The sequence below is a fragment of the Geodermatophilus aquaeductus genome (genome assembly GCF_900182545.1).
GTDB classification, from domain to species: domain Bacteria; phylum Actinomycetota; class Actinomycetes; order Mycobacteriales; family Geodermatophilaceae; genus Geodermatophilus; species Geodermatophilus aquaeductus.
In genome coordinates this window covers 112,951-169,630 of sequence record NZ_FXTJ01000003.1, presented here as the reverse complement: position 1 = coordinate 169,630, position 56,680 = coordinate 112,951, and the positions used below count along the sequence as shown (strand labels likewise).

Annotated in this window: 57 protein-coding genes and 4 tRNA genes (2 of these 61 running past the window's edge); 43 read left to right on the top strand and 18 right to left on the bottom strand. The window is 74.7% G+C overall.

The annotated features are described in order from the left end of the window. The 4 genes in view from FN207_RS09715 to FN207_RS09700 are tightly spaced (at most 3 nt apart) and all read right to left on the bottom strand, a layout consistent with a single transcriptional unit that may run on beyond the window. A protein-coding gene (locus FN207_RS09715; RefSeq protein ID WP_199505191.1) for an ABC transporter ATP-binding protein crosses the window boundary here: on the bottom strand, positions 1–762 show its 5' portion. 96 nt of this gene lie to the left of the window's left edge; the window shows 762 of its 858 coding nt (coding positions 1–762); its start codon is at positions 760–762; its stop codon lies beyond the left edge, outside the window. Then, positions 759–1,793 (bottom strand): ABC transporter ATP-binding protein, encoded by a 1,035-nt coding sequence (locus FN207_RS09710; RefSeq protein ID WP_142458310.1) that lies wholly within the window; start codon positions 1,791–1,793, stop codon positions 759–761. The genes FN207_RS09715 and FN207_RS09710 overlap by 4 nt, the downstream gene beginning before the upstream one ends. Next, a complete protein-coding gene (locus FN207_RS09705; RefSeq protein WP_142458309.1) occupies positions 1,783–2,781 on the bottom strand; it encodes a branched-chain amino acid ABC transporter permease in 999 nt (332 codons plus the stop codon). Before FN207_RS09705 ends, FN207_RS09710 begins: the two co-directional genes overlap by 11 nt. 3 nt (positions 2,782–2,784) lie before the next feature. Beyond that, entirely contained in the window at positions 2,785–4,041 is a 1,257-nt protein-coding gene (locus FN207_RS09700) for a branched-chain amino acid ABC transporter permease (protein ID WP_142458308.1), read from the bottom strand. Positions 4,042–4,367: 326 nt separating this feature from the next. On the opposite strand from FN207_RS09700, the gene FN207_RS09695 reads away from it, so the two are divergent. Next, positions 4,368–4,997, top strand: a complete 630-nt coding sequence (locus tag FN207_RS09695; protein ID WP_185938271.1) for a GNAT family N-acetyltransferase — start codon at positions 4,368–4,370, stop codon at positions 4,995–4,997. A 64-nt stretch (positions 4,998–5,061) separates the two neighbouring features. Here the strand turns inward: FN207_RS09695 and FN207_RS09690 are convergent, their stop codons facing one another. Beyond that, the gene (locus tag FN207_RS09690) at positions 5,062–5,466 is read right to left on the bottom strand and encodes a PaaI family thioesterase (RefSeq protein ID WP_142458306.1); all 405 of its coding nucleotides are present in this window, start codon (positions 5,464–5,466) and stop codon (positions 5,062–5,064) included. A gap of 81 nt (positions 5,467–5,547) precedes the next feature. Between FN207_RS09690 and polA the strand changes: the two genes are divergently transcribed. Beyond that, a complete protein-coding gene (gene polA, locus FN207_RS09685; RefSeq protein ID WP_142458305.1) occupies positions 5,548–8,286 on the top strand; it encodes a DNA polymerase I in 2,739 nt (912 codons plus the stop codon). Positions 8,287–8,459: 173 nt separating this feature from the next. Here the strand turns inward: polA and FN207_RS09680 are convergent, their stop codons facing one another. Beyond that, positions 8,460–9,299 carry a class I SAM-dependent methyltransferase gene (locus FN207_RS09680; RefSeq protein WP_142458304.1) on the bottom strand — a complete coding sequence of 280 codons (840 nt, stop codon included), beginning with the start codon at positions 9,297–9,299 and terminating at the stop codon, positions 8,460–8,462. A gap of 214 nt (positions 9,300–9,513) precedes the next feature. On the opposite strand from FN207_RS09680, the gene rpsA reads away from it, so the two are divergent. After that, positions 9,514–10,977 (top strand): 30S ribosomal protein S1, encoded by a 1,464-nt coding sequence (gene rpsA / locus FN207_RS09675; protein WP_142458303.1) that lies wholly within the window; start codon positions 9,514–9,516, stop codon positions 10,975–10,977. Between the two features lie 178 nt (positions 10,978–11,155). On the opposite strand, the gene FN207_RS09670 is transcribed toward rpsA, so the two are convergent. Beyond that, positions 11,156–11,443, bottom strand: coding sequence for a hypothetical protein (locus tag FN207_RS09670; protein WP_142458302.1), 288 nt, complete (start codon positions 11,441–11,443; stop codon positions 11,156–11,158). 158 nt (positions 11,444–11,601) lie between these two features. Here FN207_RS09670 and coaE point away from each other — a divergent pair, with 158 nt between their 5' ends. Then, positions 11,602–12,207: a dephospho-CoA kinase gene (coaE, locus tag FN207_RS09665; protein WP_142458301.1), complete on the top strand. Its 606-nt coding sequence runs from the start codon at positions 11,602–11,604 to the stop codon at positions 12,205–12,207. Positions 12,208–12,278: 71 nt separating this feature from the next. On the opposite strand, the gene FN207_RS09660 is transcribed toward coaE, so the two are convergent. The 4 genes from FN207_RS09660 to FN207_RS09645 form a co-directional block, all read right to left on the bottom strand. Next, positions 12,279–12,353 (bottom strand) — tRNA-Val (locus FN207_RS09660). A gap of 49 nt (positions 12,354–12,402) precedes the next feature. Next, positions 12,403–12,473, bottom strand: a tRNA-Cys gene (locus FN207_RS09655). 43 nt (positions 12,474–12,516) lie between these two features. Then, a tRNA-Gly gene (locus FN207_RS09650) sits at positions 12,517–12,589 on the bottom strand. A 93-nt stretch (positions 12,590–12,682) separates the two neighbouring features. Continuing rightward, positions 12,683–13,132, bottom strand: a complete 450-nt coding sequence (locus FN207_RS09645) for an SsgA family sporulation/cell division regulator (RefSeq protein ID WP_142458300.1) — start codon at positions 13,130–13,132, stop codon at positions 12,683–12,685. A gap of 193 nt (positions 13,133–13,325) precedes the next feature. Between FN207_RS09645 and FN207_RS09640 the strand changes: the two genes are divergently transcribed. The 4 genes from FN207_RS09640 to FN207_RS09625 all read left to right on the top strand — a co-directional run bounded on the left by FN207_RS09640 (position 13,326) and on the right by FN207_RS09625 (position 15,473). Next, the gene (locus tag FN207_RS09640; RefSeq protein WP_246065939.1) at positions 13,326–13,976 is read left to right on the top strand and encodes a sigma-70 family RNA polymerase sigma factor; all 651 of its coding nucleotides are present in this window, start codon (positions 13,326–13,328) and stop codon (positions 13,974–13,976) included. Further along, positions 13,973–14,887 carry an anti-sigma factor domain-containing protein gene (locus tag FN207_RS09635; RefSeq protein WP_142458298.1) on the top strand — a complete coding sequence of 305 codons (915 nt, stop codon included), beginning with the start codon at positions 13,973–13,975 and terminating at the stop codon, positions 14,885–14,887. The genes FN207_RS09640 and FN207_RS09635 overlap by 4 nt, the downstream gene beginning before the upstream one ends. A 14-nt stretch (positions 14,888–14,901) precedes the next feature. Further along, on the top strand, positions 14,902–15,375 hold the full coding sequence (locus tag FN207_RS09630; RefSeq protein WP_246065938.1) for a TIGR02611 family protein: 474 nt from the start codon (positions 14,902–14,904) through the stop codon (positions 15,373–15,375). A 26-nt stretch (positions 15,376–15,401) separates the two neighbouring features. Continuing rightward, positions 15,402–15,473 (top strand) — tRNA-Val (locus FN207_RS09625). A 62-nt stretch (positions 15,474–15,535) separates the two neighbouring features. On the opposite strand, the gene FN207_RS09620 is transcribed toward FN207_RS09625, so the two are convergent. After that, entirely contained in the window at positions 15,536–16,084 is a 549-nt protein-coding gene (locus tag FN207_RS09620) for a dihydrofolate reductase family protein (protein WP_142458297.1), read from the bottom strand. A gap of 124 nt (positions 16,085–16,208) precedes the next feature. On the opposite strand from FN207_RS09620, the gene FN207_RS09615 reads away from it, so the two are divergent. The 21 genes from FN207_RS09615 to FN207_RS09520 all read left to right on the top strand — a co-directional run bounded on the left by FN207_RS09615 (position 16,209) and on the right by FN207_RS09520 (position 36,450). Continuing rightward, complete coding sequence (locus FN207_RS09615) at positions 16,209–16,649, top strand: hypothetical protein (RefSeq protein WP_142458296.1); 441 nt, start codon at positions 16,209–16,211, stop codon at positions 16,647–16,649. Positions 16,650–16,700: 51 nt separating this feature from the next. Next, complete coding sequence (locus FN207_RS09610) at positions 16,701–17,081, top strand: HNH endonuclease (protein WP_185938270.1); 381 nt, start codon at positions 16,701–16,703, stop codon at positions 17,079–17,081. A gap of 20 nt (positions 17,082–17,101) precedes the next feature. Next, positions 17,102–17,638, top strand: coding sequence for an MOSC N-terminal beta barrel domain-containing protein (locus FN207_RS09605; protein ID WP_142458295.1), 537 nt, complete (start codon positions 17,102–17,104; stop codon positions 17,636–17,638). A 99-nt stretch (positions 17,639–17,737) separates the two neighbouring features. Continuing rightward, the gene (gene thrS, locus FN207_RS09600) at positions 17,738–19,795 is read left to right on the top strand and encodes a threonine--tRNA ligase (RefSeq protein ID WP_142458294.1); all 2,058 of its coding nucleotides are present in this window, start codon (positions 17,738–17,740) and stop codon (positions 19,793–19,795) included. Continuing rightward, positions 19,792–20,373 carry an HIT family protein gene (locus FN207_RS09595; protein WP_185938269.1) on the top strand — a complete coding sequence of 194 codons (582 nt, stop codon included), beginning with the start codon at positions 19,792–19,794 and terminating at the stop codon, positions 20,371–20,373. Before thrS ends, FN207_RS09595 begins: the two co-directional genes overlap by 4 nt. A gap of 2 nt (positions 20,374–20,375) precedes the next feature. Next, entirely contained in the window at positions 20,376–21,008 is a 633-nt protein-coding gene (pgsA, locus tag FN207_RS09590; protein WP_142458293.1) for a phosphatidylinositol phosphate synthase, read from the top strand. Then, entirely contained in the window at positions 21,005–21,940 is a 936-nt protein-coding gene (locus tag FN207_RS09585; protein ID WP_142458292.1) for a phosphatidylinositol mannoside acyltransferase, read from the top strand. Before pgsA ends, FN207_RS09585 begins: the two co-directional genes overlap by 4 nt. Further along, the gene (locus FN207_RS09580; protein WP_142458291.1) at positions 21,940–23,160 is read left to right on the top strand and encodes a glycosyltransferase family 4 protein; all 1,221 of its coding nucleotides are present in this window, start codon (positions 21,940–21,942) and stop codon (positions 23,158–23,160) included. Before FN207_RS09585 ends, FN207_RS09580 begins: the two co-directional genes overlap by 1 nt. Positions 23,161–23,171: 11 nt before the next feature. Then, positions 23,172–23,714: a type 2 periplasmic-binding domain-containing protein gene (locus tag FN207_RS09575; RefSeq protein ID WP_142458290.1), complete on the top strand. Its 543-nt coding sequence runs from the start codon at positions 23,172–23,174 to the stop codon at positions 23,712–23,714. A 72-nt stretch (positions 23,715–23,786) separates the two neighbouring features. After that, the gene (pdxS, locus tag FN207_RS09570) at positions 23,787–24,695 is read left to right on the top strand and encodes a pyridoxal 5'-phosphate synthase lyase subunit PdxS (RefSeq protein ID WP_142458289.1); all 909 of its coding nucleotides are present in this window, start codon (positions 23,787–23,789) and stop codon (positions 24,693–24,695) included. 4 nt (positions 24,696–24,699) lie between these two features. Then, positions 24,700–25,821 (top strand): heparan-alpha-glucosaminide N-acetyltransferase domain-containing protein, encoded by a 1,122-nt coding sequence (locus tag FN207_RS09565; RefSeq protein WP_221888127.1) that lies wholly within the window; start codon positions 24,700–24,702, stop codon positions 25,819–25,821. A gap of 26 nt (positions 25,822–25,847) precedes the next feature. Beyond that, entirely contained in the window at positions 25,848–26,534 is a 687-nt protein-coding gene (gene pdxT / locus FN207_RS09560; RefSeq protein WP_142458288.1) for a pyridoxal 5'-phosphate synthase glutaminase subunit PdxT, read from the top strand. Further along, positions 26,531–27,283, top strand: coding sequence for a YebC/PmpR family DNA-binding transcriptional regulator (locus tag FN207_RS09555; protein ID WP_142458287.1), 753 nt, complete (start codon positions 26,531–26,533; stop codon positions 27,281–27,283). Before pdxT ends, FN207_RS09555 begins: the two co-directional genes overlap by 4 nt. A gap of 118 nt (positions 27,284–27,401) precedes the next feature. Continuing rightward, positions 27,402–27,968 (top strand): crossover junction endodeoxyribonuclease RuvC, encoded by a 567-nt coding sequence (gene ruvC / locus FN207_RS09550; RefSeq protein ID WP_142458286.1) that lies wholly within the window; start codon positions 27,402–27,404, stop codon positions 27,966–27,968. Continuing rightward, positions 27,965–28,603, top strand: coding sequence for a Holliday junction branch migration protein RuvA (gene ruvA, locus FN207_RS09545; RefSeq protein WP_142458285.1), 639 nt, complete (start codon positions 27,965–27,967; stop codon positions 28,601–28,603). The genes ruvC and ruvA overlap by 4 nt, the downstream gene beginning before the upstream one ends. After that, complete coding sequence (gene ruvB / locus FN207_RS09540) at positions 28,600–29,724, top strand: Holliday junction branch migration DNA helicase RuvB (protein WP_142458284.1); 1,125 nt, start codon at positions 28,600–28,602, stop codon at positions 29,722–29,724. Before ruvA ends, ruvB begins: the two co-directional genes overlap by 4 nt. Positions 29,725–29,897: 173 nt before the next feature. Further along, positions 29,898–30,263 carry a preprotein translocase subunit YajC gene (locus FN207_RS09535; protein WP_142458283.1) on the top strand — a complete coding sequence of 122 codons (366 nt, stop codon included), beginning with the start codon at positions 29,898–29,900 and terminating at the stop codon, positions 30,261–30,263. 10 nt (positions 30,264–30,273) lie between these two features. Next, the gene (gene secD / locus FN207_RS09530; RefSeq protein ID WP_142458282.1) at positions 30,274–31,956 is read left to right on the top strand and encodes a protein translocase subunit SecD; all 1,683 of its coding nucleotides are present in this window, start codon (positions 30,274–30,276) and stop codon (positions 31,954–31,956) included. Further along, entirely contained in the window at positions 31,953–33,323 is a 1,371-nt protein-coding gene (gene secF / locus FN207_RS09525; protein WP_221888126.1) for a protein translocase subunit SecF, read from the top strand. The genes secD and secF overlap by 4 nt, the downstream gene beginning before the upstream one ends. Beyond that, positions 33,320–33,916, top strand: a complete 597-nt coding sequence (locus FN207_RS26670) for an adenine phosphoribosyltransferase (RefSeq protein WP_281282135.1) — start codon at positions 33,320–33,322, stop codon at positions 33,914–33,916. The genes secF and FN207_RS26670 overlap by 4 nt, the downstream gene beginning before the upstream one ends. Positions 33,917–34,008: 92 nt before the next feature. Beyond that, positions 34,009–36,450, top strand: coding sequence for a RelA/SpoT family protein (locus FN207_RS09520; RefSeq protein ID WP_142458281.1), 2,442 nt, complete (start codon positions 34,009–34,011; stop codon positions 36,448–36,450). A gap of 81 nt (positions 36,451–36,531) precedes the next feature. Here FN207_RS09520 and FN207_RS09515 read toward each other — a convergent pair whose 3' ends face one another. The 3 genes from FN207_RS09515 to FN207_RS27290 are packed head-to-tail and all read right to left on the bottom strand — an operon-like array spanning position 36,532 to position 38,731. Further along, positions 36,532–37,170: a class I SAM-dependent methyltransferase gene (locus FN207_RS09515; protein ID WP_142458280.1), complete on the bottom strand. Its 639-nt coding sequence runs from the start codon at positions 37,168–37,170 to the stop codon at positions 36,532–36,534. Next, positions 37,167–37,883, bottom strand: coding sequence for a peptidylprolyl isomerase (locus tag FN207_RS09510; protein ID WP_142458279.1), 717 nt, complete (start codon positions 37,881–37,883; stop codon positions 37,167–37,169). The genes FN207_RS09515 and FN207_RS09510 overlap by 4 nt, the downstream gene beginning before the upstream one ends. Then, complete coding sequence (locus FN207_RS27290) at positions 37,880–38,731, bottom strand: peptidylprolyl isomerase (protein WP_185938268.1); 852 nt, start codon at positions 38,729–38,731, stop codon at positions 37,880–37,882. The genes FN207_RS09510 and FN207_RS27290 overlap by 4 nt, the downstream gene beginning before the upstream one ends. A 169-nt stretch (positions 38,732–38,900) precedes the next feature. Between FN207_RS27290 and FN207_RS09500 the strand changes: the two genes are divergently transcribed. Genes FN207_RS09500 through aspS form a run of 4 tightly spaced genes read left to right on the top strand, consistent with a single transcriptional unit; the run spans position 38,901 to position 43,645 of the window. Further along, on the top strand, positions 38,901–39,587 hold the full coding sequence (locus FN207_RS09500) for an MBL fold metallo-hydrolase (protein WP_142458277.1): 687 nt from the start codon (positions 38,901–38,903) through the stop codon (positions 39,585–39,587). Continuing rightward, positions 39,584–40,861, top strand: a complete 1,278-nt coding sequence (gene hisS, locus FN207_RS09495) for a histidine--tRNA ligase (protein ID WP_142458276.1) — start codon at positions 39,584–39,586, stop codon at positions 40,859–40,861. The genes FN207_RS09500 and hisS overlap by 4 nt, the downstream gene beginning before the upstream one ends. Next, entirely contained in the window at positions 40,861–41,841 is a 981-nt protein-coding gene (locus FN207_RS09490) for an aldo/keto reductase (RefSeq protein WP_142458275.1), read from the top strand. The genes hisS and FN207_RS09490 overlap by 1 nt, the downstream gene beginning before the upstream one ends. Positions 41,842–41,869: 28 nt before the next feature. Beyond that, entirely contained in the window at positions 41,870–43,645 is a 1,776-nt protein-coding gene (gene aspS / locus FN207_RS09485; RefSeq protein WP_142458274.1) for an aspartate--tRNA ligase, read from the top strand. On the opposite strand, the gene FN207_RS09480 is transcribed toward aspS, so the two are convergent. Further along, the gene (locus tag FN207_RS09480; protein ID WP_221888125.1) at positions 43,642–44,142 is read right to left on the bottom strand and encodes an ASCH domain-containing protein; all 501 of its coding nucleotides are present in this window, start codon (positions 44,140–44,142) and stop codon (positions 43,642–43,644) included. The two genes, aspS and FN207_RS09480, sit on opposite strands and share 4 nt — an antisense overlap. A gap of 82 nt (positions 44,143–44,224) precedes the next feature. On the opposite strand from FN207_RS09480, the gene FN207_RS09475 reads away from it, so the two are divergent. Beyond that, complete coding sequence (locus FN207_RS09475) at positions 44,225–45,316, top strand: pyridoxal-phosphate-dependent aminotransferase family protein (RefSeq protein ID WP_142458272.1); 1,092 nt, start codon at positions 44,225–44,227, stop codon at positions 45,314–45,316. An 82-nt stretch (positions 45,317–45,398) separates the two neighbouring features. On the opposite strand, the gene FN207_RS09470 is transcribed toward FN207_RS09475, so the two are convergent. Then, positions 45,399–46,283, bottom strand: a complete 885-nt coding sequence (locus FN207_RS09470) for a hypothetical protein (RefSeq protein WP_142458271.1) — start codon at positions 46,281–46,283, stop codon at positions 45,399–45,401. 181 nt (positions 46,284–46,464) lie between these two features. Further along, positions 46,465–47,322: an aldo/keto reductase gene (locus FN207_RS09465; RefSeq protein WP_142458270.1), complete on the bottom strand. Its 858-nt coding sequence runs from the start codon at positions 47,320–47,322 to the stop codon at positions 46,465–46,467. A gap of 36 nt (positions 47,323–47,358) precedes the next feature. Here FN207_RS09465 and FN207_RS09460 point away from each other — a divergent pair, with 36 nt between their 5' ends. The 9 genes from FN207_RS09460 to aroC all read left to right on the top strand — a co-directional run. After that, positions 47,359–48,693, top strand: coding sequence for a replication-associated recombination protein A (locus FN207_RS09460; RefSeq protein WP_142458269.1), 1,335 nt, complete (start codon positions 47,359–47,361; stop codon positions 48,691–48,693). 90 nt (positions 48,694–48,783) lie between these two features. Continuing rightward, the gene (locus FN207_RS09455) at positions 48,784–49,209 is read left to right on the top strand and encodes a DUF948 domain-containing protein (protein ID WP_110908478.1); all 426 of its coding nucleotides are present in this window, start codon (positions 48,784–48,786) and stop codon (positions 49,207–49,209) included. Beyond that, positions 49,209–49,517: a hypothetical protein gene (locus tag FN207_RS09450; protein WP_142458268.1), complete on the top strand. Its 309-nt coding sequence runs from the start codon at positions 49,209–49,211 to the stop codon at positions 49,515–49,517. The genes FN207_RS09455 and FN207_RS09450 overlap by 1 nt, the downstream gene beginning before the upstream one ends. 49 nt (positions 49,518–49,566) lie before the next feature. Further along, positions 49,567–52,257, top strand: a complete 2,691-nt coding sequence (gene alaS / locus FN207_RS09445; RefSeq protein ID WP_142458267.1) for an alanine--tRNA ligase — start codon at positions 49,567–49,569, stop codon at positions 52,255–52,257. Between the two features lie 5 nt (positions 52,258–52,262). Further along, positions 52,263–52,925 carry a Holliday junction resolvase RuvX gene (ruvX, locus tag FN207_RS09440; protein ID WP_185938267.1) on the top strand — a complete coding sequence of 221 codons (663 nt, stop codon included), beginning with the start codon at positions 52,263–52,265 and terminating at the stop codon, positions 52,923–52,925. Beyond that, the gene (gene mltG, locus FN207_RS09435; protein WP_142458266.1) at positions 52,922–54,682 is read left to right on the top strand and encodes an endolytic transglycosylase MltG; all 1,761 of its coding nucleotides are present in this window, start codon (positions 52,922–52,924) and stop codon (positions 54,680–54,682) included. The genes ruvX and mltG overlap by 4 nt, the downstream gene beginning before the upstream one ends. Next, positions 54,675–55,502 carry a shikimate dehydrogenase gene (locus tag FN207_RS09430; protein WP_246065937.1) on the top strand — a complete coding sequence of 276 codons (828 nt, stop codon included), beginning with the start codon at positions 54,675–54,677 and terminating at the stop codon, positions 55,500–55,502. Before mltG ends, FN207_RS09430 begins: the two co-directional genes overlap by 8 nt. Positions 55,503–55,540: 38 nt before the next feature. Then, positions 55,541–56,161 carry a prepilin peptidase gene (locus FN207_RS09425; RefSeq protein WP_246065936.1) on the top strand — a complete coding sequence of 207 codons (621 nt, stop codon included), beginning with the start codon at positions 55,541–55,543 and terminating at the stop codon, positions 56,159–56,161. Positions 56,162–56,180: 19 nt separating this feature from the next. Further along, positions 56,181–56,680, top strand: the 5' end (the start) of a protein-coding gene (gene aroC, locus FN207_RS09420) for a chorismate synthase (protein WP_142458264.1). 679 nt of this gene lie beyond the right edge of the window; 500 of the gene's 1,179 nt are visible here — the first part of the coding sequence; the start codon lies at positions 56,181–56,183; its stop codon lies off the right edge, out of view.

Sequence of the window (56,680 nt, the reverse complement as noted above, 5' to 3'; positions counted from 1 at the left end):
GTCGAGCACGTACCCGCGGTCGCAGATCTGCAGGCAGCGACGGGCGTTCTGCTCGACCATGATGATCGAGACGCCGGTGGCGTTGATCCGCCGGCAGCGGATGAACACCTCGTCCTGGTAGGCCGGCGACAGGCCGGCCGAGGGCTCGTCGAGCAGCAGCACCGACGGGTCCATCATCAGCGCCCGGCCCATGGCGACCATCTGCCGCTCGCCGCCGGACAGCGAGCCGGCCTTGCCCTTGCGCCGCTCGCCGAGCAGCGGGAACAGGTCGACGACGTAGTCGAAGCGCTCCTTGAAGGTCTTCGACCGCAGGTAGACGCCCATCTGCATGTTCTCCTCGATGGTGAGCGAGGGGAACACGTTGTTGTTCTGCGGGACGTACCCGACGCCCAGGGAGACCAGCCGGTGCGCGGGCGCGGACGTGATGTCCTCACCGCGCAGCCGCACCCCGCCCGAGCGCACCGGGATGAGGCCGAACAGCGCCTTGAGCAGCGTCGACTTGCCGGCCCCGTTCGGGCCGATGATGCCGACGAGCTCGCCCTCCTGCAGGTAGAAGTCGCAGCCCCGCAGGATGTTGACGCCCGGGACGTAGCCGGCGACCAGGTCGTCGGCGCGCACGAGCGCGCCCTCGGCCAGGCGCAGGTGCTCCTCGCGGGTGGCGGCCTTCTCCGCCGGCGAGAGCTCCGCGGTGCCGGAGGAGGCCTCGGCGGCGCGGGTGAGGTCCTCGCCGGACTCGTCGACCTCGAACAGCGGCTCGCTCATCGCTCGGTCCTCCCGGTCGTGCTGTCGGTCCCCAGCACCTCGCCGCCGCCGTGCTCCTCCTGCGCGATGGCCGCCCCCGCCTGGGCGAGGACCTGGTCCTCCTCCTCGACGGTCAGCGGCGCGTCGTGGTGCGCGCCGAGGTAGGCGTCGACGACGGCCTGGTTCTGGCTGATGGACTCCGGCGGGCCCTCCGCGATGACGCGGCCGGCCGCCATGACGACCACCCAGTCGCTGATGTCGCGGACGACGTCCATGTCGTGCTCGACGAAGATCACCGTCATGCCCTCCTCGCGGAGGTCCTTGACGTGCCCGAGCAGGCTCTGCGTCAGGGCGGGGTTCACCCCGGCCATCGGCTCGTCGAGCATGACCACCTGCGGGTCGCTCATCAGCGCGCGCGCCATCTCCAGCAGCTTGCGCTGACCACCGGAGAGGGTGCCGGCGAACTCGTCCTTCTTGGCGTCGAGCTTGAACCGCCGCAGCAGGTCCATCGCCTTCTCGGTGTTCGCCTTCTCCTGCGCGCGCCAGGTACCGGGCACCAGCGCCCGCAGGAAGCTCTCACCGCGCTGGCCCTGCGCACCGAGCAGCATGTTCTGCAGGACGGTGAGCCGCGACAGCGCCTTGGTCAACTGGAAGGTCCGGACGACGCCGAGGCGGGCCACCTGGTGCGGCGCGAGCTTGCCCAGTGGCTTGCCGTTGTAGCTCCAGGTGCCGGTGTTGGGCTGGTCGAACCCGGTGAGCAGGTTGAACAGCGTCGTCTTGCCGGCGCCGTTGGGCCCGATCAGACCGGTGATCCCGCCGCGCTGGACCTCGAGGTGGTCGACCGACACCGCGGTGAGGCCGCCGAAGGTGCGGGTGACGTTCTCCACGACGATCGCCGGGTCCGGCTTGGCGACGCCGATCTCCCACGGGACGTCCCGCAGCGCGGCCTGCGCCAGCCGCTGCGGGACGCCGCCGCCGGGTCGGGTGCCCGTACCGGTGTTCTTGTCCAGGGACGCCGCGTGGGCGCCCGGGGGCAGGTTGTCAGCGGGCATCGAGCATCACCTCTCGTCGGTCGCCGAAGATGCCCTGCGGGCGGAAGACGAGCAGCAGCATCAGGCCGAGCCCCACCAGGACGAACCGGATCTGCGCGACGTCCGTGGACGACAGCAGCTCGCCCGGGATGATCCCGTTCTCGATCAGTGCGCGCAGGGCGGTGTCGGCGAACTGCACCACGAACAGCAGGATGATCGCGCCGACGACGGGCCCGAGCACGCGCGCGGCGCCGCCCAGGATCAGCGCGGTGTAGGCCAGGAACGTGTTCGCGTTCTGGAACTGGTCGGGGTTCGCCGCGCCGGTGGCCACGACGTAGACCATCCCACCGAGAGCGCCGATCATGCCGCCGAGGACCAGCGACTGCATCTTGTACAGGTAGACGTTCTTGCCGAGGGCGCGCACGGCGTCCTCGTCCTCCCGGATGGCCTTGAGGACACGACCCCAGGGGCTGCGCATGAGCAGCCACACCAGCAGGCACATCAGGGCGACGAGCACCCAGCCGACCAGCGCGACCCACAGCTCCCCGCCGCTCCACCGGGTCCCGAGCACCGAGTAACGCCGGCTGGTGTCCCACGGGGCCAGGGCGATGAAGTCGCCGTTGAAGGCGGCCAGCCCGCGGGTGCCGCCGGTGACCGGGCTGGCCGACACCGACCGGAAGAGCAGTCGTAGCCCCTCTGCCGCCGCGATCGTGGCGATCGCCAGGTAGTCCGCCCGCAGCCGCAGGGTCGGCAGACCGAGCAGCAGGGCGAGGACGACGGACGCGGCGAGGCCGACCAGGACGCCGACCCAGAAGTTCCAGCCCCACTGGGTCACCGAGATGGCGATGCCGAAGCCGCCGAGCATCGCGAAGGCGATCTGCCCGAAGTTCAGCAGGCCGGTGTAGCCGAAGTGCACGTTGAGGCCGATGGCCAGCAGTGCGAAGAACACCGCCTGGAAGCCGAGCGCCGACTTGCCGGCGACGGCGAACGCGTTGAGGAGGTCGCCCATGGCTCAGCCGATCCGTGCGCGGCTGCCCAGGATCCCCTGGGGCCGGATGACGAGGATGACGATGAGGAGCAGCAGCCCGCCGACGTACTTGATGTCGTTCGGGATCACCAGCGTCGACATCTGGACGAAGACGCCGACGATGATGCTGCCCACGAGGGCGCCGTAGGCGGTGCCCAGGCCGCCGAGGGTGACGCCGGCGAACATGAGCAGCAGCAGCTGGAAGCCCATGTCCCAGCGGACCTGGTCGGACAGGCCGAGCAGGACGCCGCCGAGCGCGGCGAGCCCGCCGCCCATCATCCAGACGACGAGGATGACGCGGTTGACGTTGATGCCCGAGGAGGCGGCGAGGTCGCGGTTGTCCGACACCGCCCGCATCGCCTTGCCGATCTTGGTGCGCTGCAGCATGAGGGCGACCAGGACGAGGACGACGACCGAGATGACGATCGAGACCAGCGACTGGTTGGTCAGCCGGAACAGGCCGTAGTCGACCGCGCGCGAGGTGCCCAGGCCCGAGTAGGGGTTGGAGAACCCGCCGTAGACGATCTGGATCAGGTAGCGCAGCAGCAGCGACAGGCCGATCGACACGACCAGGGCCGCGACCAGGCCCGTGCCCCGGCGGCGCAGCGGCCGCCAGAGGCCCAGTTCGTTGAGCGCGCCGAAGGCCGCGCCGCCGATCATGGCGATGATCCCGGCCGGGATGATCGGCACGCCGAGCCCGGTGTTGACCCACCAGGCGAACAACGCGCCGATGGTGACCAGCTCGCCGTGGGCGAAGTTGGTCAGGCCGGTGGTGCCGAAGATCAGCGACAGTCCGACCGCGCAGATGGCGATGAGGAGGCCGAAGCGGAGGCCGTCGACGAACAGCTGGATCGCCTCGACGTTCCCGCTGCCGGCCCCCTGGGTGCCGTCGTTGAGCCCGAACTGCACCGGCTGGCGGCGGCCCGGGTCGACGGTGACAGTGCGGCTGTCCTCGCCGGTGATGACGACGCCCTCGGGGAGCGAGTCGGCGTCGATGGTGACGGTGTACTGGCCGGCGCCGGGGACCTCGATGGCGAACTTGCCGTCCTCGTCGGTCTCGACGGTGTCGACCTCGTCGCCGGCGGCGGTGGTCACCGTGACCTCGATGCCCTCGATCGGGCCGCTGCGGCCGGTCTGCAGCGTGCCGACGATCGTCTCGCCCACGGCGTTCGCGGTGGCGCCGGGGACGAGGACGGCGAGTCCGGTGGCGGCGACGAGGACGAGGACGAGCCGCAGCAGCACCCCGCGGACGACGGTCCCGGGGCCCGGGCGGATCGCGCTCCGGAGCGGCTCGGGTCGCCCCGCAGTGGCTGACGGGTGCCTCACACAACCTCCCTGGTCGTGGCAGTGCTCTGACGCAGTGCGTGACGGCACTGCGGGGGGCAGGAGGCGTGACGGTAACCCAGGCGTGTTGCGTCCCCGTTCCCTCGTCGCCGCACTGTGACCGAAGCGCGACACGCCGACCCACCCGTCGTCGTGATCACTCCCGTCCCAGGACCGGCGCGTCGGCGTGGTGGCCGGGGCCGCGGGGTGCACGCTCGGCGGCACCGTCCCAGGGGAGGGCTCCCGTGTCAGGAACCGGCCAGCGGTCCCGCGTCGTCACGCGCACGGCGCGACCCGACGACCTGCCCGCCGTCCTCGCGCTGGTGCGCCAGCACCGCGCCGAGGCGCACGCGGAGGGCGTCCTCACCGGTCAGACGCCCGGCGCGGCCGCGGCGGCGGGCTTCCGCCGGCTGCTGGCCGACAGCGCACACCGGGTCGTGCTCGCCGTCCTGCCCGGCGCCAACGCGGCGACGGCGGCCAGCGCGGGAGAGGTCGTCGTCGGCCTGGCCGTCCTGGGCCTGGACCCGCTCTCGGCGGTGCTCGGCGTCCCGCAGGTCACCGTGGACAACCTGGTCGTGCACCGCGAGCACCGCCGTCGCGGGACCGGCGCTGCGCTGCTGGCGGCCTCGGCCGCCTACGCCGCGGAGGTCGGCGCCGACCACGTCGTCGCGGCGGTCGGCGGGCACGAGGCCGAGCGGCAGCGGTTCTTCGCGCGGATGGGCTTCGCGCCGCTGACGACCCGCCGGATCGTGCCGCGCGAGACGCTTGCCCGCTCGCTGGCCGCCTGGCAGCGCGGCGGGGTGCCGGTGCCCCGCCGGCCGCTGCCGCGCCGGCGCCCGGTGCCGCCGGTCCTGCCCGCGGTGGGCATCCGGTAGTCCGGCCTCGCTGCAGGGCCCCACCGCGAGCGTGCGAGCGGTGGGGGGCAGCGGGGTCCCTACTTTAAGCCGGGAGGATCGCGCAGGTCAGGCGCGCGGTGGCGGTCGTCCGCCCGCGGTCGTCGCTGACCTCGATGAGGAACGTCGACAGGGTGCGGCCGGTGCGCGCCGGCGTGCAGACGGCGGTGACCGTGCCGGAGGTGGCCGCGCGCAGGTAGCTGGCGTTGAGCTCCACGCCCACGGCCTTCCTGCCCGGGCCGGCGTTGAGCATCGCCGCCCACGAGCCGATCGTCTCCACCAGCGAACAGGTCGCCCCGCCGTGCAGGAGGCCGAAGGGCTGCTGGTTGCCCTCCACCGGCATGGTCGCCACGAGCCGCTTCGGGTCGTAGTCGACGATCGTGATGCCCAGCTTGTCGTCGAGCGGGCTCGCCGCGCTCGGGGGCAGCCAGTCCGGGGGAGCGGAGGTCACGCCCGGCACGGTAACCAGCGCCGCGGCGCCGTCGCCTGCCGGACCTCGGACGGTCGTCCCCCGGACCTAGGATCGGCGGCGATGTCCGCTCCGGTCACCACCACCGCGCCCACCGCCCCCTCGAGCCCGGGGACGCGGCCACGGCTGCTGCTGCTCGACGGGCACTCCCTGGCCTACCGCGCCTTCTTCGCCCTGCCGGTGGAGAACTTCTCCACGACGACGGGTCAGCCGACCAACGCCGTCTACGGCTTCACGTCGATGCTGATCAACGTGCTGCGCGACGAGCAGCCCAGCCACCTCGCCGTCGCCTTCGACGTCGGCCGGCAGACCTTCCGCAGCGAGATCTACGCCGAGTACAAGGCCAACCGCAGCGAGAGCCCCACCGACTTCCGCGGCCAGGTCAGCCTCATCCAGGAGGTGCTCGCCGCGCTGCACATCCCGGTGATCACCGCGCCGGGCTACGAGGCCGACGACGTCATCGCCACGCTGACCGTGCAGGCCGTCGAGCAGGGCATGGACGTGCTCATCTGCACCGGCGACCGCGACGCCCTGCAGCTGGTCAACGAGCACGTGACCGTGCTCTACCCGCGCAAGGGCGTCTCCGACCTGACCCGGTTCACGCCGGAGGAGGTCGAGGCCAAGTACGGCCTGACGCCCCGGCAGTACCCCGACTTCGCCGCGCTGCGGGGCGACCCCAGCGACAACCTCCCCAGCATCCCGAGCGTGGGGGAGAAGACCGCGGCCAAGTGGGTCCGCGAGTACGGCTCCCTCGACGAGCTGGTCGACCGGGTGGACACCGTCAAGGGCAAGGTCGGGGAGAAGCTGCGCGAGCACCTGTCCTCGGTGCTGCAGAACCGGCGGCTCACCGAGCTCGACCGCTCCGTCGCCCTCGAGCTCGGCCCGCAGGACCTCGCCGTCCGCGCCTGGGACCGCAACGAGGTGCACACCCTCTTCGACAACCTGCAGTTCCGCGTCCTGCGCGACCGGCTGTTCGCCACGCTCACCAGCGCCGAGCCCGAGGTCGAGGGCGGCTTCGACGTCACCGCCGACGACGTCCCCGCCGGCGGGCTGTCCGCGTGGCTCGACGCGCACGCCCGCACCGGCCGCACCGGCCTGGTCTTCCGCGGCACGTGGGGCCGGGGGAGCGGGGAGCTGACCGGGCTGGCGCTGGCCGCCGCCGACGACCACTCCGTCTTCGTCGACCTCGGCCCCGACCTCGACGTCGCCGACGAGCAGGCGCTGGCCGACTGGCTCGCCGACCCGGCCACCGAGAAGGTCGCCCACGACGTCAAGGGCCCGCTGCTCGCGGTGTGGGCGCGCGGCTGGGACCTGCAGGGACTGGTCAGCGACACCGCGCTGGCGGCCTACCTCGCGACGCCGGGGCAGCGCTCCTTCGACCTCGGCGACCTGTCGGTGCGCTACCTCAAGCGCGAGCTCAAGGACGCCGCCGAGCCCGAGGGCCAGATGACCCTCGACGGGCTGGGGCCGAGCGAGGCCGACCTCGCCGCCGAGGCCGCGCACGCCGACGTGCTCAAGGCCGTCGCGGTCAACGACCTCTCCGACGCCCTCGAGCAGGTGCTCGGGCAGCGCGGCGGTGACCACCTGCTCGGCGAGATCGAGCTGCCGCTGACGCGCGTGCTCGCCGGCATGGAGCGCACCGGCATCGCCGTCGACACCGACCTGCTGCACGAGCTGCAGCGCGAGTTCGCCGAGGGCGTGGCCGCCGCGGCCGCCGAGGCCTACGCCGTCATCGGCAAGGAGATCAACCTCGGCTCGCCCAAGCAGCTGCAGGCGGTGCTGTTCGACGAGCTCGGCCTGCCCAAGACCAAGAAGATCAAGAGCGGGTACACCACCGACGCCGACGCGCTGACCGGCCTGCTGGCCACGACCGGGCACCCGTTCCTCGAGCACCTGCTGCGCCATCGCGACGTCACCCGGCTGCGCACCGTCATCGACGGACTGATCCCGATGGTCGACGACGCCGGCCGCATCCACACGACGTTCCAGCAGACGATCGCCGCCACCGGCCGGCTGTCCTCGATCGACCCGAACCTGCAGAACATCCCGATCCGCTCCGCCGAGGGCCGCCGCATCCGGCAGGCGTTCGTCGTCGGGCCCGGGTTCGAGTCGCTGATGACGGCGGACTACAGCCAGATCGAGATGCGGATCATGGCGCACCTGTCCGAGGACGCCGGCCTGATCGAGGCGTTCACCTCCGGCGAGGACCTGCACTCCTTCGTCGCCTCACGGGCCTACGACATCCCCATCGAGCAGGTCGACCCGGAGATGCGCCGCCGGATCAAGGCGATGAGCTACGGCCTGGCCTACGGCCTGTCCGCCTACGGCCTGGCCGCGCAGCTGCGCATCTCCACCGAGGAGGCGCGCGAGCAGATGCACGCCTACTTCGAGCGCTTCGGCGGGATCCGCGAGTACCTCGACGGCGTCGTCGACGACGCGCGGCAGACCGGCTACACCGAGACGACGCTGGGCCGCCGCCGCTACCTGCCCGACCTGACCAGCGACAACGGGCAGCGGCGTCAGATGGCCGAGCGGATGGCGCTCAACGCCCCGATCCAGGGCTCGGCGGCCGACGTCATCAAGGTCGCCATGCTCGGCGTCGAGCGGGCGATCACGGCCGAGGGGCTGGCCTCGCGGATGCTGCTGCAGGTGCACGACGAGCTCGTGTTCGAGGTGGCGCCGGGGGAGCGGGAGGCGCTGGAGACCCTCGTCCGCCGCGAGATGTCCGGCGCCGCCCAGCTGTCGGTGCCGCTCGAGGTGTCGGTCGGTCTCGGCGCCAGCTGGGACGCCGCGGCGCACTAGGCAGACCCTCACCCTCGACCGGAGGGTCAGGGTCCTCGCGGGATGCGGACCCGACTGCGGCGAAGTTGTTGTCCGATCAGGTCGCCGGACGGCAACTTCCCTGCAGTCGTCAGGTCCGGTCGGCCCTGCTCCACGTCCGGAGCGCACGAACCACGGGCCGGGACGCCGCAGCCTCAGGGTCGGTGGGCGACCAGCACCATCGTCCCCGGCACCAGTGCGCCGCGGGCCGGGGACCACTGGCCCCACTCCTGGGTGCGGCCGGGCGTCCACTCCGGCTCCACCAGGTCGTCGAGGACCAGGCCCGCGCCGACCACGGCCCGCACCCAGTCGCCGACCGTGCGGTGGTGCTCGACGTAGACGGTCCGGCCCTCGCCGTCGGTCTCCACGTACGGCCGCCGGTCGAAGTAGGACGAGACCACCCGCAGGTCCGCGGGGTCGGGGGAGTCCGGCAGCGGCCAGCGGAACGGGTGGTTGACCGACGCGGCGAACCGCCCGCCCGGGCGCAGCACCCGCGCCACCTCGCGCAGTGCGCCCTCGATGTCGGCCACGAACGGCAGCCCGCCGAACGCCGAGCAGACGACGTCGACGGAGGCGTCGGCCAGGGGCAGCGCGCCGACGTCGCCCTGGAGCAGCGGCACCGCGACGCCGGTGGACCGGTTGAGCTCCGCGGCACGGGCGAGCATCCCGCCGGAGAGGTCCAGCGCCACGACGTCGGCCCCGGCCCGGCGCAGCCACCGCGCGCACGGCGCCGACCCGCAGCCGACCTCGAGCACCCGGCGGCCGGCGACGTCGCCCAGCAGGCGGGCGTCGGCCTCGCGCAGACCCTCCGGGCACCACAGGAAGTCGACGTCGCCCAGGTCCTCGCCGTGCTCGGCGAGGTAGGCCGGTGCGGCGGCGTCCCACCAGCCGCGGTTGGCGCGCGCGGACTCCGCCGTGCCGGCCGGCCGGCGCTCGACGCCGCCGGCGGCGGGGTAGCCGTCGGGGCCGAGGGGGAGCTCGGGCGGCGGGGTCATGACACGCCCAGCGTGACACGCCGGGGGTGCCCGTCAGAGGTCACCCACCCAGGTGGACCCGGGTGCGCGCGCGTCCGTACCATGGGAATGCGCCAGAGGTCTGTCAGTGCTGTACCCGCAAGGGATCGGCGCGCGCCGGCTCTCCCCGCTCCCGCGGTCACCCGGCCGCGGTACCCCCGTCCCTACGCACCCCCCGTCCGGAGCACTCGACCACATGACCTCCACCCAGGTCCGTCCTGACAGCACCCCCGTGATCGCGGTGAACGACATCGGCACCGCCGAGGACTTCCTCGCCGCGATCGACCAGACGATCAAGTACTTCAACGACGGCGACATCGTCGAAGGCGTCATCGTCAAGGTCGACCGGGACGAGGTGCTGCTGGACATCGGCTACAAGACCGAGGGCGTCATCCCCTCGCGTGAGCTGTCCATCAAGCACGACGTCGACCCCAACGAGGTCGTCAAGGTCGGCGACGAGGTGGAAGCCCTCGTCCTCCAGAAGGAGGACAAGGAGGGCCGGCTGATCCTGTCCAAGAAGCGCGCCCAGTACGAGCGCGCCTGGGGCACGATCGAGGCCAAGAAGGAAGCCGACGAGGTCGTCACCGGCACCGTCATCGAGGTCGTCAAGGGCGGTCTCATCCTCGACATCGGCCTGCGCGGGTTCCTCCCCGCCTCGCTGGTCGAGATGCGCCGCGTCCGCGACCTGCAGCCCTACGTGGGCCGCGAGCTCGAGGCGAAGATCATCGAGCTCGACAAGAACCGCAACAACGTCGTCCTCTCCCGCCGGCAGTGGCTGGAGCAGACGCAGTCCGAGGTCCGCAGCGAGTTCCTCAACAAGCTCGCCCGCGGTCAGGTGCGCACCGGCGTCGTCTCCTCGATCGTCAACTTCGGCGCGTTCGTCGACCTGGGTGGCGTGGACGGCCTCGTGCACGTCTCCGAGCTGTCCTGGAAGCACATCGACCACCCCTCCGAGGTCGTCGAGGTGGGCCAGGAGGTCACCGTCGAGGTCCTCGACGTCGACCTCGACCGCGAGCGGGTCTCCCTGTCGCTGAAGGCGACGCAGGAGGACCCGTGGCGTCAGTTCGCCCGCACCCACCAGATCGGCCAGGTCGTGCCGGGCAAGGTCACCAAGCTGGTGCCCTTCGGTGCGTTCGTCCGGGTCGACGAGGGCATCGAGGGCCTGGTCCACATCTCCGAGCTGGCCGAGCGCCACGTGGAGATCCCGGAGCAGGTCGTGCAGGTCGGCGACGAGATCCTCGTCAAGGTCATCGACATCGACCTCGACCGCCGTCGCATCTCGCTGTCGCTCAAGCAGGCCAACGAGGGCGTCATCGGCGACGAGGAGCAGTTCGACCCCGCCGCCTACGGCATGGCCGCGTCCTACGACGAGCAGGGCAACTACATCTACCCCGAGGGCTTCGACCCGGACACCGGCGAGTGGCTCGAGGGTTACGAGGAGGCCCGCGAGACCTGGGAGCGGCAGTACGCCGAGGCCCAGGCCCGCTTCGAGGCGCACCGCAAGCAGATCGCCGCGGCCCGCGAGGCCGACGCCGAGGCTGCTGCCGGGGGCAACTACACCTCTGGTGTCGAGGCCGGCCCCGAGGCCGCCACGGGCGGCACGCTGGCCAGCGACGAGGCGCTCGCCGCGCTGCGCGCGAAGCTCGCCGGCGGGGAGTGACCCGCTGACCGTCGGCTGACGGTCTGATCGACGACAGAGGCCCAGGACCCGCGAGGTCCTGGGCCTCTGTCGTGCGCGCACCGCACCGGCGGGCGCAGGGGAGGGGTGCCCGCCCGCCGTCCCCGTCCGGGCGGGCACCCGGTCTGTGACGGCCCTCCGCGCGGGAGGGCCGCCGGGCTCAGAGGCTGAGGATGATCGCGAACGCCGAGCGCGGGCGGCCACCGGCGGCGGCCAGCGCCTGCCAGGTGTGGCGGCCGGCCGGGGCGGCGTCGAGCAGCCAGCGCAGGAAGGCGCTGCGGCGCGAGGGCGTCGCGGACTGCAGGGGCGTGGACGACTGCAGGGCGAGGCGCTCGCGGACGGCAGGCAGGTCGGCCACCCGGATGCCGCCGGCACGCTCCACCCGGTGCCGCCCCGGGGTGCGGGGGCCGGCGGGGGCCGTCACGACGGCGGTACGGGACTGCGACATCGTCAGTGCCTGCCTCTCTGGCTGCGTCCCCCTCCATGGGGAACCGACGAGGCGGACGTTAAGAGGAGGGGCGCGTGTGACTGGAGCGGCGCGCCGTGCTGGACGGGCAGGTGTTACCCGTCCGTGACCGCGGTCCGCGTGCTCGTTACCGTCCGTACGTGCTGCGCATCGGGTTGACCGGCGGGATCGGGTCGGGGAAGAGCACGGTGGCGGCGCTGCTGGCCGCCCGGGGAGCGCTGGTCGTCGACGCCGACCGGATCGCCCGGGAGGTCGTCGAGCCCGGCACGCCGGGGCTGGCCGCCGTCGTGGCGGCGTTCGGGCCCGGCGTGCTGACCGCCGAGGGGGCGCTGGACCGTCCGGCGCTGGCCTCGATCGTCTTCGCCGACCCCGAGGCGCGGGCCCGGCTGGACGGCATCGTCCACCCGCTGGTGCGGGCCCGGGCGCAGGAGCTCATCGGCGCCGCCCCGGCCGACGCCGTCGTCGTGCAGGACGTGCCGCTGCTGGTGGAGACCGGCCAGGCCGGCGCGCACGACCTCGTGCTCGTCGTCGAGGCCGACCTGGAGACGCGGGTGGCGCGCCTGGGGCTGCGCGGGCTGTCCGAGGAGGACGCCCGGGCCCGCATCGCCGCCCAGGCCACCGACGAGCAGCGGCGGGCCGTGGCCGACGTCGTCCTGGACAACAGCGGCGCCCCCGAGGACCTGGCCGGTCAGGTGGAGCGCTTCTGGGCCGAGCACGTGGCGCCGGCGGGAGGCGGGCGGGGCTGACCCCGCGGCAGGGGACGCGGCCCCGGAGATGACGAGAGCCCCGGACCGCTGGGGTCCGGGGCTCTGCGTGCTGGTGGGCGATACTGGGTTCGAACCAGTGACCTCTACCGTGTCAAGGTAGCGCTCTACCACTGAGCCAATCGCCCGAGTCCGGTCATCCGACCGGCCCGCTCCACCGCGCTTCGCGAGGAGGCGAGGTGGAGACGGGATTTGAACCCGTGTAGACGGCTTTGCAGGCCGTTGCCTCGCCTCTCGGCCACTCCACCGCACACACGGGCGCCGGTCTCGCGACCAGCGCCCGAGGTCCCGAGCGGACGACGGGATTCGAACCCGCGACCCTCACCTTGGCAAGGTGATGCTCTACCAACTGAGCCACGTCCGCGTTGCTGTCCTGCTGTCTTGCCGTGTCGCTGTCGTGCAGGGAGAACGATACCCGACCTCTGCAGGGGGTTTCACGGGGGGTCCCCCCGCGGGGTCAGCGCGCCCCGGGGTCGGCGCCGCCGCCGGAGAGCAGCGCGGCCAGCTCGTCGTCGACGTCGAGGGCTGCCGTCTCCTGCCCGGAGGGCACGAGCTCCTCGGTGCGCTGCAGGAAGGCGGCCACCGTGGCGCGGGACAGCTCGAAGAGCGCCTCGCCCGAGGGAGCGCGCAGGTGCAGGTAGAGGACGTCGCCACTGGTGCGCGCCGGCCAGATCCGCACGTCGCCGTCGCCGGCCGGCCGCTCGAGCCCGGCGGCCAGCAGCTCACGCCCCAGCAGCCAGGTGATGCCGTCGTCGACCGGCTCGCCGGCGTCGCCGAAGCCGATCCGCACCGCGAACGGGTCGGACACCGCGTAGGAGAGGGCGGCGGGCACCTCGGTCCAGGAGGTGGGCCCGACCAGGTACAGCGTCGTGGGGACGGTGTACCCGGGGGAGGAGCGGTGTGCCATGTCGCCTCGTTCCATGTTCCGTAGAACGACCGGATCGGCCGGATGTTGCGCCGACCGGTCTCCGGGCGTGTCGCCCGTGCGGGGGTGAGGTCGCCGGTGGCCGTCTGCTCGACCGGTCCGGGTGCCTCGACGGGGTGCACTACCCGGCGTGGTGAACCGTGACGCCTCCCTGTGGCGAACGGTACGTGTGACGATGGGAGCCGTGACGCGGCCGGCACGACGTCCGGAGGGCGACTCCGGTGACGCGGACCTGATCGCCCGCGTCCGCGCCGGCGAGCGGGGCGCCGTCGACGACCTCTACGACCGCTTCCGTCGGCCCGCTTTCTCGCTGGCCCGCCGGATCCTCTCCGACGACACCCTCGCCGAGGACGTCGTCCAGGACGTCTTCCTCACCGTCTGGCGCGACCCGTACGCCTACGACGGCGCCCGCGGCAGCTTCGCGTCCTGGCTGATGGCGATGGTGCACCACAAGGCCGTCGACGCCGTCCGCCGCGAGGAGTCCCACCGCCGCCGTCAGGGCCGCGCCGAGGACGACCTCGTGCTCAGCGCGCCCACGAGCGCCCGCGACGTCGAGGACGACGCCTGGACCCGGCTGGTGGCCGAGCGGGTGCGCACCGCCCTCGGCACGCTGCCCGACGCCCAGCGCGAGGCGCTGACCCTCGCCTACTACGGCGGCTACACCCAGCGCGAGGTCGCCGCCCTGACCCGCGCGCCGCTCGGCACGGTCAAGACCCGCATGCTCGCCGGGATGCGCCGGCTCAAGGAGGAGCTCGGCGGCGTCGCCGGGGGCACCGCCGGCGGCGCGCTCAGCGGCCCCGCCGCGGTCGACGGAGGAGCCCGGTGAACCCCCGCCACGACGACCACGAGCCCTACGACGAGCTCGCCGTCGGCTGGGCGCTGCACGCGCTCGAGCCGGAGGACGAGGCGCTCTTCGGCGCCCACCTGCCTGGCTGCCCCCGCTGCACCCGGACCGTCGCCGAGACCTCCGAGGTGATGGCGGCGCTGGCCGGCGACCTGCCGCAGGCCGAGCCGAGCGAGGGGCTGCGCGACCGGCTGCGCGCCGCCGTCGAGCAGACCGAGCAGCTGCCGCCCCCGCCCGGCGCCGAGCCCGCCGCCGAGCCCGCCGCCGACCTCCCCGCCGCGCGGCCGTCCGGCGCCACTGCAGCGTCCGGCGGGCGCCGGCGCACCGACGTGCCCGCGGCCACCGGCTTCCCCCGGTACGAGCCGCCGGTCCCGGTCCCGGTGCCCGACCCGGCCGCGCGGACCGCGTGGCGCCGGGTGCTGCCCAACGCCCTCGTCGCCGCCGCCGTGGCCGCGATCCTGGCGCTGGGGACGTGGAACGTCGTGCTCAGCTCCGCCCGCGACGACGCGCAGGCGGTCGCCACCGAGCGGGCGGAGGTCCTCGACGCGCTGCTGCAGCCGGGCCGGGCGGCCATCGCGCCCGTCTACCGCGACGGCGACGGCGAGCACGTGGCCACCGTCGTCGCCCGCGAGGGGCAGCTGCAGGTCGTCGCGGACGGCCTGCGGGTCAACGACAGCAGCGACAGCGTGTACGTGGTGTGGGGGATGGCCGAGGACACGCCGGTGGCGCTCGGCACCTTCGACGTCGTCTCCCCACAGACCGACCTCCGGACCGTAGGCTCCGCCTCGACCGGGCTGGACGGCTACGCGGCCTACGCGATCAGCATCGAGCCCGGTCGGCAGATGCCGTCGGGACCGACGGACGTGGTGGCGAGCGGGCAGGTGACCAGCTGAGCGGACAGGACACGGTGGCCCCGCCGCCTCGGGAGCGGAGGGCACGACCGACCGCGGAGGAGCGGCGGGAGCAGTACGCGAGCGACGGGCACCACAGCCTGCGCGAGCGGATCGCCGACACCGGCTGGCGGCGGCGCCTGGGCGCCCGCCGCTCGCTCGACCACGCCTACCGCGTCGTCGTGGGCATCGTCGGCGGGCTGATCGTCGCCGTCGGCCTGGTCACCATCCCGCTGCCCGGCCCCGGCTGGCTCACCGTCATCGCCGGCCTGTTCGTCCTCGCCTCGGAGTTCACCTGGGCCGAGCGGCTGCTGGAGTACACCAAGCGCAACGTCAAGGCCTGGACCGACTGGCTCGGCCGCCAGCCGGTCTGGATGCGGCTGGGCATCGGCGCGCTGACGGCGGCCTTCGTCTACGGCGTCCTGGTGGTCGTGCTGCACGTGATGGGCGTGCCCGACTGGGTGCCGGGGTGGGTGCCGCTCTGGCGGTGACCGTCTGGCATCATGGACGGCGCAGCGGGCGATTGGCTCAGTGGTAGAGCGCTTCGTTCACACCGAAGAGGTCACTGGTTCGAACCCAGTATCGCCCACCCGCACGAGAGGCCCGGGTCCCCGCGAGGGGCCCGGGCCTCTGTCGTGCCGGGGGTGGTCGTCAGGCCGCGGGGCCGTAGGTCAGGTGTGCCACCCCGTTGCTCAGCGCCTCGACGCCGGCCAGGGACAGCTTGGTCTGCGGCCGGCCCTCGGGGAACAGCCGGATCCCCGAGCCGACGGCGACCGGGTAGACGTAGAGGTGCAGCTCGTCGACCAGGCCGTCGTCGACCAGCGCGCGCACCAGGGTGGCGCTGCCGCTGACGTAGAGGTCGTGGTCGGCCTTGAGCTCGCGGATGCGGCCGGCGTCGTAGCCGCCGAGGGTCGTGGAGTTGCGCCACACGCCCTCGGCGTCGGCCAGCGTCGAGGAGACGACGTACTTGGTCGTGTCGTTGAAGAACGGCGCGCCCGGGTCCTCCTCCGCGGTCCGTGCCGACCACGCCGGGGCGAACATCTCGAAGGTGGTGCGCCCGAGCAGGATGCCCGTGGCCGGCGCGGTCAGGGCGCCGATGGAGGCGGCCAGGTCGTCGGGGAAGCCGTAGTCCATCGTCCACATCGGCGCGTCGACGACCCCGTCGACGGTGGTGAACTCGTGCACCCGGATGACGCCCATGTCTGTGCTCCTCGCGAGGTCGGTCGGCCGCTGTCGGGCCGGGTCGGTGGGTCTCGGAGGGTCAGACACTGGCCGATCCGGTCACTCATCGGTGGCGGACCCGCCGTGCTGCGACGATGCGCCGGTGACCTCCACGCCCGGGCCCGACGCCTACACACTGCGCGCCGTCGTGGAGCTCGAGGTGGCGTTGGAGGCCGGGACGGCGGTCGACGCCGCGCACGCCGTCGTCGGAGACCTCGCGCTGCAGGCCTTCGGCCCGGCCGTGTTCGGCTGGATCGGCGAGGCGCTGGCCGCCGAGGGCCGCGAGCCGGACCGGTGGGACGTCCTCTTGGCCGACGACGGCCTCGCCGACCGGGTGCTGGCGCACCTGCGGGACCGGATGGGCGACGACGACGCGGTGCCGGACCCGCCGTCGCAGGACCTCGTCTGGTCGGCGTACCCGCCGGGGGTCGACCCCGGCCGCGCGCGGTTCCGCAGGGCCGTGCGCCGTCGCCGGCAGAGCGCGCTGATGGCGGCGGTCGTGCCGCGGCGGCACCGCGTGGCCGGGCGGCACCGCCGCGACTGAGTGGCCGATCCCTCAGGCGCGCGGGCGCGGTGCGGGCGCACCATGGAGGGGATGGCACTGGACAGGGCCGCCCGCCTCGAGGCGGCCGTGGAACGGGACGGCTCCACCTGCATCTGGTGCGGCCGCGCCCTCACCGGGCAGGTGCCCGCCACCACCGAGCACGTCGTGCCACGGGTCAAGGGCGGCCCGTCGTGGCTGGAGAACGAGGTGGCCGCCTGCGGGCGCTGCAACGGCGAGCGGGGGCACACCGCGCCGGTCGAGTGGCTGGAGGAGTGTCTGCGCCGCGGCTGGCCGGCCGACGAGGCGCGGCTGGCCCGGGTCCTCGCCGACCTGGCCGCCGCGATCGCCGTCCGCGGTGGGCAGCGCAGGGCCCGGCCCTACCTGGAGTCCCAGCTCCGCCGGCTGCGTCGACGCGGGGCGCTCGCCGCCTGACCCGGCCGTAGCGTGACGGGGTGGCCACCGTCGTCGGCATCTCGGTCTACCCCGTGCGCGGCTGCGCCGGGACGGCGTTGCAGCGGGCCGACGTCGGCCCGTCCGGGCTGAGCGGTGACCGGGCGTGGGCGGTCGTCGCCGACGCCACCGGGGAGGTGGTCCGCGGGAAGCACGCGCCCGCCCTGGCCGGCGTCGCGGTGACCGGCGACCCGGCCGCCGACGCCGCCGCGGTGGCCCAGGCGCTGGGGGAGCCGGTGCGGCTGGAGCCGCTGGCCGCGCGTCCCGACGGCGGCGCGGCGGTGCACCTGGTCTCCCGCCAGGCGCTGGACCGGGCGGCCGCGGGGGTCGTCCCGTCCGGGTGCGGCGCCGAGGACCCCCGCGCCAACCTCGTCCTCGACCTGCCCGCCGACGACGAGCGCTCCTGGGTGGGCCGGCGGCTGCGGCTGGGCACGGCGGTGCTGCAGGTCACCCGGCTGCCGAAGCACTGCCTCGGCGTCTACGCCGAGGTCGCCGAGCCCGGCACGGTCGCCGTCGGCGACGAGGTCGTCCCGGCGTAGTCGGGTGCCCGGCCCGGGGCGGGGCGCTCGTTAGGCTGGCCGGTGCGCGTCCGCCCCGGCGGACGCCCTGCCGAGCACCTCGCACCCCCAGGAGACCCCGTGTCCGCCGCGCCCCGTCCTGCCGCAACCACCCTCGTCCGGGTGCCGGCCGGGACGACGGCCGAGCAGGCGCTCAAGGACGCCGGGGTGCCGCTCAAGGGCCCCGACGGCGCGGTCGTCGTCCGGGACGCGGCCACCGGCGACCTGCGCGACCTGGCCTGGGTGCCCGGCGACGACGCCGAGGTCGAGCCGGTGCCGGCCGCCAGCCCCGAGGGTCGCGCGGTCATCCGCCACTCGGCCGCGCACGTGCTCGCCCAGGCCGTGCAGGACCTCTTCCCCGGCACCCGCCTGGGCATCGGCCCGCCGGTGGAGAACGGCTTCTACTACGACTTCGACCCCGAGAAGCCGTTCACCCCGGAGGACCTGCAGGCGCTGGAGAAGCGCATGCAGCAGATCGTCAAGGCCGGCCAGCGCTTCTCCCGCCGGGAGATCAGCGACGACGACGCCCGCGCCGAGCTGGCCCACGAGCCCTACAAGCTCGAGCTGATCGGCCTCAAGGGCGGCGCCGGGGACACCGAGGGCGCCGACGTCGAGGTCGGCGGCGCGCAGCTGACCATGTACGACAACCTCGACGCCCGCACCGGTGACCGCGTGTGGACCGACCTGTGCCGCGGCCCGCACCTGCCGCGCACCTCGACCATCCCGGCGTTCAGCCTCACCCGCTCGGCGGCCGCGTACTGGCGGGGCAGCGAGAAGAACCCGCAGCTGCAGCGCGTCTACGGCACCGCGTGGGAGAGCCGCGAGGCGCACAAGGCGTACCTGGAGCAGGTGGCCGAGGCCGAGCGCCGCGACCACCGCCGGCTGGGCACCGAGCTGGACCTGTTCAGTTTCCCCGACGAGATCGGCTCGGGGCTGGCCGTCTTCCACCCCAAGGGCGGCGTCGTCCGGCGGGAGCTGGAGGCCTACAGCCGGCAGCGGCACGAGGAGGGCGGCTACTCCTTCGTCAACACCCCGCACATCACCAAGGCGGCGCTGTTCCAGACCTCCGGTCACCTCGAGTGGTACGCCGACGGGATGTACCCGCCCATGCAGCTCGACGAGGAGCGCGACGCCGAGGGCCACGTGCGGCGGCAGGGGCAGGACTACTACCTCAAGCCGATGAACTGCCCGATGCACAACCTGGTGTTCCGGTCGCGCGGCCGGTCCTACCGGGAGCTGCCGCTGCGGCTGTTCGAGTTCGGCACCGTCTACCGCTACGAGAAGTCCGGCGTCGTGCACGGCCTGACCCGGGCCCGCGGCTTCACCCAGGACGACGCGCACATCTACTGCACCCCCGAGCAGATGGCGGGGGAGCTGCGCGGGCTGCTGGACTTCGTGCTCGGCCTGCTCGCCGACTACGGCCTGTCCGACTTCTACCTGGAGCTGTCCACCCGCGACCCGGAGAAGTCCGTGGGCACCGACGAGAGCTGGGAGGTGGCCACCGAGGCGCTGCGCCAGGCCGCGGTCGACTCCGGGCTCGAGCTCGTGCCCGACCCGGGCGGCGCGGCCTTCTACGGCCCGAAGATCTCCGTGCAGGCGCGTGACGCGATCGGCCGCAGCTGGCAGATGTCGACCATCCAGGTCGACTTCAACCAGCCCGAGCGGTTCAACCTGGAGTACACCGCCGCCGACGGCTCCCGCCAGCAGCCGGTCATGCTGCACCGCGCGCTGTTCGGCTCGATGGAGCGCTTCTTCGCCGTCCTCACCGAGCACTACGCCGGCGCCTTCCCCGCGTGGCTGGCGCCGGTGCAGGTGGTCGGCATCCCGGTCACCGACGACCAGGTCGGCTATCTCACCGACGTCGCCCTGCGGCTGCGCGCCCGCGGCATCCGGGTCGAGGTCGACGACTCCGACGACCGCATGCAGAAGAAGATCCGCAACGCCAGCAAGCAGAAGGTGCCCTTCGTGCTCATCGCGGGCGCCACCGACGCCGAGGCCGGCGCGGTCTCCTTCCGCTACCGCGACGGCAGCCAGCGCAACGGCGTGCCGGTGGCCGAGGCCGTCGAGGCCGTCGTCGCCTGGGTCGCGGCGCGGCACAACGCCGACCCCACCGCCGACGCGCCGCTGGAACGGCCGTGACCGTCGGTCCGGACGGCTTCACCGTCCCCGTCTCCAGCGACGACGGCGGCCCGGCCACCGTCTTCGAGCACCTGTGGACGCCCTACCGGATGGCCTACATCCGCGGCTCGGGCAAGCCCACCGGCGAGCACGACTGCCCGTTCTGCCTCATCCCGGCGATGGCGGACGAGGACGGGCTGGTCGTGGCGCGCGGGGAGACGGTGTTCGCGGTGCTGAACCTCTATCCCTACAACGCCGGGCACCTCATGGTGGTCCCCTACCGACACGTGCCCGACTACACCGACCTGACCGATCACGAGGTCGCGGAGCTGGGCGCGTTCACGCAGACGGCGATGCGGGTGGTGCGGCAGGTGACCGGAGCGCACGGGTTCAACATCGGCATGAACCAGGGGTCGGTCGCCGGCGCCGGCATCGCCGACCACCTGCACCAGCACGCGGTGCCCCGCTGGGGCGGGGACACCAACTTCATGCCGGTCATCGGCCTGACCCGGGTGCTGCCGCAGGTGCTCGCCGAGACCCGCACGCTGCTGGCCGCGGCCTGGCCGGGCGCCGTCCGGCCGGCGACGGCGGGGGACTGACCGTGCTGGGGGCGGGCGCCCGGGCGGCCGTGGGCCGGTTCTGGGCACCGGTGGTGTCGCGGCTGGCGCGGGCCGGGGTGACGCCGGACGCGATCACCGTCACCGGCACGGTCGGCGCCATCGCCGCGGCCGTGGGGCTCATCGCGCACGGCGTCCTGTTCTGGGGCGCGTTCGCCGTCACGCTGTTCGTGCTGCTCGACATGCTCGACGGCGCTCTGGCGCGGGCCCGCGGTGGCGGCTCGGCGTTCGGCGCGGTGCTCGACTCGGCCTGCGACCGCGCCGTCGACGCCGCCGTCTTCGGGGCGCTGGTCTGGTGGTACACCGGCGCCGGTGACGACCGGCTGCTCGCGCTGCTCGCCCTCGTCGGCCTGGTCCTCGGGGTGCTGACCAGCTACATCAAGGCCCGCGCCGAGGGCGTCGGGATCCCGTGCGACGTCGGGCTGGTCGAGCGCACCGAGCGGCTGATCCTGGTGCTCACCGGGACCGGGCTGACCGGCCTGGGCCTGCCGTACGCCGTCGACGTGGGGCTGTGGCTGCTCGTGGTGGGCGGCGCGGTGACCGTCGCCCAGCGCGTGGTCGCCGTGCGCCGGGGCGCGCAGGGCCGGTCGCTGACGCCGTCGGCCCCCGCCTCGTGAGCGGTCTGCGGGCCCGGGCCACAGCCCGGCTCACCGACCTCGGGTACGCGGCGGGCTGGCAGGCGGTGCAGCGGCTGCCCGAGCCGGTGGCCCGTGGCGCCTTCGACGCCGCCGGGCGGTACGCCGCCGGCCGCGCGGGCCGCGGCGCCCGCCAGCTCAAGGCCAACCTGCGGGTGGCCACCGGCGGGAAGCTGGCCGACGACGAGCTCGACGCGCTCACCGCCCGGGCGCTGCGCTCCTACGCCCGCTACTGGCAGGAGGCCTTCCGGCTGCCGCGGCTGCCGCGGGAGCGGATCGTCGCCGACACCGTCCACTCCGGCGTCGAGCACTTCGAGCGCGCCCGGGCCGAGGGCCGCGGCCTCATCGCGGCCCTGCCGCACAGCGGGAACTGGGACGCCGCCGGCGTGTGGCTCGTCGACTGGCTCGGCGGGCCGTTCGCGACCGTCGCCGAGCGCCTGCAGCCGGAGTCGCTCTTCCGGCGGTTCCTCGAGTACCGGGAGTCCCTCGGCATCCACGTGCTCCCGCTGACCGGGGGAGAGCGGCCCAGCTCCGCCGTGCTGCGCGAGTGGCTGGCCGGCGGCGGATTCAGCTGCCTGGTCGTCGACCGCGACCTCGGGCCCAGCGGGGTGCCCGTCGAGCTCTTCGGCCGGCCGACGACGATGCCCGCCGGCCCCGCGCTGCTGGCCGCCCAGACCGGCGCCGCCCTGCACCCGGCGATCTGCCGCTTCACCGAGCGCGGGTGGGAGTTCGTCATCCGGCCCGAGGTGCGCGTCGACGGCCCGGGCCGGCTGCGCGACCGGGTCGCCTCGGGCATGCAGGGCGTGGCCGACGCGTTCACCGCCGACCTCGCCGTCCGCCCCGAGGACTGGCACGTGCTCGGCCGGATCTGGGCCGATGTGCCGCCGGACCCGCCCGCGGGGGAGCGCCGCTGATGCGCATCGGCCTGGTCTGCCCGTACCAGTGGGACGTCCCCGGGGGCGTCCAGTACCACGTGCGCGACCTCGCCGACACGCTGCGCGGGCTGGGCCACCACGTGGAGGTGCTGACCCCCGCCGAGCACGAGGAGTCGCTGCCCGACCGGTGGGTCACCTTCGCGGGGCGGACCGTGCCGGTCCCCTACAACGGCTCGATGGCCAGCGTGCAGTTCGGGCCGGTCTCGGCGTCCCGGGTGCGCCGCTGGCTGCGCGAGGGGCACTTCGACGTCGTCCACGTGCACGACCCGGCGCCGCCGTCGATCGGCCTGCTGGTCTGCATGATCGCCACCGGGCCGATCGTGGCCACCTTCCACGCCGCCACCGTGCGGTCGAAGTGGCTGGCCGCGTGGGGGCCGGTCGTGCGGCCGTGGCTGGAGAAGATCACCGGCCGGATCGCCGTCTCCGACTTCGCCCGCCGCGTGCAGGTCGAGCACCTCGGCGGCGACGCGGTGATCATCCCCAACGGCGTGCACGTGGACCCCTTCGCCGACGGGCCGACGCTGCCCGGCGTGGAGCGCGGTGTCGACGGGCCGACCATCGGCTTCCTCGGCCGCTACGACGAGCCGCGCAAGGGCCTGCCGGTGCTGTTGGAGGCCATGCGCACCCTGCTGCGCGAGCACCCCGGCGCCCGGCTGCTGGTAGCCGGCCGCGGGGACCCCGACGCGCTGCGCGGGGGCCTGGCGGAGGACCTGCGCGCGCACGTGGCGCTGCTCGGGGAGATCTCCGAGGCCGACAAGGCCGCCTTCCTGCGCTCGGTGGACGTCTACTGCGCGCCCAACCTGCTCGGCGAGTCCTTCGGCGTGGTCCTCATCGAGGCGATGGCCGCCGGCGCGCCGATCGTGGCCAGCGACCTCGACGCCTTCTCCCGGGTCCTCGCCGACGGCACCGCCGGGGTGCTCGTCCGGCGCGGCGACAGCGCTGCGCTGGCTCGGGCGCTGTCGGACCTGCTCGCCGATCCCGCCCGCCGGGCGGCGCTGTCGGCGGCCGGCCGCGAGGCGGCGGCCGCCTACGACTGGCAGGTCGTCGCCCGACGGGTGCTCGCCGTCTACGAGACCGTCGTGCTGCCCGGTGCCGGTGAGGTGACCGCCACCGACGACGAGGCGTGGGCAGAGGTGGCCGGGGTGACCGCTCCCACTGACGGGGTGTTGCCCTCCCTGCTGCGGCGCGTCCGGCGCTAGCGTGACCGGTCGTGACGCCCGACGCCTGGCTGCTGCTCGCCGTGGGCGTCGTCGTGCTCCTGCTCGCCGCCTGGACGGCCTGGACGCTCACCCGGCTGCGGCGTCTGGAGGCCCGCGTCGCCCGCGCCCGGGCGGTGCTCGACGACCGGCTCCGGCACCGCGCCGCGCTCGCCGAGGACCTCGCGTCCGGCTACAGCGCCGCGCTGGGTGAGGACCGCGCGAGCCGGCTGAAGACCGCCGCGTACGAGGCCCGCGAGACGCCGGCCTGGGACCGCGAGCTGGCGGAGAACGCCCTCGGCCGGGAGCTGCGGGCGCTGCCGCCGGACGTGCCCGGGGTGCCGCGGGAGCTGCTGGCCGACCTCGCCGAGGCCGACGCGCGCATGGGCCTGGCCCGGCGCTTCTACAACGACGCCGTCCGCGACACCGCGATGCTGCGCACGCGGCGGCTGCCCCGGCTGATGCGGCTGCACGCCGACCGCCCGCTGCCGCGCTTCTTCGACGTCGAGGACGGCCTGGACGCCGTTCCGCTGGGAGCCGGGGTCCCGCGCGGCTGAGCAGGTCCCCGGCGGAACTACGGTGGGAGGACCCGCAGGACGGACCCGCGGGGCCGATCCCTGGAGCTCTCCGTGACGCACGCCGACGTCCCCGCCGTCCCCACCACCGGCACCGCGCGCGTCAAGCGCGGCCTGGCCGAGCAGCTCAAGGGCGGCGTGATCATGGACGTCGTCACGCCCGAGCAGGCCCGCATCGCCGAGGACGCCGGCGCGGTCGCCGTCATGGCGCTCGAGCGGGTGCCCGCCGACATCCGCGCGCAGGGCGGCATCGCGCGGATGAGCGACCCCGACATGGTGCAGGGGATCATCGACGCGGTGTCCATCCCCGTGATGGCCAAGGCCCGCATCGGCCACTTCGTCGAGGCGCAGGTGCTGCAGACGCTCGGCGTGGACTACGTCGACGAGTCCGAGGTGCTCACCCCCGCCGACGAGGCGCACCACATCGACAAGCACGCGTTCACCGTGCCGTTCGTCTGCGGCGCCACCGACCTGGGTGAGGCGCTGCGCCGGATCTCCGAGGGCGCGGCGATGATCCGGTCCAAGGGCGAGGCCGGCACCGGCAACGTCGTCGAGGCCACCCGGCACATGCGGGCGATCCGAGCCGGGATCCGCCGGCTGGCGACCCTCGACGAGACCGAGCTGTTCGTCGCCGCCAAGGAGCTGCGCGCGCCGCACGACCTGGTCGTCGAGGTCGCGCGCGCCGGCAAGCTGCCGGTCGTGCTGTTCACCGCCGGCGGCATCGCCACCCCCGCCGACGCGGCGATGATGATGCAGCTGGGCGCCGAGGGCGTCTTCGTCGGCTCGGGCATCTTCAAGTCCGGCGACCCCGCCCAGCGCGCCGCCGCGATCGTCCAGGCGACGACCTTCCACGACGACCCCGAGGTGATCGCGAAGGTCTCCCGCGGTCTCGGCGAGGCGATGGTCGGCATCAACGTGGACACGCTCCCGGAGTCGCAGCGCTTCGCCTCCCGCGGCTGGTGAGTGCGTGACGGCGCAGCGGGAGGCTCCCGAGCGCACCGGCGCGCCCGCCGGTCCGGGGCCGGACGCCGTCCCCGGACGGCGGATCGGCGGCCTCGACCTCGCCCGCGGGCTCGCCGTCCTCGGCATGTTCGGCGCCCACCTCGGCGACACCGGCGACCTCGGCTGGGAGCCGGCCACGTGGCGGGCGCTCGTCGACGGCCGGTCGTCGATCCTGTTCGCGACGCTGGCCGGGATCTCCGTCGCGCTCCTGTCCGGTGGCCGCACCCGCCTCGACGGGCACGACCTCGCCCGGGCCCGCACCCGCGTGCTGGTCCGGGCGGCCTGGGTGTTCGCCATCGGCGGGGTGCTGGAGCTGCTCGACACCTTCGTCGCGATCATCCTCGGCGTCTACGCGGTGCTCTTCGTCCTCGCGCTGCCCTTCCTGCGCTGGCCGCCGGCCCGGCTCCTGCTCGCCGCGGGTGTCGTCGCCCTGGCCGGCCCGCCGCTCGCCCTCGCGGTCGGGCGGTACGCCACCGCCCGCGGCGAGGCGGACGGCGCCTTCGCGTTCCTGCTGTTCACCGGCCACTACCCGGCAGCGGTCTGGCTGGCCTTCGTGCTGGTCGGGATGGCGGTGGGCCGGTCGGACCTGGGATCGGCCCGGCTGCGCGCGGGCCTGGTCGCGGGCGGGGCCGCCGCCGCGGTCCTCGGCTACCTCGGCGGCCGACTCAGCACCCGAGAGTTCGCGCCGGGGGAGCGGCTCGCGGGGATCGAGGCCGGCTTCGGCTCCTCCGGGACGTGGGACCCGGCCTGGTTCGCCGGGGCGGAGCCGCACAGCAGCACACCGTTCGAGGTGGTCGGCTCGGGCGGGTTCGCCGTCGCCGTCATCGGGGTGTGCCTGGTGCTGGCCGACGTGCTGCCGCGGCTGACGTTCCCCCTCGCCTCGGTGGGCGCCCTGGCGCTGTCGGTCTACACCGCGCAGATCGTCGCCATCCGCGTGGTGGACGCCGACTACGCCGCCGACTGGGGGCTGTGGGTGCGGTTCAGCCTGAGCGCCGTGCTGCTGGCCACGGTGTGGCGGCTGCGGCTGGGGCGCGGCCCGCTGGAGCGGCTGCTGACCTGGAGCTCGCAGCGGGCGGCCGGCCCGTGAACCGCCCTGCCGTGTCCCCTCCTGCCGTGTCCCCGTCGGCGGGGTCCCGGCCCGTCGTCGTCGGCGTGCTGGCCCTGCAGGGCGACGTCCGCGAGCACCTCGCCGTCCTGACCGCCCTCGGCGCCGACGCGGTCCCGGTGCGGCGCCCGGCCGAGCTGGCCGCCGTCGACGGGCTGGTCCTGCCGGGCGGGGAGTCGACGACGATGGCGAAGCTCGCCGTCCGGACCGGCCTGCTGGAGCCCCTGCGCGAGGCCGTCCGCGGCGGGCTGCCCGTCTACGGCACCTGCGCCGGGCTGGTCCTGCTGGCCGACCGGCTGCTCGACGCCCCGCCGGACCAGCCCACCATCGGCGGGCTCGACGTGACGGTGCGCCGCAACGCCTTCGGCCGGCAGGCCGAGTCCTTCGAGTCGCGGGTGCCGCTCGCGGGCGTGCCCGGCGGGCCGCTGTCGGCGGTCTTCATCCGCGCGCCCTGGGTGGAGGAGGCCGGGCCGCAGGTCGAGGTCCTCGGGCGGGTCGAGGGCGGACCGGCCGACGGTAGGATCGTCGCGGTGCGCCAGGGCGACGTCGTGGCCACCAGCTTCCACCCCGAGCTGACCGGGGACACCCGGGTCCACGAGATGTTCGTGGGGATCGTGCGGCGCGCGGTCGGCGGGGCGGTGGCAGTCCCCAGTGGCGCCGGTGCCGGCGCCCCCGACCCCGGAGGAGCACTGTGAGCGGCCATTCCAAGTGGGCGACCACGAAGCACAAGAAGGCCGCCATCGACGCCAAGCGCGGCAAGCTGTTCGCCAAGCTGATCAAGAACATCGAGGTCGCGGCGCGCACCGGCGGTGGTGACCCGGCTGGCAACCCGACGCTCTACGACGCCATCCAGAAGGCGAAGAAGAGCTCCGTCCCCAACGACAACATCGACCGCGCGGTCAAGCGCGGCTCCGGCGCCGAGGCCGGCGGCGTCGAGTACCTGAACATCACCTACGAGGGCTACGCCGCGGGCGGGGTCGCGGTGCTCGTCGAGTGCCTCACCGACAACAAGAACCGGTCGGCCTCCGAGGTGCGCACCGCGATGACCCGCAACGGCGGCTCGATGGCCGACCCGGGCTCGGTGTCCTACCTGTTCACCCGCAAGGGCGTCATCGTCGTGCCGCAGGCCGACGGCGTCGACGAGGACACCGTGCTCATGGCCGTCCTCGACGCCGGTGCCGAGGAGGTGCGCGACCTCGGCGACACCTTCGAGGTCGTCTGCGAGCCCGGCGACCTGGTCGCCGTGCGCACCGCGCTGCAGGACGCCGGCATCGACTACGACTCGGCCGAGGCCGGCTTCGTGCCCAGCGTCACCGTCGAGCTCGACGAGGAGGGCGCCGGCAAGGTGTTCCGCCTCATCGACGCCCTCGAGGACTGCGACGACGTGCAGAACGTCTACGCCAACTACGACGTCTCCGACGAGGTCATGGCCAACGTCGGCTGACCCTCCCTCCTCCCCGCGCACCGGACGCGGGCCCGGGCGGCGTGTTGCGCTCCCGGCCCGTCGTCGGGGACGGTTACCGTGACCGTCGAACACGCGTTCGGTGAGAGGGGGAGCGGGCATGCGGGTGCTCGGCATCGACCCGGGGCTGACCCGGTGCGGCTGGGGGGTCGTCGACGGCCGTCCCGGTGCACGCCCGGCCGCCGTCGGGGTGGGCGTGATCCGCAGCTCCGCGGACCTGGACCTGGAGCTGCGGCTGCTGGAGCTGCACACGCAGGTGACCGCGCTGCTGCGCGAGCACCGGCCCGACGTCGTGGCCATCGAGCGGGTGTTCACCCAGAACAACAAGGGCACCGCCACCGGGACCGCGCAGGCGGCCGGCGTCGCGGCGCTGGCGGCGGCGCAGGCCGACCGCCCGGTCGCCTGGCACACGCCCAGCGAGGTCAAGGCGGCCATCTCCGGCAACGGCCGCGCGGACAAGGAGCAGGTCACCCTCATGGTCACCCGGGTGCTGGGCCTGGCGGCGGCCCCCAAGCCGGCCGACGCCGCCGACGCCCTGGCGCTGGCCGTCTGCCACGTGTGGCGCGGCCCGGCGCAGCAGCGGCTCAAGGTCGCCGCCATCGCCGGTGGCATCGGCGCGCCGGTGGTGCAGCGGACGCTGCCGCGCTGGCAGGGGGTGTCCCGGTGATCGCCTCGGTCAGCGGCCGGGTCGCCGCCGTCTCGCCCGACGGCGCGGTGGTCGAGATGGGCGGCATCGGCCTGGCGGTCCAGTGCACCCCCGGCACCATCGCCCGGCTCACGGTGGGGGAGGACGCCCGCCTGGCCACCAGCCTGGTCGTGCGCGAGGACTCCCTCACCCTCTACGGCTTCGCCGACGACGACGAGCGGCAACTGTTCGAGCTGCTGCAGACCGCCAACGGTGTCGGCCCGCGGCTGGCCCAGGCGGTGCTGGCCATCCACCCGCCGCGGGAGGTCCGGCGCGCGGTCTCCATGGCCGACGTCAAGGCGCTCATGCAGGTGCCCGGCATCGGCAAGAAGGGCGCCGAGCGGCTGATCCTCGAGCTGCGCGACCGGCTGGGCGCCACCACCACCGACACGCAGCTCGACGGCCCGCCGGCCGCCGGTGCCGCCGCGATCACCGCCGTGGCGCCCTGGCGCGACCAGCTGTCCTCGGCGCTGGTCGGGCTCGGCTGGTCCACCCGCGAGGCCGACTCCGCGATCACCGCGCTGGCGCCGGTCGCCGACGAGCAGCTCACCGGCACCGGCCGGGTCGACGTCGCCTCGCTCCTGCGCCAGGCGCTGCAGCTGCTGGGCCGGTCGTGAGCGCCCCGTTCGACCGGTCGCTGACCGGGGAGCTGGAGTCCGGCATCAGCCGCGACTTCGGCGTCTCGCCGCAGGCGGGCGACGAGGAGCGGGTGGTCGAGTCGGCGCTGCGGCCGCACTCGCTGCACGACTTCATCGGCCAGCCCAAGGTCGCCCGGCAGCTGGCGCTGGTCCTCGAGGGCGCCAAGCGCCGGGGCCAGCCGCCGGACCACGTGCTGCTGTCCGGCCCGCCCGGCCTGGGCAAGACGAGCCTCGCGCTGATCATCGGCTCCGAGCTCGGCACCTCGGTGAAGATCACCAGCGGCCCGGCGATCGAGCGCTCCGGCGACCTCGCGGCGATGCTGTCCAACCTCGGTCCCGGCGACGTGCTGTTCATCGATGAGATCCACCGCATCGCCCGGCCCGCCGAGGAACTGCTGTACATGGCGATGGAGGACTTCCGCGTCGACGTCGTCGTCGGCAAGGGGCCCGGCGCCACGGCCATCCCGCTGGAGATCAGCCCGTTCACCCTCGTCGGGGCCACCACCCGCGCCGGCCTGCTCACCGGTCCGCTGCGCGACCGGTTCGGCTTCGTCGGGCAGATGGAGTTCTACGAGCCGGCCGAGCTGCAGCTGGTCCTGGCGCGCAGCGCCGCGCTGCTCGGCGTCGAGCTGACCGACGACGGCTCGGCGGAGATCGCCGGCCGCTCGCGGGGGACACCGCGCATCGCCAACCGGCTGCTGCGCCGGGTCCGCGACTACGCCGAGGTCGAGGGCGACGGCCGGGTCACCCGCGCGGTCGCGCAGGCCGCGCTCGCCCTCTACGACGTCGACGACCTCGGGCTGGACCGGCTGGACCGGGCGGTGCTCGAGGCGCTGGTCATGCGCTTCTCCGGCGGGCCGGTCGGCGTGTCCACGCTGGCCGTCGCGGTGGGGGAGGAGCCCAGCACCGTCGAGGAGGTGTGCGAGCCGTTCCTCGTGCGCGCCGGGCTGCTCGCCCGCACCCCGCGCGGGCGGGTGGCCACCGAGGCGGCCTGGCGGCACCTCGGCCACCCGGTGCCGCGCGGCGGGATCCCCCTCGGGGGTGTCACAGCCGTCCCGCGTGACCCGGGGGCGTCGTCGGAACCGCTCTTCGACGCCTAGACTCATCGCCGCTGGCGCGCAACTCGGCCCCTCCCGGGCCGACCGGTCCCGGCCGCGCTGTCCTGTGTCGGCGTGGGTCGGTGCCCGCGCGCCACGACCGACGTACCCGAGCGGTCCCGACCCGGGGCCGCACCGACCGCGTGCAGCCGTCGCGGTAGAGAGGCACTCCCGTCGTGGAACTGTTCCCCCTGCTCCTGCTCGCGCTGGCGTTCGTGGCGCTCATCGTGCTCCCGGCGCGGGCGCGCAAGCGCCAGCAGACCCAGACGCAGTCGGCCCTGGCGATCGGCGTGCCGGTCACCATGGCCGGCGGCGTGTACGGCACGGTGGCGGGCCTCGACGACCCGGCCACCATCCAGGTGCAGATCGCGCCCGGTGTCGTCGTCACCTACGCACGCGCGGCCGTCATCCAGGTGCGCCCGCCGGCCGGCGAGGTGCCCGGTCCGGTCGTGACGGGGGAGACCGTGGTCGACCCCGCCGTGGACGAGCCCTCCTCCCGGGACGACCGTCCCGGTGACGGCGCGTCCGGCAAGACCCTCTGACGGAGGACCCGTGGCCAACCGCGCCCTGCCCGCCCGCCGTTACTTCGGCGCGCTGGTCCTGATCATCGCCGTCATGTACGGCCTGATCTTCTTCACCGGCACCGACCGCACCCCCCAGCTCGGCCTGGACCTGCGCGGCGGGACGACGGTGACCCTGACCGCCCGCACTCCCGACGGCCAGGCGCCGGCGCCCGAGGACCTTGAGCTGGCCCGCCAGATCATCGAGCAGCGGGTCAACGGGCTGGGCGTCGCCGAGGCCGAGGTGGTCACCGAGGGTGACGCCAACATCGTCATCTCGGTGCCCGGCGACGACGGCGACCAGGCGCGCGAGCTGGGCCAGACCGCGCAGCTGCGGTTCCGTCCGGTCGTCACCGGCCCCGAGCCCGCCACGCCGGCCGAGTCCACCGACAGCGCGACGCCGAGCGACTCCGCGGCGCCGAGCGACTCCGCGGCGCCCACCGACGGCGCGACGCCGACCGACCCGGCGGCCCCCACGGACGCCGCCACCCCCACGGACGCGGCCGGCGACAGCGCCACCCCCAGCGACGGCGCGGTGAGCGACCCCGCGCTCGACACCGACCGCCCCGCGGTGACGCAGGAGGAGGCGACCGCGCAGTACGCGACGCTCACCTGTGACGCCACGGACACCACGGTGGAGGTCGCCCGTCCCGACGACTTCGTCGCCGCCTGCAGCGAGGACGGCTCGGCCAAGTACCTGCTCGGCCCGACGATCATCGAGGGCACCGAGATCGCCGACGCCAGCGCCGGCACGCAGCAGACCACCGGCGAGTGGGTCGTGCTGCTGGACTTCAACTCCGAGGGCCGCGCGACCTGGGCGGGGTACACGGCCGCCAACGTCGGCAGCAACGTCGCCTTCACCCTCGACGGCCGCGTCGTGTCCGCGCCCACCATCCAGGGCGCCATCAACGGCCAGACGACGATCACCGGCTCGTTCGACCAGGCGAGCGCCGAGGAGCTGGCCAACCAGCTGCGCTACGGCGCGCTGCCGCTGACCTTCGAGCAGGCCACCGCGCAGTCGATCTCCACCGAGCTCGGCGCCGAGCAGCTGCGGGCGGGCCTGATCGCCGGTGCCATCGGCATCGCGCTGGTCTTCGTCTACGCGCTGCTCTACTACCGGCTGCTCGGCCTGGTGATGATCGTCAGCCTGCTGCTGTCGGCGGTCGTGGTCTACGCCAGCCTGGTGCTGCTGGGCCGCGAGATCGGGTTCACGCTGAGCCTCGCCGGCATCGCCGGGTTCATCGTGTCGATCGGCATCACGGCCGACTCGTTCGTCGTCTACTTCGAGCGGCTCAAGGACGAGATCCGCGAGGGCCGGACGCTGCGCTCCGCGGTGCCGCGGGCCTGGGTCCGCGCCCGCCGCACGATCCTGTCGGCCGACGCGGTCAGCTTCCTCGCCGCGGCGATCCTCTACTGGCTGGCCATCGGTGACGTGAAGGGCTTCGCGTTCACCCTCGGCCTGTCCACGGTGCTGGACCTGGTCGTCGTCTTCCTCTTCACCCACCCGCTGATGGCCGTGCTCGCCCGGGTCCCGGGCTTCGGCACCAGCCGGTTCTCCGGGCTCGGCCGGGTCGACCGCACCCGCCGCTCGGCCGCGCCGACCGTGCCCGCCGACCGCCAGCTGGTCGGCGCCGGGTCGGGCGCCCGCGCGTCGCAGGACAGGAGCAAGGCATGAGCCGCGAGCACGAGACCGACGCCCCCGTGCCGGTGGGCAGCGAGGCCGACGAGGCGCGCGCCATCGGCGCCGACGCGGCCGAGGACGCCGCCGAGGCCGCCGACGACGCGGCGCTCGCCGACGCGAACCTGCCGGCCGAGGGTGGCTCGGCCCGCCGTCACGAGCGGTCCTCGCTGGCGCACCGGCTCTACAACGGCGAGGCCGGCCTCGACGTCGTCGGCCGCAGCCGGCTGATCTACAAGGTCACCGCCGTGATCGTGCTGATCTGCATCGCCTCGATGGTGTTCCGCGGCTTCAACTTCGGCATCGACTTCGCCGGCGGCAACAGCTTCCGGCTGCCGGGCACCACCGAGCAGCTCGAGCAGGTCCGCGAGGCCGCCACCGACGCCGGGGCCGACGTCGCCTCCGCCCAGGTGGTCGGCGGAGGCGAGATCCTGCTGCGCACCGGCGGGCTCGACAACGACGGCGAGCGGGCCGTCGTGGACGCGGTCGCCGACGCCGCCGGGGTCGAGGCCAACCAGGTCAGCCCCGAGTCGGTGAGCGCCGAGTGGGGCCAGGACATCACCGACCAGGCGCTGATCGCGCTGGTGGTCTTCCTCGTCGCCGTCGTGCTCTTCCTCGCCATCCGGTTCCAGCCGAAGATGGCGATCGGGGCGATCGCGGCGCTCGTGCACGACCTGATCGTCACCGCCGGCGTCTACTCGCTGATCGGCTTCGAGGTCACGCCGTCGACGGTGATCGGCCTGCTGACCATCCTCGGCTTCTCGCTCTACGACACGGTCGTCGTGTTCGACAAGGTCGACGAGAACACCCGCGGGCTGTCCCAGGGCGCCCGGATGACCTGGGGTGAGGCGGCCAACCTGGCGGTCAACCAGACCCTCATGCGCTCGATCAACACCTCGGTCATCGCGCTGCTGCCGGTGGCCGGGCTGCTGTTCGTCGGTGCCGGGCTGCTCGGCGTCGGCACGCTCAAGGACCTCGCGCTGGTGCTGTTCGTCGGGCTCGCGGCGGGCACGTACTCGTCGATCTTCCTCGCCACGCCGATCGTCGCCGACCTCAAGGAGCGCGAGCCCGAGCAGATCGCCCTGCGCCGCCGGGTCCTCGCCCGCCGGTCGGCGGCTGCCCGCCAGGGCGCCCGCGCCGCGGCCGGCCCGGTCGCCAGCGCGCGCCGCGCCCGCGGCGGAGCGCGCGGCGGGGTGGCCCTCGCCGAGCGCGACGCCGGCTCACTGGGTCCGGCGCGGGCCGACGTCGTCGTGGAGTCCCCGGCCACGGTCGGTCCCGACGCCGCCCGCCCGCGGGGCGCCACCGCCGCACCGCGCCCGGGCGTGCGCCCCCAGCGGCCCGGTGGGGGGAAGAAGCGCCGGTGAGCACGGCCGAGGCGCTGCCGCCCCTCGACGAGGTCATCGCCGGCCTCGCCGTCGACGTCCCGGACTTCCCGGAGCCCGGGGTCGTCTTCCGGGACCTGACGCCGGTGTTCGCCGACGGCCCGGCCTTCCGCCGGATGGTCGAGGGGCTGGCCGCGCCGGCCCTGGTCGACCCGCGGGCGGCGGCGGTCGCGCACACCGACGACGGGCCGTCCGGCGACCCCGGCTTCGACGTCGTCGTGGGTGTGGAGGCCCGCGGGTTCCTGCTGGCCGCGGCGGTCGCGCTGCACGCCGGCGTGGGCGTCGTCCCGGTCCGCAAGGCCGGCAAGCTGCCCCGCGCACGGATCGCCGCGGACTACGCGCTGGAGTACGGCACCGCCACCATCGAGATGCACACCGACTCGCTGCACGCCGGGCAGCGGGTGCTCCTGGTCGACGACGTCCTCGCCACCGGCGGCACGCTGGCGGCCGCGGTGGCGCTGGTCGAGGAGCTCGGCGGGGTGGTGACGGCGGTGTCGGTGGCCATCGAGCTGGCCGCGCTCGGCGGGCGCCAGCGGATCGCGCCGCACGCCGTGCACGCGCTCTGGACCACCTGAGGGGGAGCTCTCCCGCCCGGCGGGGGTCCGCGCGCAGGGGGCGCGGCTAGCATGGTGAGGGTCGCCCCTCCGCGAGCAGTGCAGGAGTAGCCGTGGCCCCCGACGCGCCCGCCACCCGCGTGGCTGCCGCGCGACCCGAGGGGCCCGCCGCGGCCGCTCCGGACGGCACCACCGAGCCGGAGGAGCAGCGCGCGCCGCTGCCGTCACGCCCGCTGGTCCGCCGTCCCGACGACGTCGGCAGCGAGCCGCCGGAGGAGGGCGCCCCCCGGCCGCGGCGCGTCCGCGACCGGCTGGCCCGCCGCATCGTCGCCGGCCAGCGCAGCGAGGTCCGCCCGGTCCTCGAGCCGCTGGCCGCGCTGCACCGCCAGAGCCACCCCAAGGCCGACCTCGCGCTGCTGCAGCGGGCCTACGACGTCGCCGAGTCCGCGCACGCCGCCCAGAAGCGCAAGAGCGGCGACCCCTACATCACCCACCCCCTCGCCGTCGCCACCGTCCTGGCCGGCCTCGGGATGGACACCACCACGCTGGTGGCCGCGCTGCTGCACGACACCGTCGAGGACACCGGCAAGACGCTCGAGGCGATCAGCGCCGACTTCGGCCCGGAGGTCGCCCACCTCGTCGACGGCGTCACGAAGATCGACAAGGTCAAGCTCGGCGACGCCGCGCAGGCCGAGACGATCCGCAAGATGATCGTGGCGATGGCCCGCGACCCGCGGGTGCTGGTCATCAAGCTCGCCGACCGGCTGCACAACATGCGCACGCTGCGCTTCCTCCCGCCGGAGAAGCAGGAGAAGAAGGCGCGCGAGACGCTGGAGATCCTCGCCCCGCTGGCCCACCGGCTGGGCATGAACACCATCAAGTGGGAGCTCGAGGACCTCGCGTTCGCCACGCTCTACCCCAAGCGCTACGACGAGATCGTCCGCCTGGTGGCCGAGCGGGCACCCTCGCGCGACACCTACCTCGCCGAGGTGACCACGTCGGTCACCGAGCAGCTCAAGGCCGCCAAGATCGAGGCCGTCGTCACCGGCCGGCCCAAGCACTACTACTCGATCTACCAGAAGATGATCGTCCGCGGCCGGGACTTCACCGACATCTGGGACCTCGTCGGCATCCGCATCCTGGTCGACACCGTGCGCGACTGCTACGCGGCGCTGGGCATCATGCACGCCCACTGGCAGCCGGTACCGGGGCGGTTCAAGGACTTCGTGGCGATGCCGAAGTTCAACATGTACCAGTCGCTGCACACGACGGTGATCGGGCCGCAGGGCAAGCCGGTCGAGCTGCAGATCCGCACGCACGACATGCACCGCACCGCCGAGTACGGCATCGCTGCGCACTGGAAGTACAAGGAGAAGGCGCGGCAGGGCGGCAAGCCCGGCCCCGGCGAGTTCGGCGCCACCAAGGTCGGCTCGCCCGACGACATGCTGTGGCTGCGCCAGCTGCTGGACTGGCAGCGCGAGGCCCAGGAGCCCGGCGAGTTCCTCGAGACCCTGCGCTACGACCTCGGTCCGCAGGAGGTCTTCGTCTTCACGCCGAAGGGCGACGTCGTCAGCCTCCCGGGCGGGGCGACGCCGGTCGACTTCGCCTACGCGGTGCACACCGAGGTCGGCCACCGCTGCATCGGCGCCCGCGTCAACGGCACGCTGGTCAGCCTGGACAGCACGCTGTCCAACGGCGACGTCGTCGAGATCTTCACCTCCCGCTCGCCCACGGCCGGCCCCTCCAAGGACTGGCTGTCCTTCGTCGGCTCCTCCCGCGCGCGGACCAAGATCCGCCAGTGGTTCACCAAGGAGCGCCGCGACGACGCGGTCGAGGCCGGCAAGGACGCCCTGACCCGGGCCATGCGCAAGTCCGGCCTGCCGCTGCAGCGGCTGCTGGGCGGCGAGGCGCTGGTGACGCTGGCCAAGGACCTCCGCTACGCCGACGTCACCGCCCTGTACGCGGCGGTGGGGGAGAACCAGATCTCCGCCTCGTCGGTGGTCGAGAAGCTGATCATCGCGCTCGGTGGCGCCGAGGGCGCGGCCGAGGACATCGCCGAGACCGCAATCCCCACCCGCCGCCCGCTGCACCGGCGGACGGCCAGCGGCGACCCCGGCATCGTCGTCCACGGGATGAGCGACGTCTGGGCCAAGCTCGCCAAGTGCTGCACCCCGGTGCCGGGCGACGACGTCCTGGGCTTCGTCACCCGCGGCGGCGGGGTCAGCGTGCACCGCACCGACTGCACCAACGCCGCCGACCTGCGCCGCAAGAGCGAGCGGCTCGTCGAGGTCGAGTGGGCCAGCCAGCCCGGCTCGGTGTTCCTCGTGTCCATCCAGGTCGAGGCGCTCGACCGGCACCGGCTGCTCTCCGACGTCACCAAGGCGCTGGCCGACGAGCGGGTCAACATCCTCTCGGCGTCGGTGCAGACCAGCCGCGACCGGGTGGCGATCAGCCGGTTCACCTTCGAGCTGGCCGACCCGGCGCACCTCGGTCAGGTGCTGCAGACGGTGCGCAACGTCGACGGCGTCTTCGACGTCGAGCGCGTCACCGCCTAGAAGGACCCCGTCCTCCCCACCCTTCGCGAGCTCAGGGCGGGACCCGGGACGAGGCCGAGAATGGCGGGTCGGGTCCCGACCTCAGGTGCGGCGGGCGACGACGGCGTACAGCGGGTCGCCGCGGCCGGGGCGGGTGCGCAGCGACACCTCCGGCTCGGTGAACAGACCGGTGCGCCGGACGAGCTCGGCGACCAGCGCGCCGTGCTGCTCGTCGGTGGTGGCCAGCCAGCCGTGCACGGCCTTGGTCGGGAAGCAGCGGTCGGAGTAGGTGATCACCAGCGGCCCGCCCGGCCGCAGCACCCGCCCGGCCTCGGCGAGCACCTCGATCGGCCGGGTCAGGTAGTCGACCGACACGCAGCAGACCGCGGCGTCGACGTCGGCGTCGGGCAGCGGCAGCGTGGGCTCGGCGTTGAGGTCCCGCACGATCCGCTCGGTCGCCGCGGTGTTGGCGTCCAGCTCGGCGGCGTTCATGCCGAGGACCACCAGCTCGGCCGGCGGGGTGCGGAAGTGCGAGACCCACGAGGACATGAGGTCGAGCACCCGGCGGGGCCGCGGCGCGGACCCGTCGATGGCGAGCTCGGCGTAGAGGTCGCCGACGGCGGCGATGGCGGCGTCGTCGATGTGGGTGACCAGCCGCGGGGGGCCGTAGAACACCGGGTCCGGCTGCTCGTCGTCGCGCGCGAAGAACCCCGCCGGGAACCCGGCGTACGGGTCGGTCACTGCAGCGGGGTCATCGCGGTGACGGTCACCGGCACGGTGGGGGCGCCGCCGCCGGGGGAGGGGTCCAGCGACCCGTCGTTGCCGTTGGCCGCGACGACGTCGAGCACCGCCAGGCCGGCGTCGTCGATGGTGCCGACGACGGTGTAGTCCGGCGGCAGCTGGCTGTCGCCCCACACGAGGAAGAACTGGCTGCCGTCGAGGCCCTGCCCGCTGTTGGCCATCGCCACCGTGCCGCGGGGATAGGTCTCGGTGCCGTCGACCGCGGTGGGGAAGGCGTAGGTGGGCCCGCCGGCGCCGGTGCCGGTGGGGTCGCCGCACTGCAGCACCTGCAGGCCCGCCGAGTCGACCTCGCGGTGGCAGGCCGAGCCGTCGAAGAAGCCGAGCCCGGCCAGGTGGACCATGCTCGCCGCGGCGCACGGGGCGCCGGCCCGGTCGAGGGTGAGCACCAGCTCGCCCAGGCTCGTCGCCATCCGCAGGGCCGTCGTGCCCTCGGCCGGGACCTCGTCGTCGGGCGGGGCGACCTCCACGGCGTAGGGGTTGCCCGAGCGGGCGGCCACCCACTCGCAGGCCACCGTCGTGGCGCCGTCGTCCCCGCCGCCGGAGGCGCCACCGGACCCGCCGGGCACCGGCGACGCCGTGCCGCCCACGGTGCTCGTGCAGGCGGAGAGCGCCAGCAGGGCGCCGGCCAGCCCGCCCGCCCGCGCGGGCCTCACGCGACGACGGTCATCGAGGTGATGGTCACCGGGGTGTTGGGCGCGCCGCCGCCGGGGCTGGGCTCGAAGGAGCCGTCGTTGCCCGCCGCGGCGATGGTGTCGAGCACGGCCAGGCCGGCCTCGTCGACGGTGCCGACGGCGGTGTAGTCCGGCGGGAGCTGGGTGTCGACGAAGCACAGGAAGAACTGGCTGCCGGTGGAGCCGGGCGTGCCGCTGTTGGCCATGGCGATCGTCCCGCGCGGGTAGGTCGTCTCCGGCGTGACCTCCTCGGCGAACTTGTAGCTCGGGCCGCCGGAGCCCGACCCGGTCGGGTCGCCGCACTGCAGCACGCCGAAGGTCGGCTGGTTGACCTCGCGGTGGCAGGGGCTGCCGTCGAAGAACTGCACGGAGGCCAGGTAGGCGAAGCTGGCCGCGGCGCAGGGGGCCTCGGCGCGGTCGAGGGTGAGCGGGATGTCGCCCTGGTCGGTCGACATGAGCAGTCCCACGGTGCCGCTGGCCGGCGTCGAGGCCGGGTCCGGCGGGGTGCCGACGTCGGTCAGGCTCGGGTTGCCGGAGGTGTCGGGCGCGTAGGTGCAGGTGACCGTGCCGTCGGCGTTGGTGACCGCCGGCGCCGCGGTGGCCTCGGTGGCGGCCGAGGAGCTGCTGCTGGCGGCGGCCTGGGCGCTCGGGTCGTCGTCCCCGCCGAGCCCGGCCACGAGGGCCACCGCCCCGGCCACGAGCACGACGGCGACGACGGTCACGACGACGAGCAGGTTGCGGCGGCGCTTGCGGGCGAGCTCGGCGCGCTTCTCGAGCTGGCGCTGCAGGCGGCGCTGGGCGGCGAGACGCTGCTGCTTGTTGGTCGGCACGGGGTCGGGCACTCCTCGGACGGACGACGTGTTCCGCGGGGCCCGCGCCGCGGCTCCCGGCCGCGGCCCGCGGTCGGCCCGCTGGTCGATGCGCGAGTCTAGGCGGCGTGCCTGTGGGCGCCCGGTTGCCGGACCGGAGGGCCGCTGATCACCCGCGTAACCTGCACGGGTGCTCATCCGCTCGTTCCCGGCCGGCGCCTTCGGCACCAACTGCTACGCCGTCGCCCCCGGGCCGGGGCAGGAGTGCGTCGTCGTCGACCCGGGCATGGACGCGGTGGAGCCGCTGGCCCGGATGCTCGCCGAGGACGGCCTCAAGCCCGTCGCCGTCGTGCTCACCCACGGCCACCTCGACCACACCTTCTCCGTGCTGCCGGTCTGCGAGGGCTACGACATCCCCGCCTACCTCCACCCCGACGACAACGGCATGCTCTCCGACCCCGCGCGCTGGCACGGCCCGGCGCTCGCCCCGCTCATCACCGGTGTGCGACTGCCCGACCCCTCGGAGGTCCGCCGGCTCGACGACGGCGGGGTGCTGTCGCTGGCCGGCGTCGAGCTGACCGTGCGCCACGCGCCCGGGCACACGCAGGGCTCGGTCGTGTTCTCCCTCGACCTCGGGGACGCCCCCGGCCTGCTCGCCGGCGACGTGCTCTTCGCCGGCTCGGTGGGCCGGGTGGACCTGCCCGGGGGATCGTGGGAGGCGATGCTCACCTCCCTGCGCGAGGTCGTCCTGCCCCTCGACGACGAGACGGTGGTGCTGCCCGGCCACGGCCCGGCGACGACGATCGGCCGCGAGCGCGCCACCAACCCCTACCTGGCCGAGGCCGGCGCGGCGGCGCCGAAGGGGCGGGGGCTGTGAGCGGGCTGACCGCGCCCAAGGGGACGTTCGACGTCCTGCCGCCGGACTCCGCGCGGTTCCTCGCCGTCCGCGACACGCTCACCGCGCCGCTGCGGCGGGCCGGGTACGGCTACGTCGAGACGCCGGTGTTCGAGGAGACCGCGGTGTTCTCCCGCGGCGTCGGGGAGTCCACCGACGTCGTGACGAAGGAGATGTACACCTTCGACGACCGCGGCGGCCGCTCGCTCACGCTGCGCCCGGAGCTCACCGCCGGGCTGATGCGGGCGTTCATCGAGCACCGGCTGTACTCCGGCTCGCTGCCGGTGAAGCTGTGGACGGTCGGCTCGGCGTTCCGCTACGAGCGCCCGCAGGCCGGCCGCTACCGGCACTTCACGCAGGTGGACATGGAGGCGCTCGGCGTCGACGACCCCGCGCTGGACGCCGAGGTCGTGGCGCTGGGCGTGCAGGGCTTCCGCGACCTCGGGCTCACCGACTTCGAGCTGCTGCTCACCTCGCTGGGCGACGCCACGTGCCGGCCGCAGTACCGCGAGCTGCTCGTGGCCTACCTGGAGAAGCTGGACCTCGACGAGGAGACCCGGCGCCGGGCGGCGATCAACCCGCTGCGCGTGCTCGACGACAAGCGGCCGGAGGTGCAGGCCCAGCTCGACGAGGCCCCGCTGATGGTCGACCACCTGTCGGACTCGACGAAGGCGCACTACGACGCCGTCCGCCAGCACCTCACCGACCTCGGCGTGACGTGGACCGAGGCGCCCCGGCTGGTCCGCGGCCTGGACTACTACACGAAGACGACCTTCGAGTTCGTGCACAACGGGCTGGGCGCGCAGTCGGCGATCGGCGGCGGCGGCCGCTACGACGGGCTGTCGGCGGCGCTGGGCGGGCCGGACGTGTCGGGCATCGGCTACGCCGTCGGCGTCGACCGGACGCTGCTGGCGGTGCAGGCCGAGGGGCTCGACGTCGCCGCGGCCGCCGGGGTGCAGGCGTTCGTCGTCCCGCTGGGGGCCGAGGCCAAGCGGCTGGCGGTCCGGCTGGTCGGGCAGCTGCGCTCGGCCGGCGTGGCCGCCGACACCGTGTACGGCGACCGCGGACTCAAGGGCGCCATGAAGGCCGCCGACCGGTCGGGGGCCTCGCACGCCGTCGTCGTCGGCGAGCGCGACCTGGCCGACGGCGTCGGCCAGCTGAAGGACCTGCGCACGGGGGAACAGCGCGCCGTCCCCGTGGGTGACCTGTTCGAGGCGCTGAGGACTGCCGTGGCTCAGGGAGTGGTGGAGAACTGATGGAGACCCGACCCCTCGGACGGACCGGCGCGGACGTGAGCGTCGTCGGCCTGGGCACCTGGCAGCTGGGCGGTGACTGGGGCGACGTCGACGAGGAGACCGCCGGCGACGTCCTCGACGCCGCCCTCGACGCCGGCGTGACGCTGCTCGACACCGCCGACGTCTACGGCGACGGGCGCAGCGAGGAGCGCATCCGCAAGGCGCTGGCCGCCCGCTCGGACCGGCCGTTCGTGGCCACCAAGGCCGGCCGCCGCGCCGACCCGTTCGAGGCGGAGCAGTACACGCCGGAGAACCTGCGGGCCTGGATCGACCGCTCGCGGCGCAACCTCGGCGTCGACACCCTCGACCTCGTGCAGCTGCACTGCCCGCCGACCGCGGTCTACTCCGACCAGCGGGTGTACGACGCGCTGGACTCGTTCGTCGCCGACGGCGCGATCGCGGCCTACGGCGTCTCGGTGGAGACCGTGGCCGAGGGCCTGACCGCGCTCGAGCACCCGGGCGTGCAGAGCATCCAGGTGATCCTCAACGTCTTCCGGCGCAAGCCGCTGGAGGAGCTGCTGCCGGCCGCGGCCGCGCGCGGCGTCGGGATCCTGGCGCGGGTGCCGCTGGCCAGCGGCCTGCTGTCGGGCCGGTACACCGAGTCGACGACGTTCGGCGCCGACGACCACCGGAACTTCAACCGCAACGGCGAGGCCTTCGACGTCGGCGAGACCTTCGCCGGCGTGCCCTACGAGGTCGGCGTCGCCGCGGCGCGGGAGTTCACCGCGATCTGCGGCGACCGGACGCCGGCCCAGGTCGCGCTGCGCTGGGTCGTCCAGCAGCCCGGCGTCACCTGCGTCATCCCCGGCGCCCGCTCGGTGGAGCAGGCGCGGTCCAACGCCGCCGCGGCCGACCTGCCGCCGCTGACCGACGCCGAGCTCGCCGACCTCGAGCGCCTCTACGACGAGCGCATCCGGCCGCACGTGCACCACCGCTGGTGACGACACCCTCCCCCCGAAAGGCCCTCTAGTGCTCCGCACCCACGACGCCGGCACGCTGCGCGCGTCCGACGCCGGCTCCACCGTCACCCTCGCCGGCTGGGTGGCCCGCCGGCGCGACCACGGCGGCGTCGTCTTCGTCGACCTCCGCGACGCCTCGGGCTACGTCCAGGTCGTCGTCCGCGAGGAGGAGGCGCACGCCCTCCGCAACGAGTTCTGCGTGCTGGTCACCGGCGAGGTGCGGCAGCGCCCCGCGGGCAACGAGAACCCCGACCTGCCCACCGGCGAGATCGAGGTGGCCGCCGCCGAGCTGCGGGTGCTGTCGTCGGCGGCGCCGCTGCCGTTCCCGATCGAGACCGACCAGGCCGCCTCCGACGACGTCCGCTACAAGTACCGCTACCTGGACCTGCGCCGGCAGGGCCCGGCCCGGATCCTGCGGCTGCGCAGCGAGGTCAACCGGATCGCCCGCGGCGTCATGGCCCGCAACGGCTTCACCGAGGTGGAGACGCCGGACCTGACCCGCTCCACGCCCGAGGGCGCGCGCGACTTCGTCGTGCCGGTGCGGCTGCAGCCGGGCAAGTGGTACGCGCTGCCGCAGTCCCCGCAGCTGTTCAAGCAGCTGCTGATGATCGGCGGGCTGGAGCGCTACTACCAGATCGCCCGCTGCTTCCGGGACGAGGACTTCCGCGCCGACCGGCAGCCGGAGTTCACCCAGCTCGACTTCGAGATGAGCTTCGTCGAGCGCGACGACGTCCTGGCCGTGGTCGAGGACGTCGTCCGCGCGCTGTGGTCGGAGCTGGCCGGCCACGAGGTGGGCGAGATCCCGCGGATGACCTACCGCGAGGCCATGGACCGCTTCGGCTCGGACAAGCCCGACCTGCGGTTCGGCATCGAGCTCACCGAGCTGACCTCCTTCTTCGCCGACACCCCGTTCCGCGTCTTCCAGGCGCCCTACGTCGGCGCGGTGGTCATGCCCGGCGGCGGCTCGCAGCCGCGGCGCGCCTTCGACGCCTGGCAGGACTGGGCCCGCTCCCGCGGCTACCGCGGCCTGGCCTACGTGACGATCGCCGAGGACGGCACGCTCGGCGGCCCGGTGGCCAAGAACATCTCCGACGCCGAGCGCGCCGGGCTGGTCGAGGCCGTCGGCGCCTCGCCGGGGGACTGCGTGTTCTTCGCCGCCGGACCGCGCCGCTCCTCGCAGGAGCTGCTCGGCGCCGCCCGCAACGAGATCGCCAAGCGGCTGGAGCTCATCGAGCCGGGCAGCTGGTCGTTCCTGTTCGTCGTCGACTTCCCGATGTTCGAGGAGACCGAGGACGGCGACTGGACGTTCATGCACCACCCGTTCACCTCGCCCACCCCCGAGTGGCGGGAGGGCTTCGCCGACGACAAGGCCAACGCGCTGTCCGACGCCTACGACCTGGTCGTCAACGGCAACGAGCTGGCCAGCGGCTCGGTCCGGATCGCCGACCCGGACCTGCAGGAGCGGGTGTTCGAGACCCTCGGCATGTCGCGCGAGGAGGCCCGTGAGCGGTTCGGCTTCTTCCTCGAGGCCTTCGCCTACGGCCCGCCGCCGCACGCCGGCGCCGCGCTGGGCTGGGACCGGCTGACCGCGTTGCTGGCCGGCGTCGACTCCATCCGCGAGGTCATCGCGTTCCCGAAGACCGGCGCCGGCTACGACCCGCTGACCGGCGCGCCCACGCCGATCAGCGACGCGCAGCGCAAGGAGGCCGGCATCGACGCCCTCGCCGAGGAGCCGGCGCTGCCCGGCCAGCCCGGCGCGCCGGGGCCGACCGACCCGACCTCCTAGTCCGCGACCTCCCCGGGGAAGACGACCTCGAAACGCTCGAAGAGCACCTCGAGGTCGTCGTCCCACGCCTCCCCGCGGGCGGCGAGGGTGCGGGTGAAGTAGCGGAGGTGGCCGGCCAGCCAGCTCGCCCGGGTGCGATCGCCCTCGCCCTCGTCCCATGCGAAGGCGTCGTCGACGCTGTCCAGGCGGCCCACGCGCAGCTCGGTGCTGCGCAGGACCGCGCGGGGCCGGCCGTCGCCGTCGCAGGCGATCCAGTGCCCGCCGACGCGGGGGAGCGGCTCGCCGTCGTGCGCGAAGTCGGCGACCAGGCCGGCGGTGGCCCGTTTGGTGCCGGCCAGCACGAGGGCGATGAGCTCGTCGGCCAGCGACCGGCTGTCACCGAAGCGCTCGACGGGCGGCTCGTCCTCGGGCGGGCCGCCCGCCGGCCGGGTGGCGGCGTAGGCGCGCCACATCACGGCGGCCTCGTCGCGGCGGAGCGGTCCCGGTGCGTCGTCCACGGTGCCCATCCTCGCGGGCCCGGCAGCGACGGGTCGGGTGTCGGGCGAGCGGCGGCCGGAGGCCGGTCCTAGGGTGCGGCGCATGCCGCTGCGCGCCCGCACCCTGCTCGGTCCCGGTCCCTCGAACCCCTACCCGGAGGCCACGGTCGCCCTCGCGCAGCCGCTGCTCGGGCACCTGGACCCGGTATTCCTCGGCGTCCTCGACGAGACCTCCGAGCGGCTGCGGACGGTGTTCGGCACCGCCAACCGGCGCACGCTGCCGCTGTCGGCCACCGGGTCGGCGGGCATGGAGGCGGCGTTCGTCAACACGGTGGGGCCGGGCGACGTCGTCGTCGTGGCGGTCAACGGGCTGTTCGGCGAGCGGATGGTCGACGTCGCGGGGCGGTGCGGCGCCGAGGTCGTGCGGGTCGACCACGACTGGGGCACGCCCGTGGACGCCGACCGCGTGCTCGCCGCGCACCCGTCGCCGAAGCTGATCGCCGCCGTCCACGCGGAGACCTCGACCGGTGTGCTGTCGGACCTCGAGCCGCTGGCCGCCGGGAAGGGCGACGCGCTGCTGCTGGCCGACTGCGTGACCTCCCTCGGCGGCATCCCGGTGCGGCTGGACGACTGGGGCGTCGACCTCGCCTACTCCGGCTCGCAGAAGTGCCTGGGCGTGGCGCCGGGGCTGGCGCCGTTCACCATCTCCGACCGCGCGTGGGAGCGGCGGATCGAGAAGCCGCGCAGCTGGTACCTCGACCTCGGCATGCTCGGCGGGTACGCGGGCGAGGCGGCCGGGTCGGGTGGCCGCACCTACCACCACACCGCGCCGACCGGGATGGTCGTGTCGCTGCACGCCGGGCTCGGCCGGATCCTCGACGAGGGCCTCGACGCGGTGCACGCCCGGCACGCCGAGGCCGGCCGGCTGCTGCACGAGGGTCTGCAGGCGATGGGCCTGGAGCTGTTCGCCGCCGAGGGGCACCGGCTGCCGGAGCTGACCACCGTGCGGGTGCCCGAGGGCGTGGACTCCGCCGCGGTGCGCAAGGAGCTGCTCGAGCGCTACGACCTGGAGATCGGCGGCGGGGTCGGCGCCTACGCGGCCACGGTGTGGCGGATCGGGCTGATGGGCCCCAACGCCGCCCCCGACAGGGTGGCGCTGGTGCTCGCCGCGCTGCGCGAGGTGCTGGGGCGCTGAGCGCTGCCCCCGCGAGTTGATCATCGGACGCGTGCACGGTCGACCGGCGTGTCGACGCGTGTCGCGTGCACGCAGCCGATGATCAACTCGTCAGGGCTCCGGGACGCCATCCGCGGCTGAGCAGCGCACCGCCGGACCGTTCGACGACCACGGCGGGCCCGGACAGGTGCCGGCCGGCGAAGCGCAGCACCAGCCAGCCGTCGGCGGCCATCAGCGAGTAGCGGTCGACGTCCCGCCCGAACTGGCCGGTGTCGGCGTGCTGGCGTCCCTCGTACTCGACGGCGACCCGGTACCGGCGCCACCCCAGGTCGGCGTGCGCGACCACCCGGCCGCGGCGGTCGCACACCGGCAGCTGCGGTTCGGGCGGCGGCAGGTCGCTGGTCGCGAGCCAGTAGCGCAGGAGGCTCTCCGGACGGGACATCGCCCGGCCGTCGAGCAGCGGAGCGCACTCCCGGGCCCGGACGACGCCCCGCACCCGGTCGGCACGGCGCAGTCGGGCGTCGAGTGCCCCCCGGGTCAGGACGCCGCGGCGCAGGAGTGCGTCGCCGACCGCGACCAGCTCGGCGGGCGGCAGGCCGGCCGCGAGGTCGAGGAGGGTCTGCGCGCCCGAGGTGACCCGCAGCCCGCCCGAGACGACGACGTCCTCGCTGCGCAGCTGCCGCACCGCGACCGACAGCCCGCGCCGCTGCGGGAGGACGGGGCGCGGACGCAACACGACCTGGACCTCAGCTGGAGGGTCAGGCTGTGCACCGAGCAGCACGGCGGCGCTCTCCAGCCCGAAGGCGGCGTCCGCGGGCAGCAGCCGGGTCCACGCGGCGCACCGGGCGCGGAAGGAGGCCGCCTCGGCGTGCGAGAGGTAGAGGCCACGGGTGAGCTGTTCGCCGCCCGCGGCGATCTGCCGCCGGGTGGCGCCGCGGGCCCGCGCCTCGCGCCACGTCCAGGTCGACCCGAGGTCGAGGGGTTCCATGCCGCCACGCTCGGGCGCACCCGCCCCGCCGCGGTGTCGCCGTCGTCATCTGTGGACGGCGGCGCCTGCTGTGCGCAGCGGCAGGACGCCCGTCGTGATCATCGGACGCGTGCACGGTCCGGCGGCGTGTCCCGCGCGGTGTCGTGCACGCAGCCGATGATCAACAGCCGCGGCAGGCCCCTCAGGCGTCCAGGCGGGCCAGCTGCTCCGGCGTCAGCCGCAGGTCGGCCGCCGCCGCGGAGTCCTGGATGGACGCCGGCCGCGACGCCCCCGGGATGGGCACGACGACGTCGGACTGCGCGAGGTGCCAGGCCAGCGTCACCTGGTACACCGACACGCCCAGCTCCGCGGCCACCTCCGCGAACGCCGGCGCCGTCGCGGACAGCGAGCCGGCCGCGGTCACGCCGCCGAACGGGCTCCACGGGAGGAATGCCAGCCCGTGCGCCGCGCAGTGCGCCACCTCCTCGGCGGAGAAGCGCCAGCCCGGCGAGAACTGGTTCTGCACGCTCACCAGCGCCGGCCCCACGATCGAGCGGGCGACGTCGATCTGCGCGACGTCGGCGTTGGAGATGCCCACCCTCTGCACCAGGCCGTCGTCGGCGAGCTGCCGCAGCGCGCCCATCGAGTCCTCCCACCGCGTGTCCGGGTCGGGCCGGTGGAACTGGTACAGCCCGATCGCGTCGACGCCGAGCCGCCGCAGCGAGGCCTCGCACGCCTTCCGCAGGTACGCCGGCGACCCGTCGAGCAGCCAGTCGGTGCCCTGCCGCGTGTGCCCGCCCTTGGTCGCCACGAGCACGTCGCGCGCACCATGGCCGTAGGACGCCAGCGCCTCGGCGACGAGCGACTCGTTGTGCCCGAACTCCGCCTCGTCGCGGGCGTAGGCGTCGGCGGTGTCGACGAGCGTCACCCCCGCGTCGAGGGCGGCGTGGACGACGGCGACCGCGTCCTCGCGGGAGGGCCGGTCGGTCTTGGTGGAGAGGGGCATCGCCCCCAGGCCGATGGCGCTGACGGGACGGTCGCCGATGCGTCGCTGCTGCACGGGAGGTGTCGTGCCCCGCGGGTAGCGTCGCTACCCGTGACGTCCCTGTTCGACGAGCCGGCCGAACCCGGCGGCGAGGCCGTCGACCCCGGCGCGCCGCTGGCCGTGCGGATGCGCCCGCGCTCGCTCGACGAGGTCGTCGGCCAGACGCACCTGCTCGGCCCGCGCTCCCCGCTGCGCCGGCTGGTCGAGGCCGACGAGCCCATGTCGCTGGTCCTCTACGGCCCGCCGGGCACCGGCAAGACGACGCTCGCGCACGTCATCTCCCTGGCCACCCGGCGGCAGTTCGTGCAGCTCTCCGCGCTCGACGCCGGCGTCAAGGAGGTCCGCGCGGTCATCTCCAGCGCCAAGCGCGAGCTCACCTACGCCGGCCGGCGCACCGTGCTGTTCATCGACGAGGTCCACCGGTTCTCCAAGACCCAGCAGGACTCGCTGCTGTCGGCCGTCGAGGACCGCATCGTCAGCCTGATCGCCGCCACCACCGAGAACCCGTTCTTCTCCGTCGTCAGCCCGCTGCTGTCCCGCAGCCTGGTCCTCGCGCTGCAGCCGCTGGGTGACGACGACGTCCGCGCCGTGCTGCACCGGGCGCTGACCGACGAGCGCGGGCTGGCCGGTGCCGTGACGCTGAGCGCCGAGGCCGAGGAGCACCTGGTCCGGGTGGCCGGCGGCGACGCGCGCAAGGCGCTGACCGCGCTGGAGTCCGGTGCGGGCGCGGCCGTCGCGGCGGGCGCCGCCGAGATCGACCTGGCCACGCTCGAGACCGCCGTCGCCCAGGCCGCCGTGCGCTACGACCGTCAGGGCGACATGCACTACGACGTCGCCAGCGCGCTGATCAAGTCCATCCGCGGCAGCGACGTCGACGCCGCCCTGCACTACCTCGCCCGCATGGTCGTGGCGGGGGAGGACCCGCGCTTCATCGCCCGGCGGCTGGTCATCTCCGCCAGCGAGGACATCGGCATGGCCGACCCCACCGCGCTGCAGACCGCCGTCGCCGCGGCCGAGGCCGTCGCCTTCATCGGCATGCCCGAGGGGCACTTCCCGCTGGCGCACGCCGTCGTCCACCTGGCCACCGCGCCGAAGTCCAACGCTGTCACCGTGGCGATCGGCGAGTCGGTGGCCGACGTCCGCGCCGGCCTCGGCGGGCCGGTGCCCGCCGGTCTGCGCGACGCGCACTACGCCGGGGCCAAGAAGCTCGGGCACGGCGGGACCTACGTCTACCCGCACGACGCGCCCGAGGGGATCGTCCCGCAGCAGTACCCGCCGGACGCGCTGGTCGGCCGCGACTACTACCGCCCGACCTCGCGCGGGGCCGAGGCCGGCATCGGCGCCCGGCTCGGCAAGCTCCGGGCGATCCTCCGCCGCGCCCGCTGACCGCCGAGGGCCGCGACTACTGTTGCCACGCCGGGCGTGCGACCACGCCGGCCGCCGACGAACGAGCCGACGAGGTAGAGGAGATCCCGCGTGTCCGCAGGAGAGTGGGCCGGACTGATCGCCGCCCTGGCGCTGGTGCTGCTGGTGGTGCTGCTCGCCGTCCCGGTGCTCAAGCTGGGGCGCACGCTGGACGAGACGACGCTGACCATCCGCCAGGTGCGCGAGCAGAGCGCGCCGATCCTCGGCCAGGCGCAGACGACGATCGCCCAGGTCAACAGCAACCTAGAGCGGGTCGACGACATCACCGGCAACGCGGCCAACGTGTCGAGCAACGTCGCGGCGCTGACCAGCGTCGTCGCCGCCACCGTGGGCAGCCCGCTGATCAAGGTCGCGGCGTTCAGCTACGGCGTGCGCAGCGCCACGAAGAAGCGCCGCGAGGGCCAGGCGATCGCCGAGGCCGCCGCCCGCGACAAGGCCTCGCGCCGTGAGCGCCGTGCCGCCCGGCGGGCCGCCTGATGCGCCGGCTGTTCTGGCTGGCGATGGGCATCACCATCGGCGCCCTCGTCGTCCGCAAGCTCTCCCGCGCCGCCGAGAAGCTGACCCCGCAGGGCCTCGCCGGGGCGCTGGTGGAGGGCCTGCGCGACCTCGCCGACGCGATCGGCGACTTCGGCGCCGACGTGCGCGCCGCCGCCGCGATGCGCGAGGAGGAGCTGCGCTCGGGCACCGGCCTGGACGCACCGCTCCCCGAGCGCGACGACTCCCCGCTCCAGCTGCCCGGCCGGCAGCTCCCCGGACGACGGGGCGCGCACGCCGCCGACCGCTGAGCCGCACCCACCACGCGGGGGACACCCCGCCCCGAGGACCGAAGAGGCCATGCAGACCGCCGAGATCCGCCGCCGCTTCCTGCAGCACTTCGAGCAGCGCGGCCACACCGTCGTCCCCAGCGCGTCGCTGGTGTCGCCGGACCCCTCCCTGCTGTTCACCGTCGCCGGCATGGTGCCCTTCATCCCGTACCTGACCGGCCGGGAGCCCGCGCCGTTCCCGCGGGCCACCAGCGTGCAGAAGTGCGTGCGCACCCTCGACATCGAGGAGGTGGGCAAGACCACCCGCCACGGCACGTTCTTCCAGATGAACGGCAACTTCTCCTTCGGTGACTACTTCAAGGAGGGGGCCATCCAGCACGCCTGGGAGCTGGTGACCGGCCCCGTGGCCGACGGCGGGCTGGGCTTCGACCCCGACCGCATCTGGGTGACCGTCTACCTCGACGACGACGAGGCCGCCGAGGCCTGGCACCGCATCGCCGGGCTGCCGCTCGAGCGGATCCAGCGGCTGGGCAAGAAGGACAACTACTGGCACACCGGCGCCGACGGCCCGGGCGGGCCGTGCTCGGAGATCTACTACGACCGCGGGCCGGAGTTCGGGCCCGACGGCGGCCCGCTGGTCGACACCGCCGGCGACCGGTTCCTCGAGATCTGGAACCTCGTCTTCATGCAGTACGAGCTCACCGACGTCCGGAGCAAGGAGGACTTCCGGATCGTCGGCGAGCTGCCGAAGAAGAACATCGACACCGGCATGGGCCTGGAGCGGGTGGCCTTCCTGCTGCAGGGCGTCGACAACATGTACGAGATCGACGAGGTCGCCCCGGTGCTGCGCCGCGCGGCCGACCTCGCCGGGGTCACCTACGGCAAGGACCACGAGGCCGACGTCCGGCTGCGCGTGGTGGCCGACCACGTCCGCAGCGGGCTGATGCTCATCGGCGACGGCGTCACGCCCGGCAACGAGGGCCGCGGCTACATCCTGCGCCGGCTGCTGCGCCGCGCCGTCCGGTCGATGCGGCTGCTCGGCGTCGACGCCGCCTCGCTGCCGGAGCTCCTGCCGGTGTCCCGCGACGCGATGGGCCTGAGCTACCCGGAGCTGGTCACCGACTTCGACCGCATCTCCGCCGTCGCCTACGCCGAGGAGGAGGCGTTCCGGCGCACCCTCACCTCCGGCACCGCGCTGTTCGACACCGCCGTCCGGGAGGCGAAGGCCGCCGGGACGCCGGCGCTCAGCGGCGAGCAGGCGTTCTCGCTGCACGACACCTACGGCTTCCCGATCGACGTCACCCTCGAGATGGCCGCCGAGCAGGGCGTGACCGTCGACGAGGCCGGCTTCCGCGCGCTCATGCAGCAGCAGCGCGACCGCGCCCGCGCCGACGCCCGCGCCAAGCGCACCGGCTCGGTCGACGTCCTGGCCTACCGCCGGCTGCTCGCCGAGCACGGCCCCACCGACTGGCAGGCCTACTCCACCCTGCGCACCGACTCCCGCGTGCTCGGCCTGGTCACCGACCTGGCCGGCGAGGACGGCGGCGCGCCCGCGCCGGCCGGGCCCGGCGAGGTCACCCGCGTGGTCCTGGACCGCACGCCGTTCTACGCCGAGTCCGGCGGCCAGGTGGCCGACGCCGGCGTCCTGACCTGGGACGGCGGCCGCGCCGAGGTGCTCGACGTCCAGCGCCCGGTCAAGGGCCTGGTCGTGCACCAGGTGCGGGTGCTCGAGGGCGAGTTGGCCGAGGGTGCCGAGCTGACCGCCGAGGTCGACCGCGAGTGGCGGCTGTCGGCCTGCCAGGCGCACTCGGGCACGCACGTGGTGCACGCCGCGCTGCGCCAGGTGCTCGGCCCCCAGGCGCTGCAGTCGGGCTCCTACAACCGCCCCGGCTACCTGCGGCTGGACTTCGCCTGGCAGGGCGCGCTCACCCAGCAGCAGCGGCACGACATCGAGGACGTCGCCAACGCCGCGGTGCGCGCCGACCACCGGGTGAGCGCCACGTACATGACGCTGCCCGAGGCCCAGGCCATCGGCGCGCTGGCGCTGTTCGGCGAGACCTACAGCGAGCAGGTGCGCGTCGTCGAGATCGGCGGGCCGTGGTCGCGCGAGCTGTGCGGTGGCACGCACGTCGCGGGCTCGGCGCAGATCGGCACGCTGGCCCTGACCGGGGAGTCCTCGGTCGGGTCGGGCGCGCGCCGCGTCGAGGCCGTCGTCGGGATCGAGGGCTTCCGCTATCTCGCCCGCGAGCGCGACCTCGTGCGCCAGCTCGGCGAGCTGCTCAAGTCGCCCACCGACGGCCTGGTCGACCGGGTCGGCGGGATCCTGTCGCGGCTGCGCGAGACCGAGCGGGAGATCGCCGAGCTGCGCGCGCAGCAGACGCAGGCCGCGGCCGGGTCGCTGGCGGCCGGCGCCACGGACGTCGGCGGGGTCGCCGTCGTCACCGCCTCGCCCGCCGGTCTCTCCGGCGGTGACCTGCGCACCCTCGCCCTCGACGTGCGCGGGCGGCTGGGCGAGCGCCCGGCCGTCGTCTTGCTGGCGTCCGACAGCGGCGGCAAGGTGGCCCTCGTCGCCGCCCTCAACCCCGCCGCCCAGGAGCGCGGGCTCTCCGCCAGCGACGTCCTGCGCGCCGCGGCGGCCCCGGTGGGTGGCCGGGGCGGTGGCAAGCCCGACGTCGCGCAGGGCGGCGGCACGGACCCGGGCGGCATCCCCGCCGCCCTGCAGGCCGGCGAGCAGGCGGTCGCGACCGCCACAGGGAGGTGAGCGGAGTGCCCGAGCAGCGCCCCGACGAGACCGGTCCGGTGGGGGAGCGGCGGGTGCAGGGCCGCCCGGCGGTGCCGCCGTCGCGGCCCCGGCAGGCCCCGCCGCCCCAGCAGCCGGTGCACCACCGCACCGAGCAGATCGACCTGCGCGCCGGCTTCCCGCCGGTGCGCCACGAGACCACCGAGATCGACCTGTCGCAGGGACTGCCCGCCGGGCTGCCCCTGCCGCCGCGGCGCACGCGCCAGGGCCGGCGGCTCGGCATCGACGTCGGCACGGTGCGGGTCGGCGTGGCGCTGTCGGACCCCACCGGCACGCTCGCCAGCCCGCTGGAGACCGTCGAGCGCCGCCGCGACGGCGGGGACCTCGACCGGATCGTCGCCCTCGTCGAGGAACACGAGGTGACAGAGGTGATCGTGGGGGAGCCGAGGCACCTGTCGGGTGCGTCGGGCGCCTCCGCGCGGGAAGCGCGTGCCTACGCTCGGTCACTCGCCGGGCGCATCGGCAGCGTGCCCGTGCACCTCGTCGACGAGAGGCTCTCCACCGTGACCGCAGCCAGTTCCCTGCGGGCGAACGGGCTCGACAGCCGCGCCCAGCGCCCCGTGATCGACCAGGCCGCCGCCGTGGTCATCCTCCAGGCCTATCTCGACGCCCAACGGGGGCGCTCGTGAACGGTCCGGTCCCGCCGTACGGGCGGGGCCTGACCGGCATGCCCGCCGTCCCGCCCGGGAACTCCCCGGCCACCTGGACGGCCGGTCCGCCGACGACGCGGCTGGCGCCCCCCGGCCCGGTGCCCGGCCTCCCGCCGCGCGCCGGGCTCATGGACCGCGAGATCCGGACCGTCAGCGCCGGCCGGCACGCCGCCCCCGACGACCCCCGCGGCGGGACCCCGCGGGACGACCGCACCGGCCCCCTGCCCGGCGAGGGCCAGCCCGCGCCGCCGGCCGCCGGACTGCCGCCGCGCCCCTCCGGGCCGTGGTCGAAGCTCGCCCGCCGCAACGACACCGCTCCCCGCGATCCCGACGACGCGCCCACCGTGGCCGCGCCCGCCGTCGGCGGCCTCGCCGACACGCACCACGACGTCGATCCCCAGGACGACCCCCACGACGACCTCCACGACGACGAGGACGCCACCGGCGGCCTCGACGTCCTCGGCGCCGGCGGCGCCGACCGTGCCCGCCGCCGCGGCCGCCGCGCCCGCCGCGAGGCCGCCGAGCAGCCTGCCACCGTCGAGGCCCCCGGCGTCTTCGCCGACGACCACCACGCCGACGACCACGACGACGACCACCACGACGACGAGCACCACGCTCTGCACGACCTGCACGACGACGACCACCACGACGAGGACCACGGGTCGCGCCGCACGCGCAACGGCCGCCGTCGCCGCAGCCCGCTGGCCAACGTGCTCGCCCTGCTCGTCCTCGCCGCGCTGGTGGCCGGCATCGTCTTCGGCGGCCGCGCGCTCATCGGCCTGGTGAACCCCGAGGCCGAGGACTACACCGGCACCGGCACCGGCACCGTGGAGGTCCGCGTCGGCGACGGCGACACCCTCAGCGACATCGCGCGCACCCTCGTGGAGTCCGACGTCATCGCCTCCTCCGAGCCGTTCGTCGAGGCCGCCGAGGCCGACCCCGCCGCCACCGGCATCCAGCCCGGCGTCTACGTCCTGCGGGCGCAGATGAGCGGCCAGGCCGCCCTCGACCTGCTGCTCGACCCCGCCACCCGCCAGGTCTCGCGGGTCACCGTCCCCGAGGGCACCACCCTCGCGGCCACGCTGCAGCGGATCGCGGAGTCCACCGGCCTGCCGATCGAGGACCTGCAGGCCGCCGCGGCCGACCCCGCCGCACTGGGCCTGCCGCCCTACGCGAACGGGCAGCTCGAGGGCTTCCTGTTCCCGGCCACCTACGACGTCGAGCCCGACGACACCGCCGCCGACGTGCTGCGCGCGATGGTCGCCCGGTTCACCGACATGGCCACCGGCATGCAGCTCGAGCAGCGGGCCGCCGCGGCCGGCCGCTCGGTGTACGACGTCGTCGTGGTCGCCTCGATGATCGAGCGGGAGACCCGGGTCGACGACGAGCGGGCCAACGTGGCGCAGGTCGTCTACAACCGCCTGGACCAGGGCATCCCGCTCGGCATCGACGCCACGCTGGCCTACGGGCTGGACAAGAACGGCAACGACCTGACCGTCAGCGACCTGCAGTCGGACAACCCGTACAACACGCGCCGGATCGCGGGCCTCCCGCCGACCCCGATCGGCGCGCCGGGCGAGGCGAGCCTGGAGGCGGCGCTCGCGCCGACCACCGGGGACCTCCTCTACTACGTCCTGGCGTCCGACGACGGCCGGCACTTCTTCACCGCCAGCTACGACGAGTTCCTGGTGGCGCGCCAGCAGTGCGCCGATGCCGGCCTCGGGTGCGGTGGCTGACCGGCCCGTGCCCGACCCGACCCCGCCCGGCCGGGCGGCCGTCCTCGGCCGCCCGGTCGGGCACTCGCTCTCGCCGTTGCTGCACCGCGCTGCCTACGCCGCGCTCGGCCTGACCGGCTGGACCTACGACGCCCTCGACGTCGGCCCCGAGGACCTCGCCGACCTCGTGGCCGGCCTCGGCCCGGAGTGGCGCGGGTTCTCGGTGACCATGCCCTGCAAGCAGGCCGCCGTCGCCGTCGCCGACGACGTCGACCCGCTGCCCCGCCTGCTCGGCGCCGCCAACACCCTGGTGCACACCGACACCGGCTGGCGGGCGGAGAACACCGACGTCCACGGCGTCGGCATGGCGCTGCAGACCGGCGGCGTCGAGCGGGTCGCGCACGCGGCGATCGTCGGCGCGGGCGGCACGGCGGCGGCCGCGGCCGTGGCGCTGGCCGAGCTGGGCGCCGAGTCCGTCGACGTGCTCGTGCGCGCGCCCGACCGCGCCGCCGACGTCGCCCACGTGCTGGGCGTGCTCGGCGTCGAGGCCAGGGTCCGCCCGCTGGCGCCCGGCCCGGTCGAGGCGCCGGTCGTCGTCAGCACCGTGCCGATCGGCGCCCACCCCGAGCTCACCGGCCTGCGGTGGCGGGCGGGGCAGACCCTGCTCGACGTCCTCTACGCGCCGTGGCCCACGCCGCTGGCCGGCGCGGCCGCCGCGGCGGGCGCCACCGTGGTCAGCGGCCTCGAGGTGCTGTTCTGGCAGGCGACGGTGCAGGTGGAGCTGATGACCGGGCTGCCCGCACCGCTGGGCCCCATGCGCGCCGCGCTGGACGCCCGCTGACCCCGACCGTCCCCCGCGCGCTGCTGCTGGCGGCCGCCGTGGTCGTCGCCGCGGTCCTCGGCCCGCTGCTGGCCCGCACCGCCGTCCGGCTGGCCCGCCCCGCCGCCGCTGGCGCCCCGCCCGTCCGCGCGGTGGCGACCGCCGTCGTCCTCGCCGCGCTGCTGTGCGGCGCGGTGCTGCTCACCGGCGCCCGCCCCGCGCTCGCCGCCTACGCCTGGGCGGCCGGGGCCGCGGTCGTCCTCGCCCAGGTCGACCTCGCCGTCCACCGGCTGCCCGACCGGGTGACCTACCCGGCCGCCGCCGTCGGCGCGGCCGCGTTCCTGGCCGACGCTGCGCTGCTCGGCACCTGGCCGGACCTGCTGCGGGCGCTGCTCGCCGCGGCCGCCGCCGGCGGGATCGCGTTCCTCGCCGCGCTGGCCGGCCCGTCCGGCCTGGGCCTCGGCGACGTCAAGCTGCTCGCGCTGCTCGGCCTGCTGCTGGGCTGGGCCGGCTGGGGCGTGCTGATGGCCGGGGTGTTCCTCGGCCTGCTCGCCGGCGCGGCGGTCTCGCTGCTCCTGGTGGCCACCCGGCGCGCGGACTGGCGCACGCCGGTGCCCTTCGGTCCGCCGCTGCTGGTGGGCGCCGTCCTCGCCCTCCTGGTGGAGGGCCCGCTCGGCTGAGGCTCCTACACTCCGGGGCATGTTGCGCTGGCTGACCGCCGGTGAGTCGCACGGCCAGCAGCTCACCGCCATCCTCGAGGGCCTGCCCGCCGGCGTGCAGGTGCAGACCTCCGACCTCGACGTCGACCTCGCCCGCCGCCGCCTGGGCCACGGCCGGGGCGCCCGCATGTCCTTCGAGCAGGACGCCGTCACGCTGACCGGCGGCGTGCGGCACGGGCTGACCCAGGGCGGCCCGATCGCCGTCCAGGTGGGCAACACCGAGTGGCCCAAGTGGACGACGGTCATGGCCGCCGACCCGGTCGACCCCGAGGTGCTCGCCGGCCAGGCCCGCAACGCGCCGCTGACCCGCCCGCGGCCCGGCCACGCCGACCTCGCCGGCATGCAGAAGTACGGGTTCGACGACGCCCGGCCGGTCCTCGAGCGCGCCAGCGCCCGCGAGACCGCCGCCCGCGTCGCGCTCGGCGCCGTCGCCAAGGCGTTCCTGCGCCAGGCGCTCGGCGTCGAGGTGGTCAGCCACGT

Excerpts from the sequence above, each read along its gene's own strand:
- FN207_RS09710 (WP_142458310.1), bottom strand. The coding sequence starts at position 1,793 with ATGCCCGCTGACAACCTGCCCCCGGGCGCCCACGCGGCGTCCCTGGAC.
- FN207_RS09705 (WP_142458309.1), bottom strand. The coding sequence starts at position 2,781 with ATGGGCGACCTCCTCAACGCGTTCGCCGTCGCCGGCAAGTCGGCGCTC.
- polA (WP_142458305.1), top strand. The coding sequence starts at position 5,548 with ATGTCCGCTCCGGTCACCACCACCGCGCCCACCGCCCCCTCGAGCCCG.
- FN207_RS09680 (WP_142458304.1), bottom strand. The coding sequence starts at position 9,299 with ATGACCCCGCCGCCCGAGCTCCCCCTCGGCCCCGACGGCTACCCCGCC.
- rpsA (WP_142458303.1), top strand. The coding sequence starts at position 9,514 with ATGACCTCCACCCAGGTCCGTCCTGACAGCACCCCCGTGATCGCGGTG.
- FN207_RS09670 (WP_142458302.1), bottom strand. The coding sequence starts at position 11,443 with ATGTCGCAGTCCCGTACCGCCGTCGTGACGGCCCCCGCCGGCCCCCGC.
- FN207_RS09645 (WP_142458300.1), bottom strand. The coding sequence starts at position 13,132 with ATGGCACACCGCTCCTCCCCCGGGTACACCGTCCCCACGACGCTGTAC.
- FN207_RS09640 (WP_246065939.1), top strand. The coding sequence starts at position 13,326 with ATGGGAGCCGTGACGCGGCCGGCACGACGTCCGGAGGGCGACTCCGGT.
- FN207_RS09620 (WP_142458297.1), bottom strand. The coding sequence starts at position 16,084 with ATGGGCGTCATCCGGGTGCACGAGTTCACCACCGTCGACGGGGTCGTC.
- FN207_RS09610 (WP_185938270.1), top strand. The coding sequence starts at position 16,701 with ATGGCACTGGACAGGGCCGCCCGCCTCGAGGCGGCCGTGGAACGGGAC.
- FN207_RS09580 (WP_142458291.1), top strand. The coding sequence starts at position 21,940 with ATGCGCATCGGCCTGGTCTGCCCGTACCAGTGGGACGTCCCCGGGGGC.
- ruvC (WP_142458286.1), top strand. The coding sequence starts at position 27,402 with ATGCGGGTGCTCGGCATCGACCCGGGGCTGACCCGGTGCGGCTGGGGG.
- secF (WP_221888126.1), top strand. The coding sequence starts at position 31,953 with ATGAGCCGCGAGCACGAGACCGACGCCCCCGTGCCGGTGGGCAGCGAG.
- FN207_RS09490 (WP_142458275.1), top strand. The coding sequence starts at position 40,861 with ATGGAGACCCGACCCCTCGGACGGACCGGCGCGGACGTGAGCGTCGTC.
- FN207_RS09475 (WP_142458272.1), top strand. The coding sequence starts at position 44,225 with ATGCCGCTGCGCGCCCGCACCCTGCTCGGTCCCGGTCCCTCGAACCCC.
- FN207_RS09470 (WP_142458271.1), bottom strand. The coding sequence starts at position 46,283 with ATGGAACCCCTCGACCTCGGGTCGACCTGGACGTGGCGCGAGGCGCGG.
- FN207_RS09450 (WP_142458268.1), top strand. The coding sequence starts at position 49,209 with ATGCGCCGGCTGTTCTGGCTGGCGATGGGCATCACCATCGGCGCCCTC.
- alaS (WP_142458267.1), top strand. The coding sequence starts at position 49,567 with ATGCAGACCGCCGAGATCCGCCGCCGCTTCCTGCAGCACTTCGAGCAG.